44 protein-coding genes, 1 other RNA gene and 1 pseudogene are annotated in these 57,287 nt (G+C 60.3%); 26 read left to right on the top strand and 20 right to left on the bottom strand.

Translation table 11 applies throughout. From position 1 onward, the window contains the following. Nucleotides 1-298: 298 nt before the first annotated feature. The 4 genes from GSQ80_RS07020 to GSQ80_RS07005 form a co-directional block, all read right to left on the bottom strand. On the bottom strand, nt 299-1,342 hold the full coding sequence (locus GSQ80_RS07020; protein WP_158786943.1) for a hypothetical protein: 1,044 nt from the start codon (nt 1,340-1,342) through the stop codon (nt 299-301). 321 nt (nt 1,343-1,663) lie between these two features. Continuing rightward, nucleotides 1,664-2,881 carry an FAD-dependent oxidoreductase gene (locus GSQ80_RS07015; RefSeq protein ID WP_158786942.1) on the bottom strand — a complete coding sequence of 406 codons (1,218 nt, stop codon included), beginning with the start codon at nt 2,879-2,881 and terminating at the stop codon, nt 1,664-1,666. A gap of 169 nt (nt 2,882-3,050) precedes the next feature. Beyond that, a complete protein-coding gene (locus GSQ80_RS07010) occupies nt 3,051-3,851 on the bottom strand; it encodes a TIGR03435 family protein (protein WP_158786941.1) in 801 nt (266 codons plus the stop codon). A gap of 139 nt (nt 3,852-3,990) precedes the next feature. Continuing rightward, on the bottom strand, nt 3,991-5,598 hold the full coding sequence (locus GSQ80_RS07005) for an alpha-L-fucosidase (protein WP_158786940.1): 1,608 nt from the start codon (nt 5,596-5,598) through the stop codon (nt 3,991-3,993). A gap of 185 nt (nt 5,599-5,783) precedes the next feature. Between GSQ80_RS07005 and GSQ80_RS07000 the strand changes: the two genes are divergently transcribed. Beyond that, nucleotides 5,784-7,493 carry an amidase gene (locus tag GSQ80_RS07000; protein WP_254059497.1) on the top strand — a complete coding sequence of 570 codons (1,710 nt, stop codon included), beginning with the start codon at nt 5,784-5,786 and terminating at the stop codon, nt 7,491-7,493. A 61-nt stretch (nt 7,494-7,554) separates the two neighbouring features. Here the strand turns inward: GSQ80_RS07000 and GSQ80_RS06995 are convergent, their stop codons facing one another. Next, nucleotides 7,555-10,110: a tRNA uridine-5-carboxymethylaminomethyl(34) synthesis enzyme MnmG gene (locus GSQ80_RS06995; RefSeq protein ID WP_158786939.1), complete on the bottom strand. Its 2,556-nt coding sequence runs from the start codon at nt 10,108-10,110 to the stop codon at nt 7,555-7,557. Between the two features lie 161 nt (nt 10,111-10,271). Then, nucleotides 10,272-10,724 (bottom strand): DUF1569 domain-containing protein, encoded by a 453-nt coding sequence (locus tag GSQ80_RS06990; RefSeq protein WP_158786938.1) that lies wholly within the window; start codon nt 10,722-10,724, stop codon nt 10,272-10,274. A gap of 67 nt (nt 10,725-10,791) precedes the next feature. Between GSQ80_RS06990 and GSQ80_RS06985 the strand changes: the two genes are divergently transcribed. Next, complete coding sequence (locus tag GSQ80_RS06985; protein ID WP_158786937.1) at nt 10,792-11,478, top strand: YceH family protein; 687 nt, start codon at nt 10,792-10,794, stop codon at nt 11,476-11,478. Between the two features lie 221 nt (nt 11,479-11,699). On the opposite strand, the gene GSQ80_RS06980 is transcribed toward GSQ80_RS06985, so the two are convergent. Both GSQ80_RS06980 and fabD read right to left on the bottom strand, forming a co-directional pair. Continuing rightward, nucleotides 11,700-13,259 carry a glycoside hydrolase gene (locus GSQ80_RS06980; RefSeq protein WP_158786936.1) on the bottom strand — a complete coding sequence of 520 codons (1,560 nt, stop codon included), beginning with the start codon at nt 13,257-13,259 and terminating at the stop codon, nt 11,700-11,702. Nucleotides 13,260-13,318: 59 nt separating this feature from the next. Further along, nucleotides 13,319-14,281 carry an ACP S-malonyltransferase gene (gene fabD, locus GSQ80_RS06975; protein ID WP_158786935.1) on the bottom strand — a complete coding sequence of 321 codons (963 nt, stop codon included), beginning with the start codon at nt 14,279-14,281 and terminating at the stop codon, nt 13,319-13,321. Nucleotides 14,282-14,361: 80 nt separating this feature from the next. Between fabD and GSQ80_RS23730 the strand changes: the two genes are divergently transcribed. From GSQ80_RS23730 to GSQ80_RS06960, 3 genes are read left to right on the top strand one after another with little or no spacing between them, the layout of a single operon-like run. Beyond that, nucleotides 14,362-14,682, top strand: a complete 321-nt coding sequence (locus tag GSQ80_RS23730; protein WP_305794643.1) for a helix-turn-helix transcriptional regulator — start codon at nt 14,362-14,364, stop codon at nt 14,680-14,682. Continuing rightward, nucleotides 14,679-15,128, top strand: a complete 450-nt coding sequence (locus GSQ80_RS06965) for an SRPBCC domain-containing protein (protein ID WP_254059496.1) — start codon at nt 14,679-14,681, stop codon at nt 15,126-15,128. The genes GSQ80_RS23730 and GSQ80_RS06965 overlap by 4 nt, the downstream gene beginning before the upstream one ends. A gap of 8 nt (nt 15,129-15,136) precedes the next feature. Further along, nucleotides 15,137-15,517, top strand: coding sequence for a DoxX family protein (locus GSQ80_RS06960; protein WP_158786933.1), 381 nt, complete (start codon nt 15,137-15,139; stop codon nt 15,515-15,517). 82 nt (nt 15,518-15,599) lie between these two features. Here GSQ80_RS06960 and GSQ80_RS06955 read toward each other — a convergent pair whose 3' ends face one another. Beyond that, nucleotides 15,600-16,853 (bottom strand): hypothetical protein, encoded by a 1,254-nt coding sequence (locus tag GSQ80_RS06955; protein WP_158786932.1) that lies wholly within the window; start codon nt 16,851-16,853, stop codon nt 15,600-15,602. A 176-nt stretch (nt 16,854-17,029) separates the two neighbouring features. On the opposite strand from GSQ80_RS06955, the gene GSQ80_RS06950 reads away from it, so the two are divergent. From GSQ80_RS06950 to GSQ80_RS06905, 10 genes are all read left to right on the top strand, one after another. Then, nucleotides 17,030-18,592 (top strand): UbiA family prenyltransferase, encoded by a 1,563-nt coding sequence (locus GSQ80_RS06950; protein WP_158786931.1) that lies wholly within the window; start codon nt 17,030-17,032, stop codon nt 18,590-18,592. 53 nt (nt 18,593-18,645) lie between these two features. Beyond that, on the top strand, nt 18,646-19,758 hold the full coding sequence (gene pheS, locus GSQ80_RS06945; protein ID WP_158786930.1) for a phenylalanine--tRNA ligase subunit alpha: 1,113 nt from the start codon (nt 18,646-18,648) through the stop codon (nt 19,756-19,758). Next, nucleotides 19,755-21,839: a phenylalanine--tRNA ligase subunit beta gene (pheT, locus tag GSQ80_RS06940; protein ID WP_158786929.1), complete on the top strand. Its 2,085-nt coding sequence runs from the start codon at nt 19,755-19,757 to the stop codon at nt 21,837-21,839. Before pheS ends, pheT begins: the two co-directional genes overlap by 4 nt. 163 nt (nt 21,840-22,002) lie before the next feature. Continuing rightward, nucleotides 22,003-22,311, top strand: coding sequence for a hypothetical protein (locus GSQ80_RS06935; RefSeq protein WP_158786928.1), 309 nt, complete (start codon nt 22,003-22,005; stop codon nt 22,309-22,311). A gap of 64 nt (nt 22,312-22,375) precedes the next feature. Beyond that, nucleotides 22,376-22,765, top strand: a complete 390-nt coding sequence (locus GSQ80_RS06930; protein ID WP_158786927.1) for a cell division protein ZapA — start codon at nt 22,376-22,378, stop codon at nt 22,763-22,765. A 138-nt stretch (nt 22,766-22,903) separates the two neighbouring features. Next, entirely contained in the window at nt 22,904-24,010 is a 1,107-nt protein-coding gene (locus GSQ80_RS06925; protein ID WP_254059495.1) for a redoxin family protein, read from the top strand. A 75-nt stretch (nt 24,011-24,085) separates the two neighbouring features. Further along, nucleotides 24,086-24,274, top strand: a non-coding RNA gene (gene ssrS, locus GSQ80_RS06920) — 6S RNA. A gap of 77 nt (nt 24,275-24,351) precedes the next feature. Beyond that, nucleotides 24,352-25,116 (top strand): prolipoprotein diacylglyceryl transferase, encoded by a 765-nt coding sequence (locus GSQ80_RS06915; protein ID WP_158786926.1) that lies wholly within the window; start codon nt 24,352-24,354, stop codon nt 25,114-25,116. After that, nucleotides 25,117-26,475, top strand: coding sequence for an RluA family pseudouridine synthase (locus GSQ80_RS06910; protein ID WP_158786925.1), 1,359 nt, complete (start codon nt 25,117-25,119; stop codon nt 26,473-26,475). A gap of 44 nt (nt 26,476-26,519) precedes the next feature. Beyond that, nucleotides 26,520-27,563, top strand: a complete 1,044-nt coding sequence (locus tag GSQ80_RS06905; protein ID WP_254059494.1) for a VWA domain-containing protein — start codon at nt 26,520-26,522, stop codon at nt 27,561-27,563. A gap of 119 nt (nt 27,564-27,682) precedes the next feature. On the opposite strand, the gene GSQ80_RS06900 is transcribed toward GSQ80_RS06905, so the two are convergent. Continuing rightward, nucleotides 27,683-28,402 (bottom strand): hypothetical protein, encoded by a 720-nt coding sequence (locus tag GSQ80_RS06900; RefSeq protein WP_158786924.1) that lies wholly within the window; start codon nt 28,400-28,402, stop codon nt 27,683-27,685. A 190-nt stretch (nt 28,403-28,592) separates the two neighbouring features. Between GSQ80_RS06900 and GSQ80_RS06895 the strand changes: the two genes are divergently transcribed. After that, on the top strand, nt 28,593-29,153 hold the full coding sequence (locus GSQ80_RS06895; RefSeq protein WP_158786923.1) for a hypothetical protein: 561 nt from the start codon (nt 28,593-28,595) through the stop codon (nt 29,151-29,153). A 33-nt stretch (nt 29,154-29,186) separates the two neighbouring features. Here GSQ80_RS06895 and add read toward each other — a convergent pair whose 3' ends face one another. From add to GSQ80_RS06875, 4 genes and pseudogenes are all read right to left on the bottom strand, one after another. Continuing rightward, entirely contained in the window at nt 29,187-30,230 is a 1,044-nt protein-coding gene (add, locus tag GSQ80_RS06890; protein WP_158786922.1) for an adenosine deaminase, read from the bottom strand. 9 nt (nt 30,231-30,239) lie between these two features. Continuing rightward, nucleotides 30,240-30,829 (bottom strand): annotated as a pseudogene (locus GSQ80_RS06885) (YqjF family protein). Between the two features lie 350 nt (nt 30,830-31,179). Next, nucleotides 31,180-31,662: a dual specificity protein phosphatase family protein gene (locus tag GSQ80_RS06880; RefSeq protein ID WP_158786921.1), complete on the bottom strand. Its 483-nt coding sequence runs from the start codon at nt 31,660-31,662 to the stop codon at nt 31,180-31,182. A 4-nt stretch (nt 31,663-31,666) separates the two neighbouring features. Next, a complete protein-coding gene (locus tag GSQ80_RS06875) occupies nt 31,667-33,217 on the bottom strand; it encodes an amino acid permease (RefSeq protein WP_371315696.1) in 1,551 nt (516 codons plus the stop codon). Nucleotides 33,218-33,394: 177 nt separating this feature from the next. Between GSQ80_RS06875 and GSQ80_RS06870 the strand changes: the two genes are divergently transcribed. Then, nucleotides 33,395-34,078 (top strand): PadR family transcriptional regulator, encoded by a 684-nt coding sequence (locus GSQ80_RS06870; protein ID WP_216850176.1) that lies wholly within the window; start codon nt 33,395-33,397, stop codon nt 34,076-34,078. 198 nt (nt 34,079-34,276) lie between these two features. Here GSQ80_RS06870 and GSQ80_RS22890 read toward each other — a convergent pair whose 3' ends face one another. Together GSQ80_RS22890 and GSQ80_RS06865 are read right to left on the bottom strand one after the other, a co-directional pair. Beyond that, entirely contained in the window at nt 34,277-34,432 is a 156-nt protein-coding gene (locus GSQ80_RS22890) for a hypothetical protein (RefSeq protein WP_174241317.1), read from the bottom strand. 132 nt (nt 34,433-34,564) lie between these two features. Further along, a complete protein-coding gene (locus GSQ80_RS06865; RefSeq protein ID WP_158787336.1) occupies nt 34,565-37,438 on the bottom strand; it encodes an ATP-dependent helicase in 2,874 nt (957 codons plus the stop codon). A gap of 214 nt (nt 37,439-37,652) precedes the next feature. On the opposite strand from GSQ80_RS06865, the gene GSQ80_RS06860 reads away from it, so the two are divergent. Beyond that, the gene (locus tag GSQ80_RS06860; RefSeq protein ID WP_158786920.1) at nt 37,653-37,991 is read left to right on the top strand and encodes a hypothetical protein; all 339 of its coding nucleotides are present in this window, start codon (nt 37,653-37,655) and stop codon (nt 37,989-37,991) included. Between the two features lie 104 nt (nt 37,992-38,095). Here the strand turns inward: GSQ80_RS06860 and GSQ80_RS06855 are convergent, their stop codons facing one another. Both GSQ80_RS06855 and GSQ80_RS06850 read right to left on the bottom strand, forming a co-directional pair. After that, a complete protein-coding gene (locus GSQ80_RS06855; protein WP_158786919.1) occupies nt 38,096-38,965 on the bottom strand; it encodes an RNA methyltransferase in 870 nt (289 codons plus the stop codon). A 100-nt stretch (nt 38,966-39,065) separates the two neighbouring features. Next, nucleotides 39,066-40,166 carry a family 16 glycosylhydrolase gene (locus tag GSQ80_RS06850; RefSeq protein ID WP_216850174.1) on the bottom strand — a complete coding sequence of 367 codons (1,101 nt, stop codon included), beginning with the start codon at nt 40,164-40,166 and terminating at the stop codon, nt 39,066-39,068. A gap of 131 nt (nt 40,167-40,297) precedes the next feature. Here GSQ80_RS06850 and GSQ80_RS06845 point away from each other — a divergent pair, with 131 nt between their 5' ends. The 4 genes from GSQ80_RS06845 (at nt 40,298) to GSQ80_RS06830 (ending at nt 46,941) form a co-directional block, all read left to right on the top strand. Then, entirely contained in the window at nt 40,298-40,888 is a 591-nt protein-coding gene (locus GSQ80_RS06845; RefSeq protein WP_158786918.1) for a TetR family transcriptional regulator, read from the top strand. 600 nt (nt 40,889-41,488) lie between these two features. Next, complete coding sequence (gene dnaG, locus GSQ80_RS06840; protein WP_158786917.1) at nt 41,489-43,258, top strand: DNA primase; 1,770 nt, start codon at nt 41,489-41,491, stop codon at nt 43,256-43,258. 190 nt (nt 43,259-43,448) lie between these two features. Beyond that, the gene (locus tag GSQ80_RS06835; protein ID WP_216850172.1) at nt 43,449-44,885 is read left to right on the top strand and encodes a lipopolysaccharide biosynthesis protein; all 1,437 of its coding nucleotides are present in this window, start codon (nt 43,449-43,451) and stop codon (nt 44,883-44,885) included. A gap of 49 nt (nt 44,886-44,934) precedes the next feature. Next, a complete protein-coding gene (locus GSQ80_RS06830) occupies nt 44,935-46,941 on the top strand; it encodes a glycosyltransferase family 39 protein (RefSeq protein ID WP_158786916.1) in 2,007 nt (668 codons plus the stop codon). 394 nt (nt 46,942-47,335) lie between these two features. Here the strand turns inward: GSQ80_RS06830 and GSQ80_RS06825 are convergent, their stop codons facing one another. Both GSQ80_RS06825 and GSQ80_RS06820 read right to left on the bottom strand, forming a co-directional pair. After that, complete coding sequence (locus GSQ80_RS06825) at nt 47,336-48,532, bottom strand: acyl-CoA dehydrogenase family protein (protein ID WP_158786915.1); 1,197 nt, start codon at nt 48,530-48,532, stop codon at nt 47,336-47,338. Between the two features lie 176 nt (nt 48,533-48,708). Then, complete coding sequence (locus tag GSQ80_RS06820; RefSeq protein WP_158786914.1) at nt 48,709-50,109, bottom strand: glycoside hydrolase family 30 beta sandwich domain-containing protein; 1,401 nt, start codon at nt 50,107-50,109, stop codon at nt 48,709-48,711. 335 nt (nt 50,110-50,444) lie between these two features. Between GSQ80_RS06820 and GSQ80_RS06815 the strand changes: the two genes are divergently transcribed. From GSQ80_RS06815 to GSQ80_RS06800, 4 genes are all read left to right on the top strand, one after another. Beyond that, nucleotides 50,445-51,860 (top strand): NADP-dependent isocitrate dehydrogenase, encoded by a 1,416-nt coding sequence (locus GSQ80_RS06815; RefSeq protein WP_158786913.1) that lies wholly within the window; start codon nt 50,445-50,447, stop codon nt 51,858-51,860. A 305-nt stretch (nt 51,861-52,165) separates the two neighbouring features. Further along, on the top strand, nt 52,166-53,413 hold the full coding sequence (locus GSQ80_RS06810) for an alkaline phosphatase family protein (protein ID WP_158786912.1): 1,248 nt from the start codon (nt 52,166-52,168) through the stop codon (nt 53,411-53,413). 66 nt (nt 53,414-53,479) lie between these two features. After that, nucleotides 53,480-54,730, top strand: a complete 1,251-nt coding sequence (locus tag GSQ80_RS06805) for a cytochrome c peroxidase (protein ID WP_216850170.1) — start codon at nt 53,480-53,482, stop codon at nt 54,728-54,730. 114 nt (nt 54,731-54,844) lie between these two features. Beyond that, nucleotides 54,845-57,253, top strand: a complete 2,409-nt coding sequence (locus GSQ80_RS06800) for a DPP IV N-terminal domain-containing protein (protein ID WP_254059493.1) — start codon at nt 54,845-54,847, stop codon at nt 57,251-57,253. The last annotated feature ends 34 nt before the right edge of the window (nt 57,254-57,287 follow it).

The following is a 57,287-nucleotide window of genomic DNA, read 5'->3' as shown; positions in this document are numbered from 1 at the left end:
GGGAGGATATACCCGGCGGCGTTTGGTAGCTGTATCTGTCGAAATGGGGCACCCGGCACACCTCTCCGCTGCGGAGTTGTTTTATCGCTAACGGAGGATGATTCCGCAATACTCTCTGCGCCGGACCGGAACCGCTGCTACCCGCAACCTTCGATTCCATCAGTGCGCCAGCGGAGGCGATTCTGGAATAAACCGCGAGGTCCGGATTCCCCACGGCCTGTTCACTACAGCGAGATCATCCATCGATTCGGGTGGGCCATGTGTTGAGGATTGATTGCCGTTCCACTTCTCGCACGGCCTAGACGAGCACCGGTCGCAATGCCCGAGACAGCCGAATCGGCTCGAACACCGGAATCGTCGACGGGTCCGACGACAGGTGGCGCGGATAGCCGATGCAGAGATCGCCCGTAACGACCACGGTCGAGTCGCTGGTATTGGAGATGGCCCAGGTGTGCTGCGTGGGATATGTCACATCCATGAAGGTCACGGACACGTCGGAATTGAAGAACGTTTTGACGAGGGGGGCGATTGTGCCATCGTTACGCTGAAGGCCCTCTTCCGCGGCGAAGAACTGCTCCATGTCCGTTAGGACAGCCGTGTTCATTGAGATCGCGGCCGTCTGCAGACCTGACACGATCTCAGTGAGAATGTCGTCGGCATTGGTGCACCAGTCGGCCGGCCAGCCGACATGGATGTTCCACGAACTCAGCGCGAGGTCCAGGTACGTGCCGAGGTTGAATGACCTGTCGGGTACGATGGAAATCCCAAACTTCACATCTGCCCCGGATTTCGATCCTGAGAAGGAGAGCCCGCTCGGACTCGCCGTGATCTGCGTGTTGCCCGGCAGCGCTGAGCCCTTAAGCACACTGCTTACGCTACCTGCCGAAATCCCGTTCTTAGCGTCGATCGTCTCAGGCAGGAGCCAGATGTTGAGTTCGGTCGTCTCAGCGGTCCCGACGCTCAGGCTGAGGTCGGAGCGGTACAGCGGACGGTACGGGAACGAACCTTCCGTGACCAGAAGCATGAACCGGATGTCCGAGGGCGTTCCGCCGGGTACCGTGGCGTTCGGAGCAGGCTGAGTGATGCCGAAGCTGCCATCGGCCTGCGTCTGGGCTGAGCCACCGGGCAATGGGATCGGAAGCAGGTCGTTGACCGACCACATTCTCACTTCCAGGCCGGGCCAAGGCTGAAAGCCCTGTTGGGGCTGGCCTTGTTGCCCGTTCAGAATGGGCGAGAAAAAGACCGCGGGATCGGTGATCTGGTAAACGTGACCGGAGAAGATTGGGCCTCCGAAGATTGGGCCTCTGAAGACTGGGTTGTTCAGGCGGGCTGCGTCGCTCATACTCACCTCGTATGGGGCATGACGAAATGAGCGGTAGTGTAGGCCCGTCAATCGGTATAAGTCAACAAAATCATGCGGTTGAAATCCATGATTGACCAAACCATCCCCTTGGCGATCCTGCCACCATCTTTGCTTCACGTGCGGACGCCCGATCGACTCTTCGCAGGACGGCTGCAATCTGAGGTGCTGACGATAGGCCAACGCACTCATTGACCGATGTTGGGCCGTATTTGAGGATTGGCCCGCAGAAAAGGCTCTTTTGTTGACGGATAAGCCTGTCGTCGAGGAATCCTGCAACGATGACTTTGCGGAAACTGGGGGTTAGGTGGTTTTGATGTGTTGGGGCTGGAGGCCGAGGCCTACGAAGCGGGCGGGGAGTTGTTGGAAGCCGGGGATGCTGGTGAGGATCTTTAGGAGGAGCGGAGGTTTTACGGGGCCGGGGTTGTTGAGGATCTTGTTGAGGACACGGTGGGCGAAGACTTGTACGCGTTGGGTGTTGTGGACGGCACGCTCGCGATAGTGCTGGACGCGGGCGAGGTCGTGGGGTGTGGCGGCGCCGGCGAGTAGGGATTCGGTGAGCATGTTGGCGGTGGCTACGGCGTCTTGTAGCGCGATGTTGATGCCGATGCCGCCGACGGGGGACATGGCGTGTGCGGCGTCTCCGATGCAGAGCAGGCCGGGGGAGGACCATTGCTTGAGGCGGTTGACTTCTACGGTGAGCAGCTTGATTTTGTCCCAGGAGTCGAGCTCGGCGGTGCGGCGGGCGAGGAAGGGGACGACGCGTTCGATGCTTTGCTGGAAGGCTTGGAGGCCGGCGGCTTGGATTTGGGGGAAGGTGCCTTTGGCTACGATGTAGCCGACCTGGTAGTAGTCGTTGCGATTGATGAGGACGATGAGGCGGCCGTAGTTGATGTAGCCGAGGCCGTACTCGGGGTCGCCGGGGTGGCGGGGGAGGCGGAGCCAGAGGACGTCGATGGGGACGCCGTAGTCGATGAGCGGGAGGTGGGCGGCGACGCGCGAGATGGCGTGGCGGCCGTCGCAGCCTATGGTTAGGTGTGCGGGGATTTTTACGGGGCCGTTGGGAGTGTTGGCTTCGACGCCGGTGGTGATGCCGTTTTGCTGGAGGAGGCCGGTGGCTTCCCAACCCATGCGGAGCGTGAAGTTGGGATAGTGGGCGGCTTCGGCGGCGAGGAAGTTGAGGAAGTCCCATTGCGGCATGAGGGCGATGAATTTTGCGTGGACGGGGAGGTGGGTGAAGTCGGCTATGCGGAATTGTTCGCCGCCTACGTTGGCGGAGAGCTCGGAGATTTGGGAGTGGGGTAGGGTGAGGAATTTTTCGAGGAGGCCTAGTTCGTAGAGGATTTCGAGAGTGGAGGGGTGGATGGTGTCGCCGCGGAAGTCGCGGAAGAAGTCTTTGTATTTTTCTAGGACGGTGACGTGGATGCCGGCGCGCGCGAGGAGGAAGCCGAGCATGATGCCGGCGGGGCCTCCGCCGATGATGCAGGTGGTGGTGGCTAGGGATTGGTCGGGGGCGTCCATCTTGGGATGAGGGTAGCAAGCGCGGGGTGGGGCGTCAAAGTGCGCGCACGGTGACGCTGCGTTGGGGGCGGAGTTGCACAGTCGGGCGGGGGAAGTTCGTTGAAGCGCTGGTTCACGCGAACGCTGGTTAGTGTGCGCGAGGTAGGTAACAGCGCTCTGCGAGTCAGCGCTAGTTCGGTGATGGATTTGCGTCGACATGATCGATGATGAGGTTTGGCACGGTTACCTGTTCCGGCCGGAGCTGCAGGCCCAAGGTATCTTCCACTGCGCTGAAGAACGAGGGTAGAGGTGAGTCCGTCGCTGCGGCGTTCGTCGATCTGAGAGGTGCGAAGTCGAGGTCGATGTTGAAGGTGCCGGAAAGCCCAGTGTGATCAACGACCGGTTCGCGCAAAACGAGGGAAAACAGGCTCGTGACGTGGAACATATTTGCTCCGCGGCTTTGAACATGGGAATCGCTGAGCCAGTTGGCGGAGGGCGCTCCAGCCGCCTCGCCTTCCTGACTGATATCGCGCTTGGAGGGTTTCAATTTCGCGCCACCTTTCGCTATGTACAAGCCATAGGCGGCCTCCTTCTTCGAGCCGGTATGAACGGATAGGTGGAAGCGCTCGATCAATAGCTGCCGCAACATAGGACGGATGGTATTGAAGTCCGACCATGGCTTGTTATCCGGCACAGTAGCGTTGACGTCATAGAGCGTCCCGAGCGCCGAGCGATCACCGCCCTGGATCTCATCCCCGGTGACATTCCACGCCATTGCGATCAGAGCAAGCAGGGGACGGCAGGTGACTCCGAAATGGGTGCTGCCTGACGGCAGGCTGCTGTGGCAACCCATGTGCCACTCCACTGGGCGAATGGAGGCGGCCTCAAATGTTGCGCTCGGCGACGCGGCGGGCTGTTGCGCCTGCGCGGCCGTTGCCACGATAGCCGCGATGACCAAGAGCAGGCGAGTGACGCGGGTAACGGAGAGCATGTTCTCTTGACGCGGCGGGATGCTGCGGGTGAGCCGCGGCGGTTAGCGGGAGCGGGATTTGTGGGTGGCAGGCGGGCGTGATTCCCCACCCATCGCGCAAAGGCGCGCGATGGATGGGGCACCCATTCGGCTGATGGGTCTAGGCGAAGTTGATGCGGAGGGCTATGCCTAGGTTGGAGGCGGGGGTTGGGGTGGAGGGGAGAGTGATGCGGAGGGCGGTGGTGTCTTGCGTGAAGCGGAGGGATTCGTTGTGGCCTAAGAGGCGGATGTCTACGGGCTTGCCGGGTTGTTGCGGGCTGTTGGTGGCCAGGGATTGGATGAGGAGTTCGGTGGGTTGGTTGGGCTGCGTTGGGGGCCAGCCCATTGCTAGGGCGTAGAGGGTTTTGCCTTTGGTGGTGAAGCGGATGTCCTGGTGGGTTAGGTCGGGCTGCTTGCCTTCGTTGGGGTCGAACTCTTTGCCGTTGGGCTTGATCACTACCTTGGTGGAGGGGCCTTCGCCGTGGATCTTCCAGGGGCGCGTGTAGTAGATGGCTTCGCCGTTGATCGAGGTCCATTGGGTGATGGCTTCGAGGATGCGAAGCTCTTCGGGGTCGGGGAGGCCGGAGGCGGGGAGAGGGATGTTGAGGAGGAGGTTGCCGTTTTTGCTGACGATGTCGACCAGGAGGTCGATGACTTTTTTTGGGGACTTGTATTTCTCGCCGACGCGGTAGTGCCAGTTGCCGATGCAGGTGTCGGTTTGCCAGGGGCGGGGATCGATCTGGTTGAGGACACTGCGCTCGTGGTCGATGACGCAGGAGGTCGCGTCGGGGCAGTCGGTGGGGGTTTTGCTGAAGTAGATGGCCTGGGATTTGTTTTGGTACGAGTAGGGGCCTACGTTGTAGAGCTCGGCTACGGTGGCGAGGCTGTACTCCTCGAGCGAGATGCCGCCGTCGGTGTAGAGGAGGTCGGGCTGATGCTGGTCGATTAGGTCTTTGACGCGGTTGAAGTAGTGGAGCTTCCAGGTGTCAGGCGCTACGCGGCCCATGTCCTGCGCGGTGTGGGCGAAGTTGGCGGGCATGGTGGAGTAGTCGTGGTAGAGGTCGGCGAAGGCGGGGTTCTGGCCGTCGTAGGGGACGTTCGCGTAGGGGCCTTTGGTGTCGGCGAGGTGGGCGGGGGCGAACCAGTCGAAGGAGTTGGAGAGGTGCTCGGATACGCCGAAGCGGAGGCCGCGGGCGCGGGCGGCTGAGGCCCAGAGGCCTACGACATCTTTGTGCGGGCCGGAGGCTACGGAGTTCCAGCGGGGTTGGTATTTGGAGTTCCAGAGGTCGTAGCCGTCGTGGTGAACACCCATGGAGAAGAAGTATTTTGCGCCGGCGTGCTGGTAGAGATCCATGAGGTGTTCGGGATCCCACTGGTCGGCGGTGAAGAGAGGGATGAGGTCTTTGTAGCCGGTCTTGGATTGGGGGCCGAAGCGCTTGAGGTGGTAGTCGTACTGGGCGGTGCCTTCGATGTACATGTTGCGGGCGTACCAGTCGCCGTCGCCGATGGCGGATTGCGGACCCCAGTGGGACCAGATGCCGAACTTTGCGTCGGCGAACCAGTCGGGTGTGGTGTAGGCGCGGAGGGAGGCGCGGGTGTTGGTGTAGGGGCCGGGCGTGATGGCGAGGGGCGGTGGAGTTGAGGAAGATTGGGAGAAGGACTTGCGGAGACCGAAGGCTGGTGCGGCGGTCGCTAGAAGCTTGAGGGTCTGGCGGCGGGAAAGCTTCATGGGATCCTTCGCGACAGGGATAGCGCAGCGAATAGAACTATATCGTCTTCGGTGCTGGGAGTTGAAATGCGGGGCGTGCTACAAGTGGTGCTACAAGAAGCGAGAAGCAGATTCCCGGAGGGAATGACAGAAAGAAAAGCAAGAGCAACGACCAAAGCAAGAGAGTGATTTCGGGAGGTGGATGGATGCGGCGAACGTTTGTCGGGTTGGTGATGGCGGTGTTGGTGAGTGCGAGCTGCTTGCGGGCGCAGTTGGTGGTGCCGAATCAGAGTGAGCCGCCGGTGGCGCTGCCGAGTGGGTTGCCGGTGTTGCCGGAGGCGGAGCAGGCGCGGATGGATCGCGACTTGATGGAGATTGATATTCCTCGGCTGCAGGCTTTGTATGCGCGGCATGTTTATACGGTGGAGCAGGTGACGCGGTGGTATCTCGGAAGGATTGCGAAGTACAACGGGATCTATCGCGACGTGCAGACCGTGGATGTGAAGGGCGCGTTGGAGACGGCGCGGCGGGAGGATTCGGGTGGCCTGGAGCATGGCGCGATGTGGGGTGTGCCGATTGTGATCAAGGCGAATACGGCGGTGAAGGGGTTGATCGATACGGATGGGTGGGCGGGGTTCGCGATTCGCGGACATGAGTTTGTGGCGGAGCGGGATGCGACGGTTGTTGCGAGGTTGCGTGCGGCGGGTGCGGTGATTTTGGGGATTACGAATATGCCGGACTTCGCGATTGCGGATACTACGCGGTCGACGGCGTTTGGGCGGACGGGGAATGCTTATGATGTGAGGTTCTCGCCGGGTGGGAGTTCGGGCGGAACGGTGACGGCGGTGACGAGCAACGAAGCGATGGTGGGGACGGGGAGCGATACGGCTTGCAGCATCACGATGCCTGCGGGGACTAGCTCGGTTGTGGGGGTGTTGCCGACGCGCGGGCTGACGAGTATTGCGGGGATTGCGCCGCTGGATTGGCTGCGCGATAACACGGGGCCGATTGCGCGCAATGTGACGGACGCGGCGATTGCGCTGGGGGTGATGGCGGGGGAAGATCCGCTGGATTTTCGGACTATGAATTCAAAAGGCAAGGTCGAGGCCGGGGGGTCAGCGGAGAAAGCGGAGGGTGGGCCGTACACGAAATATTTGAAGAAGGATGCTTTGAAGGGGAAGAGGTTTGGTGTGCCGGCGTTCATGCTTGAGACCGAGGAGGACAAGCTGCAGCCGGAGACTCGCGCGATGTTGATGAAGGCGGCGGAGCAGATGCGGGCGGCGGGGGCGGTGGTGGTGATTGACGAGAAGCTGCTGCCGTTGAGTTTCTATGACGCGATTCACAAGATTGTTTCGCGGCTGTATTTGAAGGATGGTGCGGACCAATGGATTTCGGAGTTTGGGCCGAAGGAATATCGCAGCGGTGAGGCGTATACGCGGGCTACCGGCGTGGCTTGGCCGATGGTGTTTACCGGGGAGAGGCGGCCGGGTGGGGTCGCGGAGGATGCTCCGCAAGTGCAGGCGATTTTGGCGAAGGATCCGGATGCGGAGAAGAATTTCTTTGGTCCGCAACGGGAGGCGTTGCGAGAGTATGAGGCGGCGCTCGATGAATTTCATTTGGATGGATTGATTTATCCAAGCGCGCAGATGCCGACGCCGGATGAAACGATGCCGCAGAATGGCGGGTTGAGTACCGGGCCGGAGAGTCATACGGGGTGGGTGAATCGGATTGGCGTGCCGGCCGTGGTGGTGCCTGGTGGGTTCTATCCGGATGGGCTGCCGTTTGGGTTGGAGATTAGCGCGCGGCCTTGGAGGGATGGGGAGTTGCTGGGGTGGGCTTATGCGTATGAGCAGGCTACGAAGAATCGTCGGGTGCCGGTGCTGGTGGAGAAGGGGCTGTTGCCTATTGGGCGGTGACTCCTACGCGGAGGGCGGTCCTGCGCGGACGGCGAGAGTTAACTGCGTCGCTGGTGACTAATCAGGCGGTGCGGCCACGGGCTTGGATTTCTAAGAAGACCTGGATGAGGGTGACGGCGGCGGGGGTTACGCCGGAGATGCGGCTGGCTTGGCCCAGGGTCGAGGGGCGGACGCGGTCTAGTTTTTCTACCATCTCACGGGAGAGGCCGGAGCAGGCGCGGTAGTCGAACCAGGTGGGGATGGTGCGGGCTTCGTCGGCGCGGAGGCGGGCCATGCTGCGTTGCTGCTGCGCGAGGTAGCCGGCGAATTTTATGGTGGTTTCGACGGTTTTGAGCTCGTTGCGGACCCAAGCGGGTAAGGCAGGGGATAGAGGGTAGAGTGTAGAGCGTAGAGAGGACGCGGAAGAGATCGCGGTTAGCCAGGGGGCGAAGGCGGGGTTGGTTTGCAGGCGGGGTAGGAGCGCGGGGAGGAGTTGTTCGATGGTGGTGGCGGGGCGCTTGAGGAGTTGGGCGAAGAGGTCGCCGCGGGTGGGGGGCGCTTGGGGATTTGAGGTGGAAATGGTTCGAGAGGCTGTGGCGAGATCGGAAGTATCGGGGTCCTTCGGCTCCGCGATTCGCAAGGAGCGCGAATCGCTCCGCTCAGGATGACAGGTTAATTCTGGCTGATTGCTCGAGTCTGGCTGGGGGCTCGAGTTTCGTTGACGGCTCAAGTCTGGCTGACGATTTTCTGGAGCGATGATGGCGAGGTCGGGGTCGGTGAGGCGGGTGGTTTCGAGTAGGAGCTTGAGGGCGGCGGCGCGGAGTTGTTTGGCTTCGAAGGCGGCGAAGGCTTGGTCGTCGATGAGGCCCAGGGCGCGGCCGTGGGGGGTTAGGCGGGTGTCGGCGTTGTCGATGCGGAGGTGGAGGCGGAACTCGGCGCGCGAGGTGAACATGCGGTAGGGCTCGTCGGTGCCTTTGCTGATGAGGTCGTCGATGAGGATGCCGGTGTAGGCTTCGGTGCGGTCGAGCGTGAAGGTTTGTGGCAGGTCTTCCTCTGGGGCTAAAGCCCCAGTCTCCAAGTTGGTTTGAATGGCACGGCTAAAGCCGTGCGCCTTCGAAGGCGGGACTGCGTCAAGATCGTCGCTGCTGCCCGCAAAATACAGGGGTCTCTTCACTTCGCTGCGCTCCGGTCGAGATGACGAAGTTTCGGAGGGAACAACGGAAAACGACTTGGCGAAGAGGGCGGCGTTGATGCCGGCCATCAGGCCCTGGCAGGCGGCTTCTTCGTAGCCGCTGGTGCCGTTGATTTGGCCGGCTAGATAGAGGCCGGTGAATTTTTTTACGCGGAGAGTGCGGTCTAGTTCGGTGGGGTCGATGGCGTCGTATTCGATGGCGTAGCCGGGGCGGAGCATCTCGGCGTTTTCGAGGCCGGGGATGCTGCGGACCATGGCTTGCTGGACGTCCATCGGGAGCGAGGTGGACATGCCGTTGATGTAGACCTCGTGGGTGTTGAGGCCTTCGGGCTCGAGGAAGAATTGGTGCGAGGTTTTGTCGGGGAAGCGAACGATTTTGTCTTCGATGGAGGGGCAGTAGCGCGGGCCGATGCCTTCGATCTGGCCGGTGAACATGGGGCTGCGGTGGACGTTGGCTCGGATGAGGGCCAGGGTTTCTGGAGTGGTGGTGGCGATGTGGCAGGAGACTTGGCGGAGGGGTGGTGTCCAGTGCGCGGAGGTTTTAGAGGTGGCGCTTGGGGTGGAGAAGGGACCGACGGCTGAGGTGAGGTTGGCGCCCTCGGGGTCCTTCGGCTCCCCCTTCACTGCGTTCAGGGTCCGCTTAGGATGACAGACATCTGCGAGGGCTTGGAGGGAGCGGAAGGAAAAGGGAGTGGGATCTGCGTCGCCGGGTTGCTCTTCGAATTTTGACCAGTCGATGGTGCGGCCGTCCAAGCGTGGGGGGGTGCCGGTCTTTAGGCGGGTCTCGCGGAGACCTAGCTTCTTGAGGGATTCGCCGAGTAGGACGGAGGCTGGTTCGCCGGAGCGGCCGGCGGTGTATTGCTGCTCGCCGCAGTGGATGAGGCCGTTGAGGAAGGTGCCGGTGGTGACGATGACGGCGTGGGCGGCGATGCGGCGGCCGTCGCGGAGGAGGACGCCGGTGATGCGGGGTAGAGCGGGGGATAGGGGATAGGGGATAGAGGATAGAGAAGACGCCTCGTCCGCAGGTTCGATGACGAGGTCAATCACTTCGGCTTGCTTGATGAAGAGGTTGGGGATGGACTCTAGTTTTTCGCGCATGCGGACGCGGTAGAGGGCCTTGTCGCATTGGGCGCGGGGGCTCCAGACGGCGGGGCCGCGGGAGGTGTTGAGGAGGCGGAATTGGATGCCGCAGGCGTCGGCTACTTCGCCCATGATGCCGCCTAGGGCGTCGACTTCGCGGACGAGATGGCCTTTCGCCACACCGCCTATTGCCGGGTTGCAGGACATTTGGGCGATGAGGTCGAGGTTGAGGGTGAAGAGGGCGGTGCGGAGGCCCATGCGCGCGGCGGCCGCGGCGGCTTCGCAGCCGGCGTGGCCGGCGCCGACGACCAGGACGTCGAAGGTTTCGGAGAAGGTGGGGGCATCGGGTTGGGGGGAGAGTGGCACCACCTTCCATTTTAGAGGGAGTCTGCGGCCGGCGCGCGCATGCCCGGGGCTAAAGCTCAATTTGTGCGGAGACTTGTTCCGCGGCTAAAGCCCGCTGCTCACCCGGTCGTGCCGCGGCTAATCTCGTGGCGTGGCCGTTGATTCTGGCCGTGGGATGAGGGCTAGGCTCCGAATTGGCGGAGGTGATGGTCGAGATGTTTGTACATCAGGATCGACCACTGTTCGGGCGTGAGGGGTCCGAAGAAGCTGTGGGGATGGTTGGTGCAGGTGGTTGGTCCGGTGGTGGTGAAGCGGTCGATCAGGTTGAGGAGACGGATTCGTTCTGCTTCGATGTCGCGGTGATCCTGCACAATAATCTCGTCGATGGTGGGTGAATTTTTGCGCATGGGTTCGTCGTCGCGCAAGGCAAGGGGTTTGATGATGGGGCCGAGGATCCTGCCAATGAATTTCCGCGGTGGGTGGAAGTCTCCGAGCGACATTTCAATGCTGGCAGAGCAGTGCGCCATCGCCTGCTCTGGGTTCATCTTGCCCCACTGGTGTGGGCTATCGGACTGCAATGTTTCGAGCCGTGCTTTGACCTGTTGGGCTGTCGCGGGATCGAACAAATTTTTCATGGATGCAAGTGTAAGGCGGCGGTGATGTTGCAGCGTGAAGATTCGGCGGGTTCGGTAGGATTGAGGGATGGTTGAGTTGAATGTGGTTGAGGCGCGGGTGCTGGGGGCGTTGATTGAGAAAGAGATCAATACGCCGGAGTATTACCCGCTGAGTTTGAATGCGGCGGTGAACGCTTGTAATCAGAAGAGCAGTCGCGAGCCGGTGATGGAGTTGAGCGAGGCGGATGTGCGGACGGCGCTGTTTGAGCTGGATCAACTGGGGTTGGTGCGGACGATTGCGGAGTCGCGGGCTACGAAGTTTGAGCATCGGGTGAGGGATGTTCTGAACTTGCGGCGGGATGAGGTGGCGGTGATGTGTTTGCTGCTGCTGCGGGGGGCGCAGACTTCGGCGGAGTTGCGGGCTCGGACGGAGCGGATGTATGCGTTCGATGACAATGCGGCGGTGCTGACGGTGTTGGAACGGCTGGCGGGTCGGGAGGTCTCGGGACAAGCTGAGCCGCTGACGCAGTTGATGGCGCGGCAGGCTGGGGCGCGGGAGGCTCGTTGGGTGCACTTGCTTTGTGGGCCGGTGGATGCGGGGTTAGTTAGTGGTGCGGAGGCCCGGGTCCGAGAATCCGGACCCGGGGCACCCGATTCTTTGGTGCAGCGGGTGGCGGCGTTGGAGGAGGTGGTTCGGGGGTTGGAGGAGAGGCTCGGTGTGTTGGAGCGCGGGGTACGTGGGGATTTGCCTGGCGGTGGCGACGGGATCGAGTAGAGCAAAGAGCTCGGTGGGAACGGGCGAAGCGTGTGGGTGGGATGGAATTCTTCGGGGTCCTTCGGCTGCGTCGTTCGCAAAGTGCGCGAACGACTGCGCTCAGGATGACAGATTGGTGGCGGGTCAGAAAGGGAGACTTCGCTCAGGATGACAGATTGGTGGCGGGTTAGAAGGGGAGACTGCGCGGGATGACAGGTTGGTGACAGATCAGACGAAGAGTCCTAGTGGGTGGGTGTGAGGGTTAGGAGGACGGTGTCGTTCTGTTGCATGGGGAAGGTCTTGTCGAAGTGGCTGTTGGTGATGTGGATGGTTTGGGTCTCGGTGGGTGCGCCGCTGGCGGTGTGGTTGAGAGCTTCGACCTGGGCGGGGGAGAGATCGATGGGAGAGCCCATGTGGAGGTACGCGGTGTAGGCGTCGTTCTGCTGATAGCCGGTGCGATAGACGTTGAGTTGGTAGCGGCCGTTGTGGAGGTGGTCGAGGATGAGGTGTGTGCTGGGCGCGGGCTGGGCGGGCTGCTCGCGCTTGTAGAAGATCTGGTCGTCAGAGGTGGCGGGGGGCGCGATCGGGGTGTAGTTCCAGAAGAGGATCTGGACGGAGCCGTCGGGTTTGGTGGTGGCCCAGGAGTGGTCGGGGCTGGTGGTGGCTATGTCTGTGGGGCCTAGCTGGGCGAGGAATTTATAGGCGAAGTACGCGGGCTTGCGGATGCCCTGCAGGTTCATGAGGCCGAAGCCGCCGTAGAAGGGGCGCGTGGGTGGACCACCTTCTTCGAAGATGTCGGTGAATGTCCAGTAGGACATGGATTGGGTTAGCGGAGAGGTGGCGCGGAGTTTTTCGAGGATGAAGGCGGCTTCGATGTATTGGTCGTGGATGAAGTCCGTGGGGGTGTAGCTGGAGGACCACTCGGTGTAGTGCAGCTCGAGGTGCGGAGTGGCGCTGTGGTCGATGCGATTGCGCGAGTCGCGGACGCGGCCGACGATGCTGTTGGGAGAGGTGTCGAGGAGCGTGCCGTCGTCGCCGGTGGCGTCGAAGGAGCCTTTGACTACGCCGTAAGTGTGGGTGGAGTCGAAGTCGGCTGGGACGTGATTTTTGGCGATGAAGTCGAGCCAGTCGGCCTCCCATCCAACGGCGGTGGCGGGGCCTCCAACGCGACACTTCGGGCAGACGGAGCGAACGGATTCGACCGTGTTTTTGTAGAGGTTGAAGTAGTCGGATTGGGAGCCGGTGAAGAAGCCGTTGTGGAGGTCGGGCTCATTCCAGACTTCGAAGTACCAGTGGTTGACTTCGTCGTTGCCATAGCGGGATTGGAGGTGGGTGACGAAGGCTTCGATGAGGGCATTCCACTTAGCCATGTCTTTGGGCGGGGTGATGTTGCCCTTCCACCAGAAGACGGTTTGCGGGCCGCTGGCGAGAGCGGAGGGCATGAAGGAGAGCTCCACGAACGGGCGGATGTGTTGGGCGAAGAGAGCGTCGTAGAGGGCGTCGACGTATTGGAAGTTGTAGATGGGGTGGCCGTGGGGGTCTTCGGTGTAGACGCCCATGTCGTCGTGGAAGATGCCGTGGAAGCGGATGTAGTGGAAGCCGATTTCGCGCTGGACGGTGGAGAGTTGGGATTGCCAGTCGGCGCGGAGGCCTTCGTTGGCGCGGCCGGCACCAACGGTGTTTAGGGGAGTTTGGGAGTGCGGGCCTATTGTTTGGGCGGCGTCGATGGTGAGGGTTTGTGGGGATTGGGCGAGACAGGTTGCAGAGAGGCAGAGGAGAAGAAAACGAAGGGCGCGGTGCATGAGGATGAGGGTAGCAGGGAGATGGTCCGACGGCTAAATGAGCTTCTTCTGCGCGCTCATCAGGTGGTGAGGGCGGCTAGCGTTTTTTCCAGGCTGGCGGGGTCTTCTATGTTGGTGGTGTTTAGGGTGCGGTCGATTTGGCGGTTTAGGCCTGAGAGGACTTTGCCGGGGCCTACTTCTATGTAGTTTGTGACGTTGCTTAGCTGGAGTTGGTTGATGCATTCGACCCAGCGGACGGTGCCCGTGACCTGGCGGATGAGGGTGTCGCGGATGGTGTCGGGTTGTAGGTGGAACTGAGCGTCGATGTTGCTGGCGACGGGGAAGCGCGCTGGCTGGAAGGTGACGGACTCGAGTTGGTGCTCGAGTTGGTGTTGGGCGGGCATCATGAGCGGGCTGTGGAAGGGGCCGCTGACGGGGAGCATGACGGCGCGTTTGGCACCGAGTTCCTTGCAGAGCTCGGCTACGCGGGCTACGGCGGCTGCGGAGCCCGAGATGACGGTCTGGTCGGGGGAGTTGAGGTTGGCGGTGGTGACGACTTCGGGGGCGCGCTCGGCGGAGACGGCGGTGCAGGCGGCTTCGATGTCGGCGAGATTGAGGCCGAGGATTGCGGCCATGGCGCCTTGGCCGGCGGGGACGGCGGCCTGCATGAACTGGCCGCGGGCGCGGACGGTGCGGACGGCGTCGGCGAAGGAGAAGGTTTGGGCGGCGACATGGGCGGAGTACTCGCCGAGGGAGTGGCCGGCGGCGTAGGCGATGGTGAGGTTGCGTGCTTCGAGTTCGGGTTGGAGGACGCGGAGGGCGGCGATGGAGACGGTGAGGATGGCGGGCTGGGTGTTTTCGGTGAGCTTGAGGGTGTCTTCGGGGCCGTTGAAGATGATGTCGGATAGGGAGAAGCCGAGGGTGTCGTCGGCTTCCTGGAAGACGGCGCGGGCTTCGGGGTTGGCGTCGTAGAAGGCGCGGCCCATGCCTACGGATTGGGAGCCCTGGCCGGGGAAGAGTAGGGCGATGGTGGGTGTGCTCATCGGAATAGTTTAGCTAGTTTGGGGAGGGGGATTTTAAGGTTGACAATTCATAACCGTTTGGTTATGGTTTTGGCATGTCGATGGCTGCTGCTAATTCGGTGTTTCGGGCTCTGGCGGATCCTACGCGTCGGGCGCTGTTTGAGCGACTGACTCGGGATGGGGAGTTGACGGTGCATGCGTTGACTGCGAGGGCGGGGGTGTCGCAGCCGGCGGTGTCGAAACATCTGACGGTGCTGAAGCGGGCGCGGCTGGTGAATCAACGGCGGGCGGGGCGGGAGATACATTACAGCGCGCAGCCGAAGTCGTTGGCGCCGCTGGTGGACTGGATGGCGTTTTATGGGGTGTTCTGGAGAGAGAAGTTCAGCAAGTTGGAAGATGTTTTGGAGAGGATGGAGCCATGAGTGAACTCAAGAGCGAAGTCGTGATGGATGCAGGTTCGGGGACGCGGTCTGTGGTGGTTGAGAAAGAGTTTGCTCATCCGCCACAGAAGGTTTGGCGGGCGCTGACGGAGAGCGATCTGATTGGGCAGTGGCTGATGGAGAACGACTTTCAGCTGGAGGTTGGGCGGCGGTTTCAGCTGCGGTCGCATGCGGTGCCGGGATGGGATGGTGTGATTGATTGTGAGGTGTTGGTGGCGGAGCCGTATGAGCGGCTGTCGTATAGCTGGGGCACGATGGGGATGCAGAACGCGGTGGCGTGGACGCTGACGCCGACGGCCGGTGGGACGTTGCTGCGGATGGAGCAGTCGGGCTTCCGCGAGGACCAGGAGGCGAACTACAAGGGTGCGATGTATGGCTGGCGGAAGTTCGTTGGGCAGTTGGAACGCGTGGTCGACGAGATTCGATAGGAGGCGTTATGAAGACGAGAGAGATTGGGTACTGGGTGTGCACGATTCTTGTTGTTTTCTTTATGCTGCCGGGTGGAATTTTCTACTTGATGCGTGCGCCGGCGGCGGTCGAGGGGATGCGGCAGCTGGGGTTCCCGCTGTACGTTGTGATTCTTCTTGGGGTTTGGAAGGTGCTGGGATCGATTGCGCTGGTTGTCCCGGGCTTCGCGCTACTGAAGGAGTGGGCGTATGCCGGGATCTTCTTCGATCTGACGGGGGCGGTGGTGGCGAATGCGGCTCACGGGGCGGCGTGGTGGCATGTGGCGGCGCCGCTGGTGATCATCGCGATTCTGTATGGGTCGTGGGCGCTGCGGCCGGCTAGCCGTCGGGTGGTTCCGGTTTCGGGTTAGTCGAAGAATAGAAGCAACAGCAAAGCCTCTGGCGCAAAGGGCGCGAAGTTGGCTACGTTTCGCGACGGGATTTTAAGTCGTGCTATTCGATCGGGGTGGTGAGGAGGGTTTGCTGGGGTGGGGCGGTGGTGAGGGTGTAGAGAGCGAATTGGCGGGTGGTTTGGGAGCGGAGTTCGAAGAGGATGGAGGCGCGGCCGGTGGCGTCGGGGTCTACGGCGTCGATGGGACGGAGCCAGGGAGTGCGGTCGAGGTGAGTCGCGTCGGTGATGGAGAGGAGGGTTAGGTGGAGTTCGGCGGAGGATGCGTTGGGTTGGGCGATGAGGGTTAGGTAGATGGGGCCGTTCGTGGTTAGGGGGAGTTCGGCGGTGAGGATGTAGGTTGGGGTGGTGGCGTCGGTGAGGGTGTAGGCGAGGAGTTGGGGGTTGATGAGGGTAGGGGTGGTGGTCGTGGCTGCGAATACAGGGGTCTCTCCACTACGGCCTGCGGCCTCCGGTCGAGATGACGGATCAGTGGGCGCGGGGGTTAGGTGGTTGAAGGCTATGTAGTGGGTTAGTTGCGGGAGGGCTAGAGCTTCGAGGGTGTGGCGGGTTTGGTCGCGGATGGATCGAGAGGGCCAGGTGTAGGCGAAGGTTTCGGGGGCGCGGTTGGCCGCATCTGAGACGGCTGCCACCTGGTGGAGATCGGGCGGTAGGGTAGTTAGTTCCGGGACGGTCGCAGAGGCGGCGGGCGGCCCGGATTGAAGGGTGGGACGACCAGGGTCGTCGAGGATGGGCGTTGTGGGTGGGGTTACGTAGGCTTGTTGCTTGGGTTGTTTCTTTTTGTGGTTGGAAGGTGCGGGAGGGGCGGTGCCGGCTTCGGCTTCGGTGGGGAAGGTAGGGGGAGTGGCGGGAGGTTTTGTGGAGGTGGCGGCTGTTGCTTCGGTGGGAGAGAGGAAGTTTCCGTATGCGGCCCACGCGGGTGCTGAGGTGGTCGGGTTGGTGTGGGCGGATTCGATGTTGAGGGCTCCAATGGTTTCCACCCCGGCGGGCAAAGAACGCCTGTCGGGGACCCCGGTTTGGCCGGCGCGTTGGAGGAGGTAGAGGGTGCCGGGTTGGAGGGCGAAGGGGATCGGTTGGGCGAGATAGAGGCCTGCGTCTTCGAGATGGGCGTTGATGAAGAGGGAGACGGGGAGGAGGCGTGCGGCGGTGGGGTGGGCGAGGTCGCCGGTCCACTCGTAGACGGCTATGGCGCGGGTGACCTGGGTGGTGGAGGAGGGATGGTCGGTTTGGGCGTGGAGGGGCGGGAGCCGGAGTGTGGCGATGAGGAGCAGGCCGCCGATGAAGGGCCGGAGATGCATGCTTGCGATGTTAGTCGAGGTGGATGCGAGGAATTTAATGGGAATTGCGGTGACTACGATATGTTGAATGTCCGGGGTGGCACTCGCACGGACGGTATAGTGACGAGATAATAGACCTAACGCGCTCTCCATGGATTGGTGATGAAGCAAATTGAGAGGGAGAGGCGAAGCTGACGATGAATGGTGCTGACCGAGTCGTAGAGCCGAGCACGATTTCTGCCGGAGAGGCTGCGTCCGCGGCGAACGCGGAGACCCTGCAGGGACCAGCACCTTTGCTGCGTGCTGGGGTGGCGCTTTGCGTGGACCTGGATGGCACGCTGGTGAAGTCGGATACGCTGCTGGATACGGTGCTGGTGGTGGCGCGGCAGCGGCCGGTGGAGTTGGTGCATATCCCGGGATGGATTGCGCAGGGGCGGGCGGCGTTCAAGCGGCATTTGACGAAGTTAGTGGCGTTGGATGTGGAGTCTCTGCCGTATAACCGGCCGCTGCTGGAGTACCTGCGAGAACAGTATGGCGAGGGGCGGGAGATTTATTTGGCGACGGCCGCTGATCGCGAATTAGCGGAGCGGATTGCTGCGTACCTGGGGATCTTTGCGGGCGTGTTGGCTTCCGATGGGGCGTTGAATCTGGCGGGCGGGAACAAGCTGGCGGCGTTTCGCGCGAAGTTTGGGGATAATTTCTGCTACATCGGGAATGCGCGACCGGATGTGGAGTTGCTGGCGGCATGCGTGTCGCCGATGGTGGCGAACCCGGACCGCGCGCTGCTTGCGGGAATGAAGCGCTCGGGTACGGTGGCGGCGGCGCGGTTTGATGATCGCGGGCCGGTGCTGCGGAGCTGGCTGAAGGCGATTCGGCTGCATCAGTGGGCGAAGAATGCGCTGCTGTTTGTGCCGCTGCTGCTGGCGCACCAGTGGCATCTGCGGACGTTTGGCGGGGCGATTACGGCGTTTTTCAGCTTTGGGATGTGCGCGTCTGCTACGTACATCATTAATGACCTGCTGGATTTGGAGGCGGATCGACGGCATCCGAGGAAGCGGCGTAGACCGTTTGCGGCGGGGGATTTGTCGGCGATTGCTGGAGTGGTGGTGGTGGGTTTGCTGATGCTGGGCGCGCTCGTGCTGGCGCTGGCGCTGCCGCACGTGTTCAACGCGCTGCCGGGGACGGCGGTGCTGGCTAGTCCTTACAGCTTTTTGGGATGGCTGGCGCTTTATACGGCGGTGACGCTTTCGTACTCGCTGTATTTGAAACGAAAGCTGCTGCTGGATGTGTTTGTGCTGAGCGGCTTGTATACGGTGCGGATTATGGCGGGGAGCGCGGCGACGGGGATTCCGATGTCGCCGTGGCTGGCAGGGTTTGGTGTGTTCTTTTTCCTATCGCTGGCATTTGTGAAACGGTTCAGCGAGCTGGAGGGTCTGCGGGAACGCGGTGGGTCGGTGAGCAATGGGCGCGGCTATTTTGTGAGCGATCTGGAGCAACTGCGGGCGCTGGGAACAGGCGCGATGTATGCGGCGGTTGTCGTGTTGTCCATCTATATCAATAACCCGGAGACGAACTTTCTTTATGCGCATCCGGTGCGGTTGTGGGTGGTGGTGCCTGTGCTGCTGCTGTGGTTGAGCCAGGTGTGGATGTTGGCTAGCCGCGGAGAGATGCATGATGATCCGGTGGTGTTTGCGATTACGGATAAGCGGAGTTTGTTGCTAGGCGTGCTGATGGCGGCCGTGATTTTGTGGGCGCTTTAGGTGGTTGGCTTAGGGTAAGGCGGCGCGGTCATTTATCCTGAAGCTTCGACATCATGAGTGCAGCGATTCCAGAACTGAAGCAGTTTGATGAGGCGGAGCTTGACCGCGTGTTTGCGGAGCTCGAGGCCGAGGTGTCCGCGCAGGCGCGCGCGCTGACTAGCGATGAGGCGATGGAGGCGTTCCGGCTGGAGTGGCTGGGACGCAAGCAGGGACGGCTGGGGCAGTTGAGTGCCGCGTGGCTGAAGTCTGCGCCGGTTGAGGCGAAGAAGTTGTTGGGCGTACGGTTCAACAAGTTGAAGGCGCAGATTGAAGAGGCGCGGGCGTCTACTGCTGCAACGGAGGCGAGGCCTGTTGGCGCGGGGCTGGATGTGACTCTGCCGGGGTCGGCGCAGAGGGTCGGGTCGGAGCATCCGCTGGTGAAGACGATGGCGGAGATCGTTAGCGTGTTTCAGCGGATGGGGTATTCGGTTGGGTTGGGGCCGGAGGTGGAGACGGATTTTTATAACTTCGAGGCGCTGAACTTTCCGCCGAATCATCCGGCGCGGGATACGCAGGACACGCTGGTGGTGGCGGGGCAGGAGGGGAAGCCGCTACGCGAGCGGCTGCTGATGCGGACGCATACGTCGCCGGTGCAGATACGGTCGATGCTGGAGCAGGCGCCGCCGCTGCGGCTGGTGATTCCGGGGAAGGTGCATCGGAATGATGCGGCGGATGCGACGCACTCGCCGGTGTTTCACCAGGTGGAGGGGTTGTGCGTCGATACGAATATTACGTTCAGTGATTTGAAGGGCACGCTGGATTTTGCGATGAAGGCGTTCTTCGGGTCGGCGGTGAAGACGCGATTTTTCCCGAGCTTCTTTCCGTTCACGGAACCTAGCGCGGACGTGCAGATCTCGTGCATTTTCTGCGGGGGCAAAGGGTGTAGGAAGTGCAAACACTCGGGATGGATTGAGCTGCTGGGATGCGGGATGGTGGATCCTGCGGTGTTCGAGTCCGTGAACCAGCGACGGGTGGAGATGGGGCGCGAGCCGGTGTATGACACGAAGAAGATTAGCGGGTTTGCGTTTGGGATGGGCGTGGATAGGATCGCGATGATGAAGTATGGGATCAGCGATATCGGGCTGTTGTACTCGGGTGATATGAGGTTTCTGGAGCAGTTTGCGTGAATATTTTGACGAAGTGGCTGCGGTCGTATTTGCCTGAGCTTCCGGTGGATGATCGGCAGTTGGCGGAAGATTTGACGTTGCGCGGGATTGCTGTCGAGGGGGAGTTCGACGCGGCGTGCGGCGGGCGTTTGTATGAGATGGACATCACGACCAATCGCGTGGATGCGATGAATCATTATGGTGTCGCGCGGGAGGCTGCTGCGATTTATAACGTGGCGCTGAAGCCGTTGGATGCGGGTGCTGCGGTTATGGAGACGAAGCCGGGCGAGGGATTTCCGGTTCGGATTGAGGCGAAAGATTTGTGTGGGCGGTTTACGGCGCGGGTGATTCGCGGCGTAACGGTGGGGGCGAGCTCGGGGTTGATTGCGGAGTATTTTGCGGCGCTGGGGCAGAAGCAGATTTCGGCTCCTGTGGATGTGACGAACTTTGGGTGGATGGCGATGGGGCAGCCTACGCATGTGTTCGATCTGGACAAAATTGTTGGCGGGATTGTGGTGCGGCGGGCGCGGGCGGGCGAGAAGCTAATGCTGCTCGATGGCACGGAGAAGACGCTGGCCGCGGAAGATTTGGTGGTGGCCGATGAGGAGAAGGCGCTGGGGTTGGCGGGCGTGATGGGTGGATGGGATTCGCGGGTGACGGAGGGGACGAAGAACATTTTGGTAGAGGCGGCTTGGTTCGATCAGGCGGCGATTCGTGCGAGCTCGCGTCGGCATGGACTGCATACGGATGCTAGCCATCGGTTTGAGCGGGGTGCGGATTTTAATGCGGCGCCGATTGGCAACAACCTTGTCACGCGGCTGGTGGTGGAGCAGAGCGGTGGCGAGGTGGTGGGGCCGCTGGTGGATGTTGTGGTTCCGGAGATTGCGGCGAAGACTGCAGAACGCAAGGCGATTTCGTTGAAGGTTAGCGAGGTGCGGCGGCATCTTGGTGCGACGGTAGATGGGTTGGGCGTTGGGGAGGATGTGGTTGCGCGGTATCTGAGTGCGCTCGGGTGCGAGATGACGCAGACGGGTGTCGGTGAGTATGCGGTGAAGCTGCCTAGCTGGCGGCTGGATCTGGAGCGCGAGATTGATTTGATCGAAGAGGTCGCGCGCGTGTACGGGTACAACCGGTTTGCGGACACGTTGCCGAGCTTTGCGGGCGCGGTCGTCGAGTTGCCGCATGTCGAGCAGGAAGCGACGATTCGCGAAACGCTGCGGGCGCTGGGATTTACGGAGGCGGTGTCGAGTACGTTTGTGTCGGCGGAAGAGGCTGAAGAGTTTGGTGGGGGTGGGGTCGCGATTGGGAATCCGCTGAGTGCGGAGGCGGGGATGCTGCGGCCGTCGCTGGCGCCGGGGATGGCGACGATGCTGGCGCTGAATCTGCATCGCGATGTGAGTAGCGTGCGGCTGTTTGAGATGGGGACTGTGTTTGGTGGGTCGACGATTGAGGTGAAGGAGCGCGTGGGGCTGGCGCTGGGTGCTACGGGTGGGGCTGTCGCTACTGCGTTGTATAAGGCTGAGGACGCGCTGTTTTATGAAGTCAAGGGTGCGATTGAGGCGCTGCTGGCGAAGTTTGTTGGTGCGGTAACGTTTGAAGTTGGTGAGCTGCCGGCTTGGATTGCGGAGGGGCGTGGGGCGCGGGTGTTGCTGGCGGGAGAAGCGGTTGGAGTATTTGGGGAGTTGAGTGCGGCAGAGTTGCAGGCGAGGAAGTTGCGGCAGCCTTGCGTGATTGCGTCGATGGATGGGCAGAGGCTGTTTGAGGCGGTGCTGCGGCAGCCGGTGTCGCGAGAGTTGTCGCGTTTCCAGGCGGTGGAGAGAGATTTTTCGTTTGTGTTTCCGGATGCGGTGACGTGGGCGGTGATTGATGCGGCGCTGCATGGTGTTGGTGCGGGGCTGGAACGCGATGAGTTGCGCAGTGTGCGGCCGGTCGAGATCTTTCGCGATGCGAAGGGGAAGGCGGTTGCTGCGGGATCGTATTCGATGCTGCTGCGGGTGGTGTTTCAGTCGAATGAGCGAACGCTTACCGAAGAAGAGATCGCGCGGTGGACGGAGTGGGTGGTGGCAGAACTCACGGGGTTGGGTGGTACGCAGAGGGTGTAAGAGGCTCGCTGGGGGCGTGAGCGCGAAGCACAGTGATCGATAAGCGTGCAAGGAATAAAAGGGAATTCAGGAAGGTACCCCTGCGGTACACACACATAATTCCTCGGGTTAGCGTCCTATACTTCGAGGTGAAGGGCAAGGTTTTGCCTCGAAGGAGTTGTATATGGGATCCGCAAGTATCAGTGTCGATGAGTTCCAGGCGCTGGAGCAGAAGGTGCTTCAGACAGTCGAGCTGATCAAGAGAGAGCGTGAGGCGAGAGCTGCTGCCGAGGCAGAAACGGCTGCAGTGAAGACGGAGTTGGCGGCACGCAAGGAAGAGCTTGAGTCGAGGGGCCAGGAGATTGTTGCTTTGCGGCAGGAGCTGGCGGCTTCGGGTGATGCGAATGCCGAAGTGAAGACCTTGCAGCGCGAGCGCGAGGCGGTTCGGCTTCGGGTTGAGAAGATGCTGGCGAGCATTGATGAAATTGTGTAGCCGGAGGATGTAGCGTGCGTGGATTCGAAGATGCGCGTACGTGGGCGGAACAGTAGGAGTTGCAATGGTAGAGACACAACCAAGAACGGCGGCGGAGATCTCGCGAGCTCAAGTTGAGGCGCGCTACATGGACTCCGTTGTGGTCGATATCTATGATCAGATTTACCAGCTGCGGGGCGTGAAACCGGAGTATATCGAACGGTTGGCTGAGGTCGTGGACTTGAAGATGCGCGCGGTTTCGGCGCATGGATCAACGGTGGATTCGCTGCGCGTGGCGGTGCTGGCGGCGTTGAATCTTGCGGATGAGCTGGTGACGTTGCGGGCGAGGTATGAGGCGCTGATTGGGGCAGCGGAGGCACACCGTCAGGCAGCGGCGCAGAGCATGGTGCGGTCGCGGGCAGGCTCGTTGATGGGGATGCTGGACGAGGTGCTCGAGAACCGCAAGGCAGGCTGAGGGAGCGCAGACTGCGGGTGTTTCTGAGGCGTGGTGGCGCGACTCTGAAAGCCCATTGAAGAAAACCCCTTGATCCGGGAAGCTTCCTGCTGGATGATGGAATCCACACGCACCTAAGGTTTTCGCTGGGAGGATTCCATGTTCATCAAGACAGGCGCTCTTGCGGCTGCGGTTGTGCTGCTGACGTTCGCCGCAACGATGGCGACTGCGCAAGGGACAGACGCGAAGGCTGCTGCGGCTGATGATTATCACACCAATCCAAAGTTTCTTGCTGCGGTGAAGGAAGCGAAGGAGCTGGAACGGCAGACGCAGCCGATGTTTGCGGCCGATGCTTACAAAAAGGCGAACAAGATTGCTGGTGGGCAATGTGTCGAATGCATGGCGGCGGTCTACAAGCTGCAGATGAAGCAGGGTAGCTACAAGGATGCGATCGGTACGGCGATGGAGGTGGGAGCGGTGGGGACCACGCCGCTGGTGAAGTCGGTGGCGGAGTACGACCGCGGGCGCGCACTGATCGCGAGGGATGGGGACAAGCCGAAGCCGGAGCAGTTGGAAGAGGCGCTCGCGGCATTTCAGCAGGCAGTGAAACTTTACCCGCAGAACGTGGCGGCAATGTACGAAGTGGGCGAAGTGCAGGCGCAGCTGGGCAGGATGGATGAGGCGCGCAAGCAGTTTCAGTTGTGCCTGAGCAACATGAAGCCGGGGGATACGGCGTGGCTGCGCATCAAGCATTTTGCGGATGATCCGGAGTTGGCGACGCACAAGATGGCTCCGCCGTTCGAAGTGACGGCGATGGATGGAACGAAGTTCAACCTGGATAGCATGGGTGGACGGGTGGTGCTGATCGACTTCTGGGCGACGTGGTGTGGGCCGTGCAACCGGGAGTTGCCGCACATGAAAAAGATCGCGAAAGAGTTTGCGAATGATCCGCTGGTGATTATCAGTGTGAGCTGGGATAGCGACGAGGCGAAGTGGAAGGACTTCGTCGCAAAGAATGAGATGACGTGGGTGCAGTATCGCGATACAGACCACTCGCTGAGTACTGAATTTGGAATTAATGCTATCCCGCATTACTTCACGATTGATTCGGATGGGGTGTTGACGGCGGAGATGCTGGGGGAGGATCAGGACGTGGAGGGTAAGTTGAAGAAGCTGATTGCAAAGGCGCGGGCGGCGAAGGTGCAGGCTGCGGAGGTGCGTGGACCGGCGAGTACGGTGGAGGGGGCTGGGGGCTCAGGGAATTAGGTGGGGAGGGGCGAGTTGCGGAATCTTTGGTGGGGTTGCGGAATCTTCGCCGGGCGGATAGCATCCAAGGCAGAGACCGGCCTGCAAAGCAGGTACGGGGAATACCGCAGGTTGAACCAATACTCATTGAACAGGGTCCTGACTCGTATAAATGGCTCGGTGTGCTAGGTCCGCCAGTCCGGAAAGCCTAAAGAGCCACGGTCAGGGCCCACCGCTTATAGGCGGGTTCACCTGCGCCTCGCCGTACGGCCCAGCGGGTCGGTCTTTTTTAGTACAGGGGATAGGGATTAGGGGATAGAGGATCGGGTGGGGTGGTGGGTCGCTCCGCGTATGCTCGATAGGTGAGCGTTTTCTTTCAGACGGTGACGATGATGGTCCCGCGCGTGTTGCGGGTGGGGCCTTTGCGCGTGCCGATGTACGGGGTTTGTGCGGCGGTTGGGTTGATTGCTGCGCTTTGGTTGAGTCTGAAGACGGCACGGATGGTGGGGCTGGCGTCCGAGCAGCTTTGGGATGCGGGATTGTTTTCGGTTATGGCTGCGTTTGTGGCGTCGCGGCTGCTGTTGATTGCGGGGGACGTGCATGGGTTCTTGCGTCTGCCGGTGGTGATGCTGGCGCTGCCTTCGTTTACGGTCGGCGGGATGGTGCTTTCGGCTGTGGGGGTGGTGGCGTATCTGCGATGGAAGCGGCTGCCGTTGCTGAAGGTTGCGGACGCCTGGGCGCCTTGCGCGGCGGTGTTGGCGGCGATGCTTAGCCTGGGAAGATTTTTCGAAGGTACAGAGGTGGGGATGCCGACGAGGCTGCCGTGGGGGACGGTGATGCCGGGGGGCGATGGGTCGGTGCGCCTGCATCCGGTGGCGATCTATGGGGCGATTGCGTCGGTGGCGCTGGTGGTGGTGCTGATGGGTTTGCTGAGGCGGCGAATGCGGGATGGGATGGTGGTGGCGATTGCGTTGGTTGTGGGGGGAGCGGCTAGTTTTCTGCTCGACATGGTTTCGCAGCCGGTGGAGATGACAGGGAATGCGTGGCTTGATCCGCAGCAGTGGTTGGCGGTGGGAGCGATGTTGGTTGGTGGGTTGATGCTTACGTTTTTGAAGGAGACTGCATAGATGCCATCGCAGAATATGTTGCCGAAGGGGAAGAGACGCCAGAGCGTGAAGCAGGAGTATCGGGCTGCACGGACGGTGGCGCAGGAGCGGGAGGCGGCTCTGCGCGAGGCGGGGAAAGATGTGGAGTCGCTGGGGCCGGCGCTGTATGACACAGCGGACTTTACGCCGCACGTGTCCCCATTTGCGGGGCGGCCGGGTTTGGTGACCAGTGGGCCGAATGGAGGCAAGCATCCGCAGGAGGAGGCGGATATGTCGGTGCGGCGGTACGGGGTGCCGAGGCTTTATGTCGAGCCGGAGGTTGAGCGAGAGATCACCGTGCTGGATGACCTGGAGGCTGAGGATGGCGTGCGCAGCTTTGCGGCGGAAGCAGCCGCTGCGGGGATGAGGCTGGATGCTTATTTGGCGAAGGCGATTCCTGAGATCAGTAGAGCTCGGGTGGTGCTGTTGATCGACGGGGGGCAGGTTACTGTCGAGGGCAAGCCGGGGAAGGCGAAGCAGAAGCTGAAGGGTGGCGAGTGGATTGAGATCGAGGGCGATCCGAAGCCGGCGCCGCTGAATGCTACGCCCGAAGATATTCCGCTGACGATTGTGTATGAGGATGAGGACCTGGCGGTGGTGGATAAGCCGGCGGGGATGATGGTGCATGCGGGGTCGGGTGCGGCAGAGCATAACAAGGGAACGCTGGTGAATGCGCTGCTGTGGCACTTTGGCGCGGGAGACAAGCTGAGCTCGGTGGGTGGGGCTTTGAGGCCGGGGATTGTGCATCGGCTGGATAAGCAGACGAGTGGGTTGATTGTGGTTGCCAAGAATGACGTGACGCATCGCGCGCTGGGCGAGATGTTCTCCGAGCGGCAGTTGCGCAAGACATACCTGGCGTTGGTGCATGGCGAGGTGAAGGGTGAGGAAGGGACGATCCAGTTGCCGATCAGCCGCGACCTTATGCGGCGCATCCGGATGACGACCAAGCGAGCAGGTGGGCGCAGTGCGGTGTCGCACTGGAAGGTGTTGGAGCGGGTAAAAGGACCGTATGGGAAGTTCACGCTGCTGGAGGTGAGGATTGAGACGGGGCGGACGCACCAGATCCGCGTGCACATGCAGGCGATCGGGCATCCGGTGGTGGGTGATTTTCTGTATGGGGCGCCGCACCGGATTCGGCGGGTGGAAGGCGCGGGAGCTGGCGGGAAGGGTCGTGCGGCGATGGGGGATGACGAGGAGAGCCTGTCGTTAGAGCGGAATTTTCTGCATGCGGCGGCGCTGGAGTTTGGGCATCCGCGGACAGGAAAGGCCTTGTCGCTGGCGGCGGAACTTCCGGAGGAGTTAGGGGTATTGCTGGAGCAGCTTCGCGGTGTAGAAGCGTAATCCGGGAGCGGGCGCAGGAGGCGTCCAATTGGTACGATGGAAGTATGAATCTTTCTAGAATTGTGCGATGGGCGGGCATGCTGCTCGGTGCTGCCACGATCGCGCTGGCCGCCGGTGCACAAAGCCCGCAGCCGCAACAAACCCAGACTCCGACCACTCAGCCCTCGACGACGAACCAGCAGAACACGGCGACACCTGCGCAGCAGACTCCGGAGGCGCAGCAGCCTGAGCAAGAGCCGCCTCAGGCGACTGAGACGTTGCAATTGTTTTCGCGCGAAGTGGATCTCTTCTTTGCGGTTACGGACAAGCACGGAAACTTTGTGAATGGGCTGCAGCAGCAGAACTTCGGGCTGCTGGATGATGGACGTCCGCCAGAGCGCATTATTCGTTTTGTGCAGCAGACGAATCTGCCATTGCGCGTGGGCATCATGATTGACACGTCGAGCTCGATTCGGCAGCGCTTCGCGTATGAACAGCAGGCGGCGATCGATTTTCTGTTGCAGGTGATGCATCCGGTGGATCGGGCATTTGTCGAGGGCTTCGATGTGCAGACCGACATTGAGCAGGATTACACCAACCGCGTCGATCTGCTGGATAGCGGGATCAGCCGGCTGCGGCCGGGCGGTGGAACGGCGCTGTACGACTCGCTGTACAAGACGTGCCGCGACCAGATGCTGACATTGAAGCAGTCGGCGGATGTACGAAAGATGATGGTGCTGGTCTCCGATGGCGATGATGATTACAGCCGCGCGACCGAAGACGACGCGATCAAGATGTGCCAGCGTGCGGAGACGATTGTCTACACGATCAGCACGAATACCGGGCCCAGCCGGGACAAGGGCGATGACGTGCTGTTGCGGATTTCGGATGCGACGGGCGGACGTGCGTTCTTTCCGGTGCGTATGGAAGACGTTTCGGAAGGCTTCATGAATATTGAGGCTGAGTTACGCAGCCAGTATTCGCTGGTTTACGTTCCTGCGGGATTTAAGCAGGATGGATCGTTCCGGACCATTTATTTGCAGAGTCTAGATCCTCGCTACGTGGTGCGCGCCAAGAAGGGTTACTTCGCGCCCAGGCCGCCGGAATAATAAGTGCGAAAGCATAAAACAGCAGATCCTCCGGCTAGCCACCCCAGTGAGCCAAGATCGCTCGCCGGGGACCCGGTGCGGCGAAGGATGACAAATCTGCGGCAGGAACGATTTCGCGTCTAGGGGTTTTTGGCGACGTTGCGGATGGGTACCGCGGGGTCGAAGACGAAGGACGTCGCGTTGAAGAAGATGGACGTGCAGTGAGGCAGAAGGATGCCGGGGGCGTTGCCGTAGAAGTCGACCCGGCTGAAACCGCGATCCTTGAAGCCTTCGTAGAAGCCGTAGCCCTCGGCGTTGTCGCAGATGATGATGCCGTTGGGGGCTACGTATTTACTGGCGATGTCGAATAGGTCGCCGCGGGTGAGGCCGTCGATGATGACTACGTCGTATTGCTGGTGGGGCTTGGTGGCCAGCATGTTTGAGACGTGGAAGGCGTCTTGCTTTCCGTTTTCGCGGGGAACGAGGTTGAGGTCGACGTTGGGGGGCATGCCGCTCTTGATGCGGTCGTGCCAGGCACGGTCGGCCTCGAAGGTTACGACGCTGGCGGCGTGCGCGGCCCACCATAACGTTGACTGGCCGCCGCCGAATTCCAAGACGGTTTTGCCGGCGTAGTTGCGATCCTTGAGGAAGTCGATGGCGGGGTAGGTGTACCAGGGGAGGGGGTCACCGTGGCGGGTGACGGCGGCCATTTTGAGGCTGCTGCGGAAGTGACCGGTTCTGTAGCTGTAGGTGATTGGGGTGAGGACGGCAGTCACGACATTTCGCACTGGATTGGTAAGCCAGCTGGGGAACAACTTCTTTATAGGAGCGAACGTGTTGTGAATCAATGACTCTGCCAACTGGGACCACCTCTAGGGTTGAGGGTAATTGCAATAGAGCTGACCAGCAACCAGAGCAGACTGAGAACCGGAAGGAGCGCGCTGACGGTGGTGTTCGATGCATCGTAACTACATCAAGGGAGGAGGCCAATTTGTCCGGGGGGCGCAACTTTCTCGGGCCGAGGTGGTTTAATTCTGAAGCGAGGTGCTTATGAAGAAGTGTGCGTTGGGTTTCCTGTCTGCTGTCATGCTGTTTGTTCCGCTGTTTGGGGTTGCGCAGGAACCGGCTGGCGTCCGCGAAGCGCTGAGGAATCTGACGTCAGAGCGGACGAACCACACTTCGTTTACGTTCGACCATGACATGCTGGAGTCGGCCACGGGATTTCTGAACGACGGCGAAGGACCTCCGATGCAGTTGAATAGCATTACGGTGGAGAACTATCGGTATCATGAGCCGGCTTTTTATATTCCTGAGAACATGCATGCGCTGGTGGACTCCTTCAATGCGGCGGGTTGGAAGCACCTGGTGGATCGGAACGTGTCGCCGCGGGAGGCCACCACGCCGCAGAAGCCGCTCACGGATCTTTGGCTGCACTTCACTGGGGCCGATATCGACAATGTGCTGGTGTTGATTCGGGGAACGCGGCAGATGAGTGTGATCCAGGTTTCAGGGCAGTTGCGGCCGCTGGATTTGGTTCATCTGAGTGGGCACTTTGGGATTCCGAAGGTGGATCCGAATGCGGTGATGGTGCCGGCGCCTCCGGGGAAGTAGGGCAGGGGATAGAGTGTAGAGCGTAGGGGAAGGCTACAAGGCGTAGCGCTCTACTTCGGCGAGGAGGGTGAGTTTGCGTTCGGGGGGGAGGAAGCTGGCTTCGATTGAGTTGGCGGCTAGTTCGCGGAGCTGGTCGAGAGGGAACTCGAAGGTGCGGTGGGCCAGGAGATATTCGTCGAGGAGATTGGCTCCGAAGAAGGGTGGGTCGTCGGAGTTGAGCGTGACCATGAGGCCTTCTTCGAAGTAGCGACGGACGGGGTGGTCTTCCAGCGAAGGACAACAACCGGTGCGGAGGTTGCTGGTGATGTTGAGCTCGAGGGGGATTTGGCGGTCGACGAGGACTTCGATGAGATCGGGGTCGTCCTGTGCGGAGAGGGCGTGGCCGATGCGCTCGGCGCCGATGTTGACGGCGGCCCAGATGCTTTGCGGGCCGGTGTTTTCGCCGGCGTGGCAGGTGAGGCGGAGGCCGGCGGCCTTGGCTTGCTGATACAGCTCGCGGAATTCGTGGGCGGGGCCGAGGAGCTCGTTGCCTCCAATGCCGATGCCGACGATGCTGGGGTAGAGGTGTTGGAGGTCGGCGGCCTTGCGAAAGACGCGGGCGCAGGCTTCGACGCCGAAGTGGCGGACGGCATCGATGATCCAGAGGAGAGAGATGTTGAAGTCGGCCTCGGCGCGGGTGCGGCCACGTTCGATCGCGGTGATGACCAGGTCGACGTCGAGACGGTCCTGCCAGTAAAGGATGCCGATGGAGATGTAGACTTCGGCGTGGCGAACGCCCTGCTGAGCGAGGTCGCGGAGCATGTTGTAGGTGATGAGCTCGTAGTCGGCGGGGGTGTGGAGGCGGGTGGTGACGGCTTTGAAGCAGAGTAGGAAGCTGGGGAAGTCGTGGTAGGAGTAGACGCCGCGAGCTTCGGCGAGGGTGAGTGGCGTGGGGTCGTTGCGCTTGGAGAGCTCGACTAGTGTTTCGGGGGTGATGGAGCCTTCGAGGTGGAGGTGGAGCTCGGCTTTGGGAAGGCCGCGCAGCCAGGTTTCTGGGTCGGGCTGGTCGGACTTTGAGATCTGTCGGGCACGTGCCATTTGAATAGTTTATGCGCTCAGGCGAGAACCGGAGTGAACGCTGACGGCGGAACCTTCCGCGAGTAGGACGCTGGAGACCCATTGGTCGGTCAGGAAGGCGAAGGATTGGCCATAGAGCAGGCCGAAGTCGACGGCGATCTCGTAGCTGCGGGGCTTGTAAGTCTGCCAGCTTGGGTGTTCGACCTGGTAGGCGGAGGTGGTGCCGTCGCTGCGTTTGGTGTAGCCCCAGTAGTGCTCGGTGATGAAGTCTTCTTCGCTGTTAGCGAGGATGTGATGGGGTATAGGGGCGGCTTCTACGGAGAGGCTGTGCGAGCGACCACCTAGATCCCAGCCGTAGCCGACGGTGAGGGATTCGGAGGAGAGACGGATGCGATGGCGCGGCGGGGGACGAATTCGCGGATGAAGACGACTCCGCGTTTGTAGGTGCCGTCGGGTTCTGTGCGGCGGACGTAGAAGCGGAGGTTTATTTCTTCGAAGCGGGTGTGGAAGGGAATGGGGAGGCCTTTTAGGCGTACGCGGTCGAAGAGGAACGCTACGAGGGAGACGTAGCAGCGGCCTTCATAGAGGTCGAGTTCCACGCCCTTTGGAAGATAGGGCATCAAAAGCTTCGGCTTCACGTCATATTGGGCCATGATCAGCTTGCGCCATTCGGCCGTGAGGAAGGTGGACACTGTCTGGAGGATACGCGCGGCTAGGAGCAGACAGCAGATTCCCAGAGGGAATGACAGAAAGAACAGCAAGGGCAAGAACGGGAGAAAGCGGGTTCCTCGCTGTGCTCGGAATGACAATTTCTTTCAGAAATTGTCGAAGAAAGGCAAGAACAAATACAGGGATCCTTCGCTTCGCTCTAGGATGACGGCGTAAAACGAGCAACAGAAGAAGCAGATTCCCAGAGGGAATGACAGAAAGAACGGCAAAGGCCTTGGGTACAGCGCCGATGGAGATTGCTCTAGGGCTCGAGGGGGAGGTTCTCTACCCAGCGGAGTTGTTCGGGGGTGTCGGGGACGAGCGCGTTGCGGGCCTGGGTGATGCGGCGGAAGGCGTCGTCGGTGGAGAGGCCTTCGCGGCGTAGGAGGGCGGCGAGTAGGAGGGAGGATCGGCCAATACCCGCGCGGCAGTGGGCTACGATGCTTCGTCCCTGGAGGAGATCGTAATGCAGGGTGTCGATGAACTTGAGGAAGGCTTCGGTGGATTCGGGGATGTCGCGGTCGGGGATGGGGAAGCTGCGGAACTTGATGCCGTGGCCATCGCAGGCGGCGCGCTCGTGCTCGAGGCCGAGGTCGAATTCTTCGTCGGGGGTTAGGAGAGAGACGACGACGTCGGCGCCTTCGCGCTTGAGGTTGCGGATTTCGTTTTCAAGATGCTTTCCGCCGTTCGGCTTTGGCATGATCGCAAGCTTCGCCGAAATGCCGGTTTCAATCCAGTACGCCATGAGATTAGTTCTTGTAAAACTCGCTGCGCTTGCGGCTGTAGAAGTAGTAGACGAAGAGGCCGATGACGAGCCAGACGAAGAAGCGGATCCAGGTGACGGCGGGAAGGCCGGCCATCAATAGGATGCAGAAGACCGTGCTGAGAATCGGGATGACCGGGCCGAAGGGGACGCGGAAGCCGCGATGGCGGGTGGGATCTTTGTAGCGCAGGACGATGACGCCGATGGAGACCAGGACGAAGGCGAAGAGCGTGCCGATGTTGGACATTTCGGCGAAGGAGCCTACGTCGAATACGCCTGCGGGGATGGCGACGAGGATGCCGGCGAACCAGGTGGCGAAGGCGGGGGTGCGGAATTTTGGATGGAGTTTGGAGAAGGCGTCGGGGAGGAGTCGGTCGCGGGACATGGCGAACCAAACGCGGGCCTGGCCTAGCTGGAAGACGAGGATGGAGCTGATCATGCCGACGAGAGCGCCGATGAGGACGAAGAGTCGGACGAAATGGAGCCTGTGGCCGCCGGGTGTCAAAGACACGCGCTTGAGGGCGTTGACGACTGGGGCGGCGTCGCCGGCGATGGACTGCCAGGGCACCATGCCGGTGAGGACTACGGCTACTCCGATGTAGAGGATGGTGCAGACGATGAGCGTGGCGATGATACCGATGGGGACGTCGCGCTTGGGGTTTTTACACTCTTCGGAGGCGGTGGATACGGAGTCGAAGCCGATGTAGGTGAAGAAGATGATGGAGCCGCCGGCGAGGACTCCGGTGAATCCGTTCGGCGAGAAAGGATGGTAGTTGGAGGTGTGGATGAAGCTGAGGCCGAAGGAGATGAAGAGCAGGATGGCCGCGATCTTGACCAGCACCATGATGTTGTTGGTGCGGGCGGATTCGCGGATGCCGCGGACGAGAACTACGGTGAGGAGGAGAACTACGGCGAAGGCGGGGAAGTCGAAACCGGCGTGCCAGCCGGGGAGGAAGATGTCTTTGCCGGCGAGGTCCTGAAGGCCGAGGGGCAGGTAGGCGGGGGAGAGCCATTTGGGGGAGAGGTGGATGCCGAGCCAGTCGAGGAGGTCGACGATGTGGGCGGCGAAGCCTACGGAGACGCTCATGTTGGAGAAGGCGTATTCGAGGATGAGGTCCCAGCCGATGATCCAGGCGATGAGCTCGCCGAGGGTGGCGTAGGTGTAGGTGTAGGCGGAGCCGGCGATGGGAATCATGCTCGCGAGCTCGGCGTAACAGAGGCCGGTGAGGCCGCAGACTAAAGCGACGAGGACCAGTGAGAGGGCGAGAGCGGGACCCGCGCCCGGGCGTCCAGCGACGGCGCCGAGATGGCCGTGGAGAGCGCCGAGGATTAGATCGATGATGGGGGACTTGGCCCAGGAGACGGTCTGCGAGGGATTGCCGCCGATGGCTGTGCCGATAACCGTGAAAATGCCGGAGCCGATGACGGCGCCGATGCCGAGAGCGGTGAGAGAGACGGGGCCGAGGGATTTTTTGAGGGCGTGTTCGGGGCGCTCGGAGTCGGAGATGAGCTTGTCGATGGACTTGGTAGCGAAAATTTGTCGGGCCAGGGCTCAGTCCTCGTCAGCGTGATGCGTTGAATTGAGTTGATTGTAACTGGTGGGTGAAATTGCGCAGGCGATGAGCGGCGCGGCTCTGGAAAGTGGCTAAGATATATTTTCTAGTTGACAAAAGATATATCTCAAGATATATCTTTATAGGTAAGGAGAAACATTATGAATACAAGACATTTTGAAATGCATGAACGTTGGGAGCGGGTCTTCGGACGCCGCGAGAGGGGTGAAGCGGAGAGACGCGAGTATGCGCGGCCTGGCTGTGAAGGTCGTGGACGCGGTGGACCGGAGCACGGATTTGGCGGGCGCGGTCGCGGCGGATTCGGCGGTCGTGGAGGATTTGGCGGACCGCGCGGCGAAGGTTTTGAGCGTGGCTTTGGTCGCGGGCGCGAACGGATGTTCGAGGCCGGCGATATCAAGCTGGTGATTTTGAAACTGCTGTCCGAAGAGCCGAGCTACGGGTACCAACTGATCAAGACGATGGAACAGCGGCTGGGCGGCGGGTATACGCCTAGCGCTGGTGTGATCTATCCGACGCTTACGTTGCTCGAAGAAGAGGGGCTGGCTGCAGCGTCGGAGCAGAGCGGTAAGAAGGTTTATTCGGTGACGGCGGAAGGAACTGCGTTTCTCGAAGCCAACAAGGAGCGTGTGAGCGAGTTGTTTGCGCGCCTGGAGGAGACGGGGCGCGGGTTTGAACGCGGTCGCTCGCCGGAGATCATGAAGGCCTTTGGCAATCTGCGGGGCGCGGTGATTGCGCGAGTGACGCGCGGGAACGTGACGCCGGAACAAATCCAGCAGATTACCGATGCCATCGACGCCGCTGCTAAGGCGATTGACGAGCTCTGAGCTTCAGGGCTTGTTGACTCGCGCAGTGGTGGCGGGATCAATAAAGAAAGAACAACGGCGAGCGGAGTGAATCCGCTCGCCGTTTTGGCTGAAATTCTCAATCTTCTTGGTGTCTGAAATTTCCAAACGGTTTTGGCTGTCTGAAATTCCGAAACCGCTTTGGTTGTCTGAAATTTCGAAACCGCCTTGTTTGTCTTTCTATCGCTTGGATTGGCCGCGTGATGCTTTCTTGATCTTGGCCTTGTTCTCGCCGCGAGCTCCGGTGCGGGGAGCCTTGGGAGCGGCCTTCTTGCGGGCGGCGCGCTTGACCTTCTTGCGCTCGATTTTGTCGGTGATGGTGGAGGTGTTTGCCATGATGTCTCTTTTCTATAAGTGTGTGGTGGCGATGAAGTCTTTCGCGGCCAAGAGAGAGAAAATCTCAGGGGCTAAAGCCCTACATTCTCTCGCGCCTAAATGTCAGGGCCAAAGCCCTGACCTATCCAGAGGCTAGAGTCGCTCGAGCTGGGCGAACTTCTCGACCAGCTTCTTCATGCCGTGACTACTAAATTGTACGGTAAGCTTGGCATCTTCGCCGTCTCCTTCGCGAGCGAAGATGATGCCTTCGCCGTATTTGGGGTGGCGGACGCGGGCTCCTTTGCCTAGGCCGGTGCGGCCGGTGGGTGCGGGAATGTCCATGCGGGGACGGCCTTTGAAGTTGAGAGGGCCCTTGGTGAGGGCACCGCCCTGGCCGAAGAAGGCTGCGGTGTTGTCCAGCGGGCCGGAGCCGCCGGCCGGGCGGCGCTGGCCGAAGCGCTGCGAGGCATAGGACTTTGCGCCGCTGCTGGTGATGTCTTGGGATTCGTCTTCGTAGGAGTAGTGGCGCTCGGTACCGAAGTCGTCGTCGCCTGCGGGGCGCTTGTTGCGCTGCGGGTACGGTGTGGAGTAGGAGCTGCCGTAGCTGGCGGGCGACATGTCTTCGATGAGCTTGGAGGGGACTTCTTCGAGGAAGCGCGAGGGCATGGAGGACTCGGGGCTGTCGTTGCCGTAGCGGCGGCGATAGCGTGCGCGCGTCATGATGAGAGTGTCCATGGCGCGGGTCATGCCGACGTAGCAGAGGCGGCGCTCCTCTTCCATTTGCGTGGGATCCTGGAGGGTGCGCGAGTGGGGGAAGAGGCCTTCTTCCATGCCGGCGAGGAAGACGAGCGGGAACTCGAGGCCCTTGGCGGCGTGCAGGGTCATGAGCGTGACGCGGGCTTCGGCGGAGTAAGAGTCCGCATCGGAGACGAGGGCTGCGTGATCGAGGAACTCTGCGAGGGTTTCTCCGCGGCTGGTGGCGTCCTGGGCTGCGTTGGCTAGTTCTTTGAGGTTCTCGATGCGGGAGAAGGATTCGGGGGTGGCTTCGTCTTCGAGGGCGCGGATATAGCCGGAACGGTCGTTGAGGAACTTGATGAGTTCGGGGAGGGTGGCGGGGTCGCCGGGTTTTCTAAATGCGCGGGCGTCGGCTTCGTTGGCGGTTTCGTGATCGCCGGCCTGGGCTGCGACGATGCGGTCAAGGCGTTCGCGCGTTGCGGCGCTGGCGCTTTGCTTGAGGGGGATTGGGGCGAAGGGATTGATGCTGGCTGTGTCGGCAACAGCTTCGTCGAGGGTGGCGTTCTCGGGGGCGATGGTGCTGATTTCTTCGGTGGGGCCGAAGTCGAAGTCGAAGTTGAAGCTGGTGTCGAAGGTTGCGTTCGCGTCGTTGGCTGCGATGGAGAGCGGTGTTTGCTCGTCTGCCTGCTCTTCTGTGGCGAAGCCGAAGTCGAAGTCTGCGGCGTCGCTGTCGAGAGAAGATCCATCGGCTGCATCGGCATCGCTAAATGCAGGGGTCTCTCCACTGCGGCCTTCGGCCTCCGGTCGAGATGACAGATTTGTGGGGGGTATGTCGGTGGCGAGGTGCGAGGCGAAGTCGGGGCCGAGCATGGCGCGGGCGTCTTCTATTAGCTTGCGGAAGTTGCTGAGAGCGGCGAGGGCGCGGGCGGGGAGAAGCTTTTCTTCTACGGCGCGATTGATCGCGTCCCAGGAGCTCATGCCGGTGGTGAGGGCGATGCGCTCGAGGGTGTCCATGGTGGTTTTGCCGATGCCGCGGGGGGGAGAGTTGACGACGCGGCCGAGGGCGATGGAGTCGTGCGGATTCTGGACGAGCTTGAGATAGCTGAGGATGTCTTTGACTTCGGCGCGGTCGTAGAAGCTGAAGCCGCCGACCATGTGGTACTGGATCTGATAACGGCGGAGAGCTTCTTCTACGAGACGCGACTGCGAGTTGGTGCGATAGAGAACGGCGCAGCGTGGGGTTTCGACGGGGTTGTCGGTGCCGGCGGCGGCTTCGCGAAAATATTTGGCGATGCGGTCGGCGATGAAGAGGGCTTCGTTCTCGCCGTCGGGAGCTTCGTAGTAGCCGATGAGAGAGCCGCCTTCGCGGGTGGTGAAGAGGTTTTTGCCTTTGCGCTGGGTATTCTGCGCGACGACTGCGGAGGCGCCTTCGAGGATGAATTGCGTAGAGCGGTAGTTTTGTTCGAGGCGGATGGTGCGAGCGTTGGGAAAATCTTTTTCGAAGTCGAGGATGTTCTTGATGTCTGCGCCGCGCCAGGAGTAGATGGACTGGTCTTCGTCGCCTACAACGCAAACGTTGCCGTGTTTGCCGAGCAGCTTCATGAGCTCGTATTGGGGGCGGTTGGTGTCCTGGTACTCGTCGATGAGGAGGTACTTGTAGCGGCGGTTGTAACGCTCGCGAACTTCGGCGGAGGATTTGAGGAGACGGACGGTTTCCAGCAGGAGGTCGTCGAAGTCGAGGGCGTTGGCCTTGTCGAGTTCCTCTTTGTAGATCTTAAAGATGTGAGCGATCTTTTCTTCCATGGGATTCGTGGAGGCGAGGAAATATTCCTGGGGATCGATCATGTGGTTCTTTGCCCAGGAGATTCGGCCGAGGGCTACGCGGGGCTTGAGAGTTTTGTCGTCGAGCGACAGGCGCTTGAGGGCTTGCTTGACTACGGCTTGCTGATCGGTCTCGTCGTAGATGGCGAAGGTGCGAGTAAGGCCTTTGTTGCCGATGCGGAGGGCTTCGATATCGCGGCGCAGGACACGAACGCAGAAGCTGTGGAAGGTGGCGATGGTGGGTTGGGCGAGGGTGGAGTGGCCGAGGATTTTTTCGACGCGCTCTCCCATTTCTTTGGCGGCCTTGTTGGTGAAGGTGACGGCGAGGATGGAATCGGGGGAGACGCCTCGCTCTTCAATGAGATAGGCGATGCGATGGGTGATGACGCGGGTCTTGCCGCTGCCGGCGCCGGCGAGGAGAAGCACGGGGCCGTCGACGGCGAGGATTCCCTCACGCTGCTGTGGGTTCATGTTGGCGAGGAGATCGGGCACAACATCTATTTTATCTAGTTGGGGGGCCGACCGTTTTGCTTCGGCGGTTCATTGAGTTTTGTGAAGGTCTGAAGAACTTTGTGAGCCGATGGAACCGCGGCACGTCTATCGACGTAGAGATGAGTGTACGAATTTCCTGAACCATGGCAGGAGGTTTGTTCGTTTGTGAATCTGTGAAAAAGAGGAATTAAATATGAAGCGTCTTTCTGCAATCACTGCCATGGTTCTAGGTGTTTCGATCATGACAAGCCAAGCGATGTATGCTGCTCCTCTGGCGATGCGCACCCCCATGCATGCGATGTTCGGCAGAGACAAGGTGGTGAAGTTCGCCCTGCACAATGCAACCGACACCCCGATCAAGGTGAAGACCGGGGATGCGGAGGTGACGCTGCCGCCCGGCAAAGATGTGCCGTTCAAGCTGCCGGTTGGCTCCAAGGTGGTGGTCGAGGAAGGTACCGGTCATTACATGCCGGGAATCGTCATCGCGGTGGTTAACAGCGACCTCAGTGACACCACGGTGAGATTGAATTAGCCGAAGAGCCTAGCGCGTCCCCAAACTGCAGACATGTTCAATCCGGCTTCGAGTTAAGAAGCGACATGTTCTACGTGGTTTCGGGACGCGCAGATTTTCAGACACTAGATATTAGTGTCCGAGCGTTCGCGCCAGAGGATCTGGCGTAAGACGCCCATCCATGTCATCGCCTCGCGGTGCGATGTGCCGAGCTGCTGGACGAGCTGGCGGACCAGGGGCTCGGAGGCATTGGCGGGGAAGCGGCGGGTGTAGCCGGTGGCGTGAAGGACGTCGAGGAGGAGTTGGGTTAGACGCTCGCGGTCCTCGGCGGTGGCGGGTGCTTCGTGGAGTGGAGGGATCTCGACGGAGGATTCGAAGCCGGAGCGGGTGAGCTCGTAGAGGCAGACGGCGACGGACTGGCCGAGGTTCATGGAGAGGTGGCGCGCGTCCTCTGGTGCGTACATGGGGATGGTGGTGAGGAGGGTGGCGTGGGAGAGCTGGTCGTTGGTGAGGCCGGTTTTTTCGGAGCCGAAGAGGAGTGCGATTTTGGCTTCGGTGGGTGAGCCTGAGAGGTTGTCGCCGGCCCAGGTCCGAGGGTCCGGACCTGGGGCACCCGGGTCCTTCGCAGACGGCGAGGGTTGGATTCGTCTTGAGCTGAGGGCGGCGAGGATGAGAGGGGCGGCTTGCTGGAGGGGTAGGATGGGTTGTTTGAGTTGGCGCTCGCCGATGGCGGTGGTGGCGAGGATTAGGGTGCAGTCGGCGATGGCGGCGGCGAGGGTGTCGTAGCGGCGGGCGGATTGCATGACGTGCTGCGCGGCTACCGCAGACTTTGCTTCGAGCTGGGCGGCTTCAAAGGGGGCGGCGAAGTCGTTGACGATGCGGAGGTCGGAGAAGCCGAAGTCCTGCATGGCGCGAGCGGCGGCGCCGATGTTGGAAGGGTTGCGTGCGCCGACGAGAACGATGGTGAGGCGGGCGCGTGCGACGGTGGAGAGCATAAGGCAGAGTGTAGAGGATAGAGAGTAAAGCATAGAGGAAAAGCGGAACGGCGGCCTTCTATGGCGTGGGTGCCAGGAGCCGTTGCTTGTTACGCGACCGTCATTGATAGACCCGCACCCAGTCGACTTCGAAGCGGGTTGGGAACTGCGTTGCCGACGGGTCGCCGCCTGCTGTGCCGCCAACCGCCAAGTTCAGAAGTATGTAATGTGGATCGCGGAAGCCGTTTGAGCCGTCACCATTTGCTGCTTTATTGATATCGACCTCGTTGAGCAGGATGTCGTCGACGAAGATAGCCATGCGGTTCTCATCCCAGTCCAGGCGCCAAGTGTGAAATTTGCTGTTCCATTCGGGATCGCCGAAGGACGCGATCGGCCTGCGCTTCGATGAAGCCCGGCTATAGCCTGGCGTCTTCCCCGCCCAAATGACGTTCGCGTTCAGGAGGCCCTGCCAAGATTCAAGAATGTCGATTTCTCCATTCCACGGCCATTCCTTGTCGCCCATCATCCAGAACTCGGGCCATAGTCCTGCTTGGCCATCGAAGCGACCGCGCATCTCGAATCGGCCATATTTCCAATTCATTATGCCGCGGGTGGTTAGGCTCGCTGAGGTGTAGTCAGCCTGTGGGCGGTTCCTGGTCCAATCCTGACTTCCGGCCTGGTAGTTTGGATTGGCTTTACGCTCGCGCCGCGCTTCGAGAATGAGCATGCCGCCTTTACAGAAGGCGTTCTCCGGTTGATACCACTGCAGTTCATTATTGCGGATGAAGCCAGTTTCGTATGTCCAGCGCTTTGGATCAGGTCTGCCATCGGCGTTGAACTCATCGGACCAGACAAGTTTGTAGCGCGTGGCGTGGAAATCGCTTTCCATCCTGAACTCTACGGCGTTGATTATGCCGCTGATGCGGTTGTCCGAATCCAGTGCCCCTTTGTAGACCGTTGTTACGGGGCCGACCATGCTGGGGGTCTTCATGGTCCAGGTGACCGTCTTGCCCTGAACAGTCCCGCTGACGGGGATCGGGCCGGCCTTGGAGGTGCATGTACCGGTGATGGCGGTGCCGGTCTGCGCGAGGGTGCATGTCTGAGCATCCAAGGTGCCGGCGTTGTCCATCTCGACGTGCCATTCTCCGCTCAAGGGGCCGTTTTGAGCGCTCGCAAACATTAAGGAGAGTAGTGCCAGTGGAACAAGCAGAAGGGATTTCACTTGATTGATCTCCAATTTTGCCAATATGGCACTGAGTGCCAATCATGGTCTACCCCTATAATGGCACTGAGTGCCATTGTTTGACAAGTCAGCAGGACCGATATGGCGGCTTTAGGAGGCGGGGGTGTTGGATGGCAGAGATGAGGCGAGATGAGAAGCGGAAGTTTGTTCGTGACGCCATCTATGCGGCGGCCATCGAGATATTTACTGAGCGAGGCTTCGATGAGACTACCGTTGAAGAGATTGCGCAAGCCGCCGGTGTTTCGAGGCGATCGTTCTTCCGCTATTTCGCCAGCAAGGATGACCTGCTGGCGCAGACGGCGATGAGCTATGGGGCGGCGCTTCGGAACGCAATTGACGCCTGCCCTCGGCAGTTTTCCACGCTGGAGGTAATCGAGGCAACGGTGCACGCTGGCGTGGAGCATGCTGCTGCGCCTGAGGCGCGGACCCGAGAGGTAGTTGAAATCGCGATTCGAAGCGAGTCCGCGAGACAGGCGTACCAATCCCGCACGAGCAGCATCGAGGACAGTTTGGCGAGCGCATTTGCGGCGCGAACGAAGAAGCGATCCACCGCTGCTGCAGAATCCAGGATGCTCGCGGGGGTGACGTTGGCCGTGATGAATGCAACTATCGCCGCGTGGTTTACAGGGGAACATAAGAATCTACCAGGTGCTGCGAGTCGAGTACTTCAGCTTCTAATCAAGACAATGAACGGAGACTGAAGGACTAGTTGCCTGCCCCAATTCTTAGAAGGAAGGGGTTGCCTATTCGGTCGGCTTTGTATCAGTTGAGGCGTCACGTTGAACTGACCCGAGATCGTGATTGCAAAAGGAAACGGCTGGCTTGTTGGCCAGCCGTTTCTTGTTGCGGTGTTGCTCGCCCAATGGTTTGGGGGTCGCTGGTTGTAACACGAGGGTGCGCAGGTTGTTGCTGTGGTCGATCGGATTTTGCGAGGTGCCGTGGAAGGGATTTGATTGGGGAGGGTTACTGATTCAGTACTGCTGGGCCGGTGAGGAAGAGGCGATCGCCGTTGGATAGGGCAAGGGGATGGGAGGCCGTGGGGATTCCAGCTTTTTAGCTAGAGGTAAGAACGGGCGCTCGCTGTGCGAGCGAGAAGCAGGTTCCTCGCTGCGCTCGGAATGACAGCCAGAAAAACAAGTGCAAAGGCAAGTGCAAAGGCAAACGCAAGGGCAGCGGCAGGGGCAATGCCAATACAGGGTTTTCTCCGCTATGCGCTGCGCGCGCTTTGGTCGAGATGACGGGGTTAGTGGTGAAGAAAGAGACGCGAGGGGAGGGGGAGACTCTACACTGGAGGGAGCGCTATGGCGGACAATTTTTCGCAGGTCGTGAAGCAGCAGGCAGACATCGTCCGGATTGTGGGCGAGTATGTGAAGCTGCGGAAGAGTGGGGCGAACTGGTCGGCGCTCTGTCCGTTTCATAAAGAGAAGTCAGGGTCGTTTTATCTGTATCCCGGGACCGCTAGCTATTACTGCTTTGGGTGCCATGAGCATGGGGACGTGTTTACGTTCGTGCAGAAGATGGAGACGCTTAGCTTTCCGGAGGCGGTAAGGGCGGTCGCGACCAAGATGGGGATTGCGCTGCCGAAGAGGGATTTTAATTCGCCGGAAGAGGCTCGTGAGGCTGGGCTGCGAAAGCAGTTGATGGATGCTCATGAGGCGGCTACGCAATATTTTGAGCAGAGCTTGAAGTCGCCTGAGGCGGCGCGGGCGCGGGAGTATTTGACGCTGCGCGGGGTGAGCGCGGAGACGATTGCGAAGTTCCGGATCGGGTATGCGCCGGAGAGCTTCAATGACATGCGGGATCGGCTGGGGAAGTTTTTCAGCGAGGAGGCGCTGCGGGCTAGCGGGTTGTTCTCGTGGAAGGAGCAGGAAAATGGGAGTCCGGGCCCGATGTATGCGCGGTTTCGGAAGCGGATTACGTTTCCGATTGCGAATGAGCAGGGGAAGACGATTGCGTTTACGGCGCGGGCGCTGGACTCGGCCGAACAGGATGCTAAGGCTGGGCCGAAGTATTTGAATTCTCCGGAGACCGCGCTTTATACGAAGGGGCAGGTGCTGTTCAATCTGGATAAAGCGAAGGCGTCGATACGCGAGTTGGATATTGCGCTGCTGGTGGAAGGGCAGATGGATTGCATCAGCGTGTTTATGGGTGGGATTGCGAATGTGATTGCTACGAGTGGGACTGCGTTTACGGAGCACCAGGTGCGGTTGCTGTCGCGGTTTACGAAGCGGGTGGTGTTGAATTTTGATCCTGACCAGGCGGGAGCGAATGCTGCGGAGAAGACGATTGCGCTGCTGGTGGAGGAGGGATTTGAAGTTCGGGTGGTGACGTTGGAGGGCGGGCTTGATCCGGATCGGTATATCAAGGAGCGGGGGATTGCGGCGTACTCGACTGCGGTGAGGGGAGCGGTTAGGTATGCGGATTATTTGATTGAGCGGGCGCAAGTGTTGTTTCCGGCGCGGACTCCTGAGAGTAAGGTGAAGGCGCTGAATATGTTGCTGCCGCATATTCGGCGGGTGCCGAATGCGATTGCGCGGAGTGACTTTGCGGAGAATGCGGCGCAGAAGTTGGGGATTGAGAGCTCGCTGATGCGGCAGGAGTTGAGGCAGGCGGCGGCGCAGCGGCTGGATAGCGTGAAGTCGGCACAACCGCGCGCGGTTACTGAGGTCGAGAGGATTTTGTTGTGTGCGCTGGTGTTGCCGGATGCGGATTCAGCGCGGGCGTTGGCGGCGGGGCGGTTGGCGGAGAATCCTGAGTGGTTTTCGGGGTTAGGGAGTGCGGCGGTGATGGAGGTGCTGGTGAATGCGCCTGCGCCTGAGAATCCTTTTGAAGCGGCGCCGGATGATGTGTCACGGATGTTGTTGGCGAGCGCGTTGCAGAGTGCGAGTGAGGAGGAGGTGTCGGCGGGGAAGGTGCAGGGGGCGTTGGAGACGCTGCGGCGCGGATATCTTGAACGGCGGTCGAGAGAGGTAAGGGTGCAGATGGCGGAGGCGCAGCGGCGGGGGGACTCGGAGATGTTGTTGAAGTTGGCGCAGGAGAAGGTGCGGCTGGATGGGGAGTTGAAGTCCTAGGCGGACGGCCGGGGGCTTCACGTGGCGGGGTTGGAGAAGCAGATTCCCAAAGGGAATGACAGAAAGAAAAGCAAGGGCAAGAGCAAAGACAGAAGCAGATCCCTGCGGGATGACAGCCAGAAAGACAAAGGCAAGTGCAGTCGATTGGTAGAATGGCGGGAATGCTTCTTTCTCGGCCGGGTGGTTGCTGATGGATGATCGGACCAAACGGCGGCTGTTTGTTGGGTTTGCTACGACGCTGGTGAGTAAGGCTGCGTCGACGGTGATCCAGCTCGCGCAGGTGCCGGTGCTGATGCACTATTGGGGCGCGACGACGTATGGCGTGTGGCTGCTGCTGACCGGGATTCCGACGTATCTGAGCTTCTCGAATGCGGGGTTCGGGCAGGTTGCGGGCAACGAGATGACGATGCTGATGGCTCGCAAGGAGCAGGATGCGGCGCTGGGAGTGTTCCAGAGTTGCTGGTGGTGGATCACGCTGGTGATGGGCATCATGGGCGCGGCGATGTCGGTGGCGTTGTGGAAGCTGCCCATGGGGCGGCTGTTCAATATCAATACCATCAGTGAACACGACATTAGTTGGGCGCTGTTCTGGCTGGGGCTGTCGGTGCTGTTCGTGCAGTTGGAGCTGCTGTTGCAGTCGGCGTACCGATGCATTGCGCGCTACTCGTACGGGAATTTTCTTAAGAGCGGATTATCGCTGGCGGCGTTTGGTGCGCAACTGGTGCCTGTGGTGATGGGGTATGGGCCGCGCACGACAGCGATGGTCTATGCGCTGGCGAACATTACCGTGACGCTGATTCTGTGCGTGATGGTGAAGCGGGATATTCCGTGGATCAGCTATGGGTGGAAGTATTCGTCATTCAAAGAGATCAAGCGGTTGACGCGGCCGTCGCTGGCATTCATGGGATTTCCGCTGGGAAATGCGTTGAATATCCAGGGATCGCAGATGGCGGTGAACTACGCGATGGGAGCGCATGCCGTGGCGGTGTTCGGAACGGCGCGAACAGTGTCGCGGCTGGCGCTACAGGCAGTGGAGATGGTGAAGAACACGGTGTGGCCGGAGCTTTCGATTGCGTTTGGCGCGGGGAATATGGAGGTGGTGCGGACGCTGCATCGGAGAGCGTGCCAGATTGCACTGTTGATGAGCTTGAGCGTGGTGGTGATTGTGGCGTTGTTTGGGCCGACGTTCCTGCACAAGTGGACGCTGGGGAAGGTGCCGTCGAGCCCGGGGCTGGTGGGGCTGTTGCTGGTGGTGGTGGTGTTCTATTCGCTGTGGTCGACGAGCTCGACGCTGGTGGCGGCGATCAATTTGCATGAGCGGTTGGCAACGGTGTACTCGTTTGCGACGGGGATCACGGTGGTGGTGACTTACTTTGCGGCGAAGAAGTATGGGTTGTTTGGCGCGGCGGGGTCGTTGTTGTTGAGTGAGCTGATTATGGATGCGTATGTGCTGCCGGCGTCGCTGAAGATCTCGGGTGACACGTGGGGTGGGTTTATGGGAGCGATGCTGCACTATCCGCAGTCGCTGCGACCGGGGGCGCTTAGGGCGCGGTTGCGGCGGCGGACCGAAGAGGTTGAGGTTGAGCTCGAGGAGCGGGGCGCGGAGGAAATTGGAAGTGAGAAGTAGGAAGTAGGAAGGGCGCTGGGGTTGGGTGCATACTGGCTTCGAGGGTGCGATGGCGGGGTTTACTCTGCAGGTTAGCCGATGGGTGCGCGGGGTTTGCGTGGGGGCGCTGCTTTGTTTGCTGGCGCTGCAGCTGGTGCATGTCGCGAACAAGACTTCGTCTAGCTGGGATGAGGCGCATCATCTTTTTGATGGGTACACGGTTTGGAAATTTGGGGACTATCGGCTGAATCCGGAGGTGCCACCGTTTATCAAGATGACGGCGGCGTTGCCGTTGCTGCATATGCAGTTGAAGGTCCCGCCGAATTTGGGTCGGCCGAATCAGACTGAGGCGTTTCTGGATGGCAAGGCGTTTGTGTGGGGGAATGGCGGCGATCGCGTGTTGTTTCCGGCGCGGATGATGTGTGCGGGGTTTGCGCTGGCGCTGGGGTTGCTGATTTATCTGTGGGCGGAAGAGATGTTCGGGTTTGTGGCGGGGATTTTTGCGCTGGCGCTGTTTGTGTTCGATCCGAATGTGCTGGCTAATGGCGCGATGGTGACTACAGATGTGGGGGCCGCGTTTTGTTTTGTGGCGGGGATGTATAGCTTCTATCGATATTGCAAGAGGCCTAGTTGGGTGCGGCTGGGAGTCGCGGCGGTGGCGCTGGGGGTGGCGCTGTCGGCGAAGTTTACAGGGATTTTTTTGGTGCCGATGTTGGTGCTGGCGGTGATGTTGGAAGGATGGATGGCTCGGGATTGGCGGGTGCTTTGGCGGAGGGCTGGGGCGCTGGTGGTGATGGGGTTAATCGCTTGGATTGTTGTCTGGGGGTTTTATGGATTTCGATACAAGGCTGCTCCTGCAGGGAAGGAGTTGAATCCTGCGCTGGCTCCTTATCTCGACAAGATGCATGATCAGCGCGATGCGCGGCTGCTGCGCGCGATGGCGAAGGTGAAAGTGCTGCCGGAGGGGTATATCTGGGGGCTCGAGAACACGAAGGAGACGGAGTGGGACGACCCTAGTTATTTCTGGGGGAAGGTGTATCGGCATGGGAATTGGGAGTATTTTCCTGTGGCGTTGCTGATCAAGTCGACGCTGGCGTTTTTGATTTTGGTGGCGCTGGTGCCGGTGGCCTGGCTGTGGGGGCTGCGAGGGCGAGGGCGGGAGATGGTGTTTCTGCTGGTGCCGGTGGGGGTGTATCTGGCGATCTCGATGAGCTCGAGTATGGATATTGGGGCGCGGCATTTGTTGCCGGTGTGGGCGTTTCTGTATGTGCTGATTGGCGGGACGGCGATGGTGTTGTTGGATCGGGATGTGCGTTGGGGGTATGTGCTGGGCGTGTTGCTTTGCTGGCAGGTGGTGACGTCGGTGAGAGTGTCGCCTGCGTATATGGCGTATGGGAATGAAGCTTGGGGTGGGCCGGCGAAGGTGGATCGGTATTTGGGGGATGCGAATACGGATTGGGGTCAGCAGTTGAAGGCGGTGAAGGCTTATTTGGATCAGCGGCATATTACGAATTGCTGGTTCGCTTATTTTCCAGATGGGTCTGTTGATCCGTCGGACTACGGTGTGAATTGCAAACGTTTGCCGACTACGGATTTGTTGTATTGGCTGGATGTGCCGGTGACTACGCCTCCGGTGATTGATGGGACGGTGCTGATTAGTGCGGGGGATTTGGAAGGGATTGAGTTTGGGGATGGGAAGCTGAATCCTTATGACCAGTTCTGGAAGGTGAAGCCGACGACGGTGATTCAGCATAGTGTGTATGTGTTTGACGGGACGTTTGCGGTGCCGCTGGCGGCGGCGCTGGTGGAGGCGCACGATGCGTCGAAGCTGGCGGATGCGGGGCAGATGGAGCAGGCATTGGTGAAGGCGCGGGATGCGGTGAGGTTGGCGCCTTGGTCGGGGCAGGTGCAGGCTACGTTGGGGGATGTGTTGTCGAAGGCAGGGAAGAAGGCTGAGGCGCTGCAGGCTTATGAGACGGCGTTGGGGATCGAGGAGAGCGTGCGGCCGGATTTGCAGGAGGAGGAGTCCGCGGGGGTGCGGGCGAGGATTGCGGAGTTGAAGGCGTCGGGAGTTTAGGTTTTGGAGCTTCTGGGTTCTCGCTTCTAGCTTCTGGCAAGGGCGGACCCTCGCTTTGCGAGCGAGAAGCAGGTTCCTCGCTGCGCTCGGAATGACAGACAGAAAGGCAAGTGCAACGGCAAGAAACCCGGGGCTAAAGCCCTATTCCTAGGTGCTGGGTATTGTCCGGGCTGAAGCCCGGACCTATCTCAGAGGCAAGTGCAAGAGCGGGTGCAAAGGCAAAAGCAGAAGCAACAGCAAAGACCAATACAAGGGTCCTTCGCTTCGCTCAGGATGACGGCGTAAAACAAGCAAGAGCAAGAGCAAGGCAAATGCGGGGATCTCTCCACTTCGCATCACAAAAACAAGGGCGTGATGCTTCGGTCGAGATGACGGAGTGGTTGTGCGGAATGCGCTAGTAGGCGGGGATGCCGGTGATGCTTTGGCCGATGATGAGGGTGTGGATGTCTTGCGTGCCTTCGTAGGTTTTTACGGATTCGAGGTTCATCATGTGACGCATGATGGGGTAGTCGTCGGCGATGCCGTTGGCGCCGAGAATGTCGCGGGAGAGGCGGGCGCATTCGAGGGCCATCCAGACGTTGTTTCGCTTGGCCATGGAGATGTGCTGGAACTCTGCTTTGCCTTTGTCTTTGAGGCGGCCTACTTGTAGTGCCAGGAGTTGGGCTTTGGTGATTTCGGTGACCATCCAGGCTAATTTTTCCTGGACTAGCTGGTGGCTGGCTATGGGCTGGTTGCGGAATTGCTTGCGCTGCTTGGCGTATTGCAACGCGGTGTCGTAGCAGGACATGGCCGCGCCGATGACGCCCCAACTGATGCCATAGCGGGCCTGGCTTAGACAGCTTAGTGGGGACTTGAGACCGTCGGAGCCGGGGAGGATGTTGGCGGCGGGCACGCGTACGTTCTGCAGCGAGAGGCCGGAGGTGACGGAGGCGCGCAGAGACCACTTGCCGTGGACGTCCTGGGCGGAGAAGCCGGGGCGGTCGGTTTCGACTAAGAAGCCGCGGATTCTCGGTTCTTTCGAGGAGTCGGCGGAGGTGTCTTCGAGCTTGGCCCAGATGACGGCTACGTCGGCGATGCTGCCAGAGGTGATCCACATCTTTTCGCCGTTGAGGATGTAGTCGTCGCCATCTTTGCGGGCGCGGGTGCGCATGCCGCTGGGGTTGGAGCCGAAGTCGGGTTCGGTGAGGCCGAAGCAGCCTAGCTTTTCGCCGGTGGCTAACTTGGGGAGCCAATGGGATTTCTGCTCGTCCGAACCGAAGGCGTGGATGGGGAACATGACTAGCGCCGATTGAACGCTGACGAAGCTGCGAATGCCGGAGTCGCCGCGCTCTAGCTCCTGGTAGAGGAGGCCGGCTTCGACATTGTTCATGCCGGCGCAACCGTAGTCGGGGAGGGTGGCGCCGAAGAAGCCTAGCTCACCCATGGGGCGGATGAGTTCTTTGGGGAAGCGGCCATCGCGATTGCAGGACTCGATGATGGGGACGAGTTTGTCTTCGATGAAGGAGCGGGTGTTGGTGCGGACGAGGATCTCGTCTTCGGAGAGGAGGGAGTCGAACGCGAGGAAGTCTACGCCTTGAAACTTGAATGCCATAGCCCAGCCATTTTAGATGACTGGGCTATGGGGGCGTGGGCGATTAGCAGATGGGCTTGGGCGGCGGGTGTTGGGTCGGGCCTACAGCCCTCGGGATTGTGGTGGGTGGTTACCTGGGCCTTCGGCCCAGGCTGTGATGGGTCGGGCCGTTGGCCCTTGCGCAAAGCCGCGGTGGATTACCAGACGTACGTGCCTACGTTGCCGGCGGGGAGGGTGGAGGTGAACGTTTTGGCGCCGGTGTGGACGTCGAAGGTTTGGGGGGTGTCGGTGATGTTGGAGACTACGAGGACTTTTTTGCCGTCGGGGGTGCGGAAGGCTACGTTGGGGAGAGTGTCGAGGTCGTTGGAGTCGATGCGGATGGAGCCGGGTGGGACGAATTTAGAGACTTGCGCGACGGTGTAAAAGGCGATGTTACGGCGTACGTTGTCGCCGTCGATGGTGAGGGCGCCGGAGCAGCCGGAGCAGCCGCCGTTGCTGGTGTGTGGGCCGTTGTTGGGATCGGCGGCGAGGTTCCAGAGAAGGACGTTCTTGCTCCAATTGCGGCTGACCCCGATCATGACGCGGGCGACTGGCTTGCTGATAGGCATGAGTGGATTGTTATCGCGCTGCGTGATGGACTGCTCGGTGAAGTAGATGTTTTTGGTGGGGAAGGCGTTGTGGACGTCGGTCATCGCGTCGACCGTGCCGCCGTAGAGGTGGAAGCCGGAGCCATCGATGTAGCGCGCTGCGGCAGGGTCTTGCAGGATGGAGAGCGGGTAGAGCGGGTGATCGAGGTTGTGGTCGTAGAGGACGATGCCGGTCTTGATGCCGGCCTTGCGGAAGGCGGGGCCGAGGTTTTCCTTGATGAAGACGGCTTGCTCGGGCGGGAGCATAAGCATGCTCGGCGTGTTCTTTTCGTTGAGCGGCTCGTTCTGGATGGTGATGGTGTCGATTGGGATGCCTTCAGCCTTCATGCCCTGGACATATTTCGTGAGGTAGGTGGCGTAGGCGGGGAAGTATTTAGGTAGAAGGACGCCACCCTGGGCGGCGCTGTTGGTCTTCATCCAGAGAGGAGCGGACCAGGGCGAGGCGAGGATTTTGATCTTAGGGTCGATGGCGAGGATCTGCTTCATGATGGGGATGACGTCGGCTTTGTCGGGGTCGAGCGAGAAGTGGGACATGTCGGGGTCGGTCTGATCGGGGGCGAGGTCGTCGTAGGAGTAGACGTGGTCGTTCATGTCTGAGGAGCCGACGGTGAGGCGGAGGTAGCTTACGCCGATGCCGTCGCCAGTACGGGTGGAGAGCTCCTGGAGGAGGGCTGCGCGCCTGGCGGGGTCCATGTGTATGAGGAGTTGGGCGCTGCCGCCGGTGAGCGCGAAGCCGAAGCCGTCGATGGTCTGGTAGGTCTTCGCTGGGTTGACGGTGATGGTCTGGGATGAGGCGGTGGCGGCGGGGGTGAAGGCGATGGGTGGTTGGAGCGCGAGGAGCGCGGAGCGATCGGGGCTGGTGAGGTAGAGGGAGACGCTGGAGGAGGCGGGAGTTTGTGCGGTTGCGGCGGTGGCGAAGGTGAGCGTGAGGAGGGCGGCGGCGAGTTTCATAGGGGCTCCTGGATCGGGTTGGAGGGTCGGATGCGGGGGAAGATCGTAATCCGAGGCGGCCTCATTCTAGACAAACGTTTGTCTGAGAAGCAAGCGGAGCGGCAGGGTTCGGGTGAGAAACGGCAGAATTGGGGCGCGAAATCTCGGGTTGGGGCGGAAGGTAGAATCGTAGGAGAGGGCTCTGCTAGAGCGTCTGCCGCGCCGCACGTTTACCGAACAAGCAGTTCGATAAGTGATATATGCGGAGAGTAGGATCGTGGGCGGATGTGCGTACGCGCCGAAAGGGACGTCGAGCTGCGAGCCACAGATTCCGATCTTTTTGGAGCTTTATAGATATGCCGACGGTTAACGCGCAAGCGAGCTATAACAACATTCCGGTGCCGCAGGACGGCGAAGCGATTCAATACAGCAACGGCACGTTTACGGTGCCTGACCATCCGATCATTCCGTTCATCGAAGGCGATGGAACCGGCCGCGACATCTGGAAGGCGTCGGTGCGGGTATTCGATGCTGCGGTGGAGAAGGCGTATGGCGGCAAGCGATCGGTGAAATGGTACGAAGTGCTGGCGGGCGAGAAGGCATTTTCGCAGACCAAGAGCTGGCTGCCGGACGATACGGTGAAAGCTACGGTGGATTTCCGCGTGTCGATCAAGGGACCGCTGACGACTCCGGTGGGCGGAGGCATTCGTTCGCTGAATGTGGCGTTGCGGCAGTTGATGGATTTGTACCAGTGCATTCGGCCGGTGAAGTATTATGCCGGCGTACCGAGCCCGGTGAAGCGGCCGGAGTTGGTGGACATCGTGATATTCCGCGAGAACACCGAAGATATTTATGCAGGGATCGAGTTTCAGGAGGGTACTCCTGAGGCGGCGAAGGTGATCTCGTTCATCAACGATGACATGTTGAAGGGCGGCAAGAAGAAGATTCGTTTGGATTCGGGTGTGGGCATCAAGCCGATCTCGATTACGGGATCGAAGCGGCTGGTGCGTGCGGCGATCAAGTTTGCGCTGAAGGAAGGGCGCAAGACGGTGACGCTGGTGCACAAGGGCAACATCCAGAAGTTTACTGAGGGCGCGTTCCGCGAGTGGGGCTATGAGGTTGCGGTGCAGGAGTTCCGCGATCAAACGGTTACCGAGCGCGAGAGCTGGATCCTGGGGAACCTGGAAGCGAATCCGAACCTGACGGCCGAGCAGAATGCGGCGATGATTGAGCCGGGGCTGGATTTTGCGGCGAAGGAGTTTCAGGACGCGGTGGTGAAGGAAGTGAAGGACACGGTTGCGAGCATTGGAGCGACGCATGGCAATGGTCAATGGAAGAAGAAGCTGCTGGTGAACGATCGCATTGCGGATTCGATCTTCCAGCAGATTATTATTCGTCCGGCCGATTACAGCGTGCTGGCGACGACGAATCTGAACGGCGACTACATCTCGGATGCAGCAGCAGCGCAGGTGGGTGGGCTGGGCATTGCGCCGGGCGCGAACGTTGGCGACGGGTATGCGGTGTTCGAGGCCACGCACGGAACGGCTCCGAAGTATGCGGACCTGGACGTGATTAATCCGGGGTCGGTAATTTTGTCGGGCGTGATGCTGTTTGACTTCATTGGATGGAAGGAAGCGGCGCGCCTGATTGAGTCGTCGATGGAGAAGACGATTGCGCAGAAGTATGTGACGTACGACTTTGAGCGACAGATGCAGGGTGCGACGAAGGCGAAGACGAGTGAGTTTGCTACTCGGATGATTGAGAATATGTAGGGTTTGGCGACAGGCCAGTGAGGCGCGCGCTTGACGAGAGATCGTTGAGCGCGCGTTTGATTTAAGGATGGGTGCGAATTGGCAATGCTGATGGTGGGAGCTTCGGAACGCTCTCGCGGGAAAGGCAGTGTCTGGATTACGTTGGCCCATGAAATTCGCGTAAAAATCAGACCCCTCTGAGTGGTTGTTCACACCAGCTCCGCAACAGCGCTGTTATTTTCCGTTTATCAGAACACTCACGATGCATGTGTTCGCTCTATAGCGCGCGACCCCATTGGTTGAAACGACGGGGTTGAGGAGATTTAATGTCTGAACGATTGATGGCCAATAAGCCGTATTTGTCGGTTTGTGCAGGGATTGCCTTGATGCTTGTCAATGGCCTTACTGCGTGTTCCAGTGTCAGCCCTGCTGCGCCGGTGGTGGAGCCTTCGCCGGTCACAGGGGTCGTAAAGCACGTCTTTATGATTGTGCTCGAAAACAAGAGCTTTTCTACGACCTTCGGATCCACGTCGCCGGTGCCGTATCTCACCCAGACGCTAGCAAGCGAGGGAGCGCAGCTCAGCGGGTACTATGGCACCGGCCATGTGAGTCTCGACAACTACGTCTCGATGATCAGCGGGCAGGCCGGCACGCCCCAGACGATCTCCGATTGCCAAACGTATGCTGATTTCACGGCGACGAGCAGTACCCCGGCGGCAGATGGCCAAGTCCTGGGCAGTGGCTGTGTTTATCCGGCGAGCGTTCTCACGCTTGCCGACCAGATGAAGGCGGCGAACCTGACGTGGAAAGGCTACATGGGCGATATGGGGAATGATCCTGCTCGCGAGAGCGCGACCTGCGGGCATCCCACGTTGAACACACAAGACCTCACACAGGTTGCAGAGGCGCCAAGCACGGCAGTTCCGCTTGGTGACATGTATGCAACGCGCCACAATCCGTTCATGTACTTCCACTCCATTATCGATTCGTCGGATTGCGGGACGCACGTCGTAAATATGGAACAGAATCTGGCCAACGATCTGAAGTCGGTGTCCACGACGGCGAATCTCACATTCATCACGCCGAACCTGTGTGATGACGGGCACGACGCTCCCTGCGCCAATGGAGCGGCTGGCGGTTATACCAGCATGAATGCGTTTCTGACCAAATGGATTCCGATCATTATGGCATCGCCGGCCTACCAGGCGGACGGGTTGCTGATCATCAATTTTGACGAGAGTAACTATGTCACCACGGTGAGCGGCAGTACGGTCACGATCACGTTTCCGGGAGACTTCTGCTGTGGCGAGACACTCGGTCCGAATCTCGCTCCCTATCCACAGACTCAGTCTGCCGGAGGTTACAACCTGGTGTACGGCAACTACGGTGGAGACCAGACCGGCGCTATCCTGTTGTCGCCGTTTATCAAACCGGGGACTGTATCCAAGGTGCCGTACAACCACTATTCCATGCTGAAAACGGTGGAGAACATCTTTAACCTGCCTCTGCTTGGAAACGCGCAGGCGAGTGGGCTGGTTCCTCTCGGGACTGACGTCTTCACGAATGTTCCGTAGAGCGCTACCTAAAGCGAGGATGGCCTTCATCGCGTCGATGGAGGCCATCTTGCTCAGAAACCTTGCATGCAGTCCATCAAATTATCCCTCATCGTTTTCATGATTGCCGTGCTGTGCGGCGGTGTATGCGGCCATGCGGGTCATGCGGCTTCCAGCGCTCACGGCTCCTCTCCTAACCATGGTGCGCTTCCGCGGTTATCAGGGCGGGCTCTTGTGGGGCGAGAGATTTTCTTCGATGCGAGGCTTTCGTCCTCGGGGAAGCTGAGTTGCGGGAGCTGTCATAGCGCGGCCCATGCCTATGGGCCTCCCAATGCGCTGTCCGTGCAGCTGGGAGGGCGCTCGCTTCATATGGTTGGTCTGCGTGCGGTGCCCTCTTTGCGTTATACGCTGGCGCGGACGCCGATTTGGGCGCATCCACGGCCGACAAGCCTGGCGGAACGGATCGCGGAAAAAGACGACGTCCCGGCTGGAGGCTTCGCTTGGGATGGACGTTTCGATACATTGCATGAGCAGGCTGCGTTTCCCTTGCTGGCGGCGTCGGAGATGGCGTCGAGTAAAGAACTGGTAGTGCGGAGGATTGAAGAAGGGCCGTACGCAGAGTTATTCCGCGAGGCCTTTGGGCAGGATAGCTTCGCGAGCACGGACAAGGCGTTTGCGTTTGCGCTGCTCGCGCTGGAACGGTTTGAGCTCGAAGATCCCAGCTTTCATCCTTATTCCAGCAAATACGATCGCTATCTGGATGGGAAGGCGGCGCTGACAGCCCAGGAGCAGCGCGGCCTTGCTCTGTTTAATGATGGCGCCCGCGGCAACTGCGCTTCCTGCCATCTCTCTGCGCCAGGTGCGGATGGGTCGCATCCACTTTTCACTGATTTTCAGTTTGAGGCGATCGGAGTTCCTCGCAATGGGACGATTCCAGCCAACCGCGACAGCAAGTTCTATGACATGGGTCTCTGCGGCCCGATTCGAACGAACCAACGCGATTCAAGCTACTGCGGGATGTTCAAGACTCCCACGCTGCGTAACGTTGCAACACGGCAGGTTTTCTTTCACAACGGGCGATTTCACACGCTTAAGGAGGCTCTTCGTTTCTATGTGGAGCGGGATACGAATCCGGGCGAATGGTATCCGCGTAGCCACAATGGAGACGGGAATGCGTTTAATGATCTGCCGGTTGCGTTGCGTTCGAATGTCGACAAGATCACACCGCCCTTCTCTGGTGGTAAGAACAAACGACCGGTCTGGAATGATGATGAAATCGACGACGTTATCGCGTTTCTAGGGACGCTCAGTGACGACGACCAGGTTTCCAATCACTGATATGGCATGGGCGGGTTCGCGTTGGGGTGGGGTTTTGGGCTAGGCTGATTGAACTGCTGTTTACCCAAAAATTCTTTGGATCGGATCTCGTTCGCTATGTGGAATCGTTCGTCGTTGGCTGCTGCGGTTGTGTTAGCTGGTGTGGCATTGGGGACGCTGCCGGGGTCGGCGCAGAAGGTTTATACGAAGCAGGACTATACGCAGGCGGAGCGGTGGATGTCGTACAACGTGACGGGGCTGGTGCACCACACGATTCGCGGGATTAGCTATCTGCCGAGTGGGAGGGTGTTCTATCGCGACCCTGGTGTGGGCGGGACCGCGTACATGATTGCTGATGCGGAGAAGGGGACGGTTGCTCCGGCGTTTGATAACGGGAAGCTGGCGGCGGCGCTGAATAAGGCGAATGCAGATTCGAAGGCGACGGCGGAGAAGCTGGGGGTTACCGAGTACAAGGAGATGCCGGGCGGAGGGTTCTCGGTGACGACGAGTGAGGGCGTGTTCGATTGCGATGCGACTGTGACTGCTTGCACGGAGGAGCCGAAGCCGCCTAGTGAAGAGGCGACTGCAGAGAAACCGGGATCCAAGCCTGCGGCAAAAAAGGTGATTGCGCGGCGGCATGCGGGCGATGTGAATCTTTCGCCGGATAAGAAGGTGGCGGCGTTCATTCGCGACAACAATTTGTGGGTGAAGGTAGTAGCGACGGGTGAGGAGCGGCAGCTGACGACCGATGGCGTCGAAGACTTTGGGTATGCGACGGATAATGCGGGATGGCAGCATTCGGATGGAGCGATCCTGACGTGGTCGGACGATGGGAAGAAGATTGCTACGTTTCAGCAGGACCAACGGAAGACGGGGTACATGTATTTGGTGCCGGTGACGAATCGCCATCCGAAGCTTGAGGCCTGGCGGTATCCGCTGGTGGGGGATAAGGATGTCACGATGATTGAGCCGGTGGTGATCGACGTGGCGACGGGGAAGGTGGTGCGGCTGAAGCTACCGCCTATGGAGCATCGCAGCATGGAGTGCGATGACGTTAGCTGCGCCGGAGATGGGAAGTGGAGCGATGTCGAGTTTTCACCAGATGGGGCGCGGCTGGCGTTTGTATCGACGTCGCGGGACCACAAGGATGAGTGGGTGAAGGTGGCCGATACGGCTACGGGCGAGGTGCGGGATGTCTATACCGAGCATGTGGACACGTACTACGGCTGGCAGGCGAACAACGACTGGAAGGTGTTGTGGGATTCGAATGAGTTTTTGTGGGCGAGCGAGCGCAGCAACTGGGCGCAGTATTATCTGTATGACCTGACGACTGGTGCGCTGAAAAATGAAGTGACGCACGGGGATGGGCCGGTGGCCGAGGTGAAGGCTGTCGATGAAAAGAACCGCGTGCTGTATTTCACGGCTACGGGCAAGATGAAAGGGCAGGATCCTTACTACGTGAATTATTTCCGCGTGGATCTGAATGGGAAGCATCAGACGCTGTTGACGCCGGAGGATGCGACGCATGAGGTGACGGCGGCGGCGGATGGAAGTTCATTTGTGGATGTGTACTCGACTGTTGATACGCCGCGGACTGCGGTGCTGCGCGATGGGAAGAAGGGATCGGTACTGGTGACGCTGGCGAAGCAGGATGCCTCGCAGCTGCTGGCGGCGGGATGGAAGCCGCCGATGCGGGTGGCTCTGAAGGCGCACGACGGGAAGACGCAGGTGTATGGGTTTGTATTCAAGCCGACGGACTTCGATGCGTCGAAGAAGTATCCAGTGATTGATTACGTGTATCCGGGACCGCAGGACGGGGCGTGCTCGTTGCTTGGGACGGGATTCGAGGCTTCGCGCGGGGATTTGCAATCGATGGCGGATCTGGGGTTCGTGGTGGTGTGCATTGACGGGATGGGGAATCCGCATCGGTCAAAGAGCTTCCACGATACGGATGCATCGAAGCCTCAGGATATGGGGGATGACACGATTGCGGACCAGGTGTCGGGGATCAAGGACCTGGGTTCGCGGTATCCGTGGATTGATCTGGATCGCGTGGGAATCACGGGGCATTCGGGCGGCGGCAATGCTACGGTGTCGGCGCTGTTTCACTATCCGGATTTCTTCAAGGTGGGATGGGCGGAGAGCGGCAATCATGACCAGCGGGAGTATGAGGACGACTGGGATGAGCGCTGGGCTGGGCTCGAGGTGTTGGGGCCGGATGGAGCGGATAACTATTCGGTGCAGGCGAACCAAGAGTATGCGAAGAATCTGAAGGGGCACCTGATGCTGGCGCACGGAACGATGGATGATAACGTTCCACCGAATAATACGCTGCTGGTGGTCGATGCGCTGATCAAGGCGAACAAGGATTTCGACATGCTGCTGATCCCGAATGTGCATCATGGCTACGCGGCTGCTTCGCCGTATGTGATGAAGCGTAAGTGGGATTATTTTGTGCGGTACCTGGCGGGAGGGACACCGGCGATGGACTTTGTGCCGAAGTCTTATGACGAGTTGGTGAAGGCGTACTATGCGGCGCAGTGAAGCAGGGGATAGGGTGTAGAGGATAGAGAGGACG

The organism is Granulicella sp. L46 (genome assembly GCF_009765785.1).
Lineage (GTDB): Bacteria > Acidobacteriota > Terriglobia > Terriglobales > Acidobacteriaceae > Granulicella.
Note: the sequence above shows the minus strand (reverse complement) of the source record. Positions and strands in the feature narration are given on the sequence as shown.

Excerpts from the sequence above, each read along its gene's own strand:
- GSQ80_RS06880 (WP_158786921.1), bottom strand. The coding sequence starts at position 31,662 with ATGGCGTACTGGATTGAAACCGGCATTTCGGCGAAGCTTGCGATCATG.
- GSQ80_RS06870 (WP_216850176.1), top strand. The coding sequence starts at position 33,395 with ATGAATACAAGACATTTTGAAATGCATGAACGTTGGGAGCGGGTCTTC.
- add (WP_158786922.1), bottom strand. The coding sequence starts at position 30,230 with ATGGCACGTGCCCGACAGATCTCAAAGTCCGACCAGCCCGACCCAGAA.
- GSQ80_RS07020 (WP_158786943.1), bottom strand. The coding sequence starts at position 1,342 with ATGAGCGACGCAGCCCGCCTGAACAACCCAGTCTTCAGAGGCCCAATC.
- dnaG (WP_158786917.1), top strand. The coding sequence starts at position 41,489 with ATGGCGGACAATTTTTCGCAGGTCGTGAAGCAGCAGGCAGACATCGTC.
- GSQ80_RS06855 (WP_158786919.1), bottom strand. The coding sequence starts at position 38,965 with ATGCTCTCCACCGTCGCACGCGCCCGCCTCACCATCGTTCTCGTCGGC.
- GSQ80_RS06895 (WP_158786923.1), top strand. The coding sequence starts at position 28,593 with ATGAAGAAGTGTGCGTTGGGTTTCCTGTCTGCTGTCATGCTGTTTGTT.
- GSQ80_RS07015 (WP_158786942.1), bottom strand. The coding sequence starts at position 2,881 with ATGGACGCCCCCGACCAATCCCTAGCCACCACCACCTGCATCATCGGC.
- fabD (WP_158786935.1), bottom strand. The coding sequence starts at position 14,281 with ATGAGCACACCCACCATCGCCCTACTCTTCCCCGGCCAGGGCTCCCAA.
- GSQ80_RS07010 (WP_158786941.1), bottom strand. The coding sequence starts at position 3,851 with ATGCTCTCCGTTACCCGCGTCACTCGCCTGCTCTTGGTCATCGCGGCT.
- GSQ80_RS06810 (WP_158786912.1), top strand. The coding sequence starts at position 52,166 with ATGTCTGAACGATTGATGGCCAATAAGCCGTATTTGTCGGTTTGTGCA.
- GSQ80_RS23730 (WP_305794643.1), top strand. The coding sequence starts at position 14,362 with ATGGCTGCTGCTAATTCGGTGTTTCGGGCTCTGGCGGATCCTACGCGT.
- GSQ80_RS06865 (WP_158787336.1), bottom strand. The coding sequence starts at position 37,438 with ATGAACCCACAGCAGCGTGAGGGAATCCTCGCCGTCGACGGCCCCGTG.
- GSQ80_RS06910 (WP_158786925.1), top strand. The coding sequence starts at position 25,117 with ATGCCATCGCAGAATATGTTGCCGAAGGGGAAGAGACGCCAGAGCGTG.
- GSQ80_RS06955 (WP_158786932.1), bottom strand. The coding sequence starts at position 16,853 with ATGCATCTCCGGCCCTTCATCGGCGGCCTGCTCCTCATCGCCACACTC.
- GSQ80_RS06985 (WP_158786937.1), top strand. The coding sequence starts at position 10,792 with ATGGTTGAGTTGAATGTGGTTGAGGCGCGGGTGCTGGGGGCGTTGATT.
- GSQ80_RS06815 (WP_158786913.1), top strand. The coding sequence starts at position 50,445 with ATGCCGACGGTTAACGCGCAAGCGAGCTATAACAACATTCCGGTGCCG.
- GSQ80_RS06990 (WP_158786938.1), bottom strand. The coding sequence starts at position 10,724 with ATGAAAAATTTGTTCGATCCCGCGACAGCCCAACAGGTCAAAGCACGG.
- GSQ80_RS06805 (WP_216850170.1), top strand. The coding sequence starts at position 53,480 with ATGCAGTCCATCAAATTATCCCTCATCGTTTTCATGATTGCCGTGCTG.
- GSQ80_RS06935 (WP_158786928.1), top strand. The coding sequence starts at position 22,003 with ATGGGATCCGCAAGTATCAGTGTCGATGAGTTCCAGGCGCTGGAGCAG.
- GSQ80_RS06950 (WP_158786931.1), top strand. The coding sequence starts at position 17,030 with ATGAATGGTGCTGACCGAGTCGTAGAGCCGAGCACGATTTCTGCCGGA.
- GSQ80_RS06960 (WP_158786933.1), top strand. The coding sequence starts at position 15,137 with ATGAAGACGAGAGAGATTGGGTACTGGGTGTGCACGATTCTTGTTGTT.
- GSQ80_RS06825 (WP_158786915.1), bottom strand. The coding sequence starts at position 48,532 with ATGGCATTCAAGTTTCAAGGCGTAGACTTCCTCGCGTTCGACTCCCTC.
- GSQ80_RS06930 (WP_158786927.1), top strand. The coding sequence starts at position 22,376 with ATGGTAGAGACACAACCAAGAACGGCGGCGGAGATCTCGCGAGCTCAA.
- GSQ80_RS06965 (WP_254059496.1), top strand. The coding sequence starts at position 14,679 with ATGAGTGAACTCAAGAGCGAAGTCGTGATGGATGCAGGTTCGGGGACG.
- GSQ80_RS07005 (WP_158786940.1), bottom strand. The coding sequence starts at position 5,598 with ATGAAGCTTTCCCGCCGCCAGACCCTCAAGCTTCTAGCGACCGCCGCA.
- GSQ80_RS07000 (WP_254059497.1), top strand. The coding sequence starts at position 5,784 with ATGCGGCGAACGTTTGTCGGGTTGGTGATGGCGGTGTTGGTGAGTGCG.
- GSQ80_RS06860 (WP_158786920.1), top strand. The coding sequence starts at position 37,653 with ATGAAGCGTCTTTCTGCAATCACTGCCATGGTTCTAGGTGTTTCGATC.
- GSQ80_RS06835 (WP_216850172.1), top strand. The coding sequence starts at position 43,449 with ATGGATGATCGGACCAAACGGCGGCTGTTTGTTGGGTTTGCTACGACG.
- GSQ80_RS22890 (WP_174241317.1), bottom strand. The coding sequence starts at position 34,432 with ATGGCAAACACCTCCACCATCACCGACAAAATCGAGCGCAAGAAGGTC.
- GSQ80_RS06845 (WP_158786918.1), top strand. The coding sequence starts at position 40,298 with ATGGCAGAGATGAGGCGAGATGAGAAGCGGAAGTTTGTTCGTGACGCC.
- pheS (WP_158786930.1), top strand. The coding sequence starts at position 18,646 with ATGAGTGCAGCGATTCCAGAACTGAAGCAGTTTGATGAGGCGGAGCTT.
- GSQ80_RS06830 (WP_158786916.1), top strand. The coding sequence starts at position 44,935 with ATGGCGGGGTTTACTCTGCAGGTTAGCCGATGGGTGCGCGGGGTTTGC.
- GSQ80_RS06980 (WP_158786936.1), bottom strand. The coding sequence starts at position 13,259 with ATGCACCGCGCCCTTCGTTTTCTTCTCCTCTGCCTCTCTGCAACCTGT.
- GSQ80_RS06925 (WP_254059495.1), top strand. The coding sequence starts at position 22,904 with ATGTTCATCAAGACAGGCGCTCTTGCGGCTGCGGTTGTGCTGCTGACG.
- GSQ80_RS06905 (WP_254059494.1), top strand. The coding sequence starts at position 26,520 with ATGAATCTTTCTAGAATTGTGCGATGGGCGGGCATGCTGCTCGGTGCT.
- GSQ80_RS06820 (WP_158786914.1), bottom strand. The coding sequence starts at position 50,109 with ATGAAACTCGCCGCCGCCCTCCTCACGCTCACCTTCGCCACCGCCGCA.